This window comes from Nonomuraea sp. NPDC051191 (assembly GCF_044455665.1).
GTDB lineage: Bacteria > Actinomycetota > Actinomycetes > Streptosporangiales > Streptosporangiaceae > Nonomuraea.
Map to the genome: position 1 here is coordinate 391,772 of NZ_JBITEZ010000010.1, position 50,175 is coordinate 441,946.

Sequence of the window (50,175 nt, forward strand, 5' to 3'; positions counted from 1 at the left end):
ACGGGTCCAGCCCGGCCGTCAGCAGCGCCGCCACGTGCCCGTCGCCGCGGTGCTCGCGCAGCACGGTCGCGGCCTGCCACAGCACCAGGTGCGGCTCGTCGGGCCAGGGCAGGTCGAGGTTGGCGGCGGCGAACGGCCGTCCCGCCACCGTCACGCTCTCGGCGGCCCGCCGGGCCAGCCCGGCCGCCTCGGCGAGCTCCGGACCGTCCAGCCGGTCACCCAGCAGCCCGCGGCAGACGCGGTCGATCGCCACCAGCCGCGCCCGCAGCACCTGCTCCGGGGAGGCGGTCTGCCACACGCCCGGCACGTGCTCGCCGACCGTCCGCGGGCTGAAGCTGTGGTACGCGGCCGTCGCCAGGTGCGTCCCCGCCCGGCCGAGCGGCGCGGTGCGGTAGGCGAAATAGCTCGGCCAGCGCGACTCGACGTCGTAGCCCAGCGCGGCGGCCTCGGCGAACGCCTCGGGCGCGAAGTACAGCACGGCGTGCAGCGGCTCGATCTGGTGCCACATGCGGCGGGAAAGTCGGGACCATGCGCTCACGGCGGAACACCTCACTGTCTAGATAAGCTATGCCAGTGACGATAGACGCGTGGCGCATCACTGGTCAATCGCAAATAGACAGTTATGTCGGAAGGTGGGTGGATCTGGCCGTCGTGCTGGTCAACGAACTGGCCGTCACCCAGGCGCGCGGCCGTCCCGTCGCGCCGCCCGCCGACCGGCGTGCCGCGCTCGACGCCGCGTTCGTCCAGCACGGGTGGGTTCCCAGCAGGGCGCTGACGGGCGCCGACGCCGACCGGCTGGCCGGAGTGGCCGCCGAGCTGCACCCCGCCTTCGCCGCCGGTCCCGCCGCTCCGGCCGTGCTGAACCAGGCTCTGATACGGCACGGCGCCGTCCCCAACCTGCACGGCGACCCGCCCGTCCTGGCCTTCCACAGCCCGGACGCCGACCTGGTGGACGCCTGGGCGGCCGACACGGGCACGGCCCTGGCCATGGTGATCGGCGTCGGCCAGGGGGTGCGGCTGCGCTCGTGCGAGGCGGCGTCCTGCGACGTGGTCTTCTTCGACGTCACCCGCAACGCCTCGCGCCGGTTCTGCGGCCTGTCCTGCCAGAACCGCGCCAAGGCCAGCGCCTACCGCGCCCGCCGCCGCACCTGATCTACAACGTAAAGGCGCTGGGCCTTCGCGATCAGGACCGTCAGTGCACGGAGAACCCGCCGTCGACGAAGAGCATCTGGCCGGTGACGAACGCGCAGGCGTCACCGGCCAGGAACACCGCCGCGCCCGCGAAGTCGGCCGGCAGGCCGTTGCGGCCGGCCATGTGGCGGGCGGCCAGCTCCTCGACGCGGCCCGGGACGGCCTGGGCGGGTTCGGTCAGCGGAGTGAGCACGAATCCGGGGATGATCGTGTTGACGCAGACGCCGTGCGCCGACCACGCCTCGGCCTGGGAGCGGGTGAGGCCGGCGACGGCGGCCTTGGCGGCGCCGTACACGCCGCTGTGGCCGAAGGCGCTGAAGGTCTGCTGGGAGCCGATGTTGATGACGCGTCCCCAGCCGCGGGCGGCCATGCGGGGGCCGAAGTGCTGGCCGAGCAGGTAGGGGGCGGTCAGGTGCACGGCGATGGTCTGCTCGTAGTCGCCGGGGGTGAGCTCGGCCATGGGTTTGCGGATGTTGTTGCCGGCGGCGTTGACCAGGATGTCGATCTCGCCGGCGGCGGCACACAGGCGGGCGAGGTCGTCGCGGTCGTGCAGGTCGGCGCTGACGGCGGAGGTGGTGACGCCGTGGGCGCGCAGCCGGTCGGCGGCCTGTTCGAGCTCGGCGGGGCGGCGGGCGGCGAGCACGATCTCGGCCCCGGCCCGGCCGATCGCCTCGGCCATGGCCAGGCCGATCCCGGAGCTGCCGCCGGTGACGAGGGCGCGGCGGCCGTGCAGGGAGAACAGGTCACGCAGATAGTCCGACACGACCGTTCAAGCTAGCAGCACCCGTGCAGGGCCGGACGGGCGGTGCCGGTTGCCGGACAGGCGAAGGAGGGCTAAGCTCGTGAGCTCCACATTCTGCAAGCGGCTCCACAGAGCTCCCGTAAAGGAGTATAGCAGCTAATGGCTAATCGTCAAGATGGTCTCGCGGAAGCCCTTGACAGCGAGCAGCGTACGGTCCAGTGGCTGTACGCCAGGCTCGACGCGGCCAGGGAGCGGGCGCAGGCCACGCTGCGCCAGGTGTACGCCGGGGGAGGCGCGATGGGCAGCCGGCAGGCCAGGGTCGAGCGCGAGGTGACCGCCTCCGAGCAGGCGCGCAGGCTGGCCCAGCTCAACGCGGTCGAGCGCGGCCTGTGCTTCGGCCGGATCGACGACTCCGGCGGCCTCAGCACGTACGTCGGCCGGATCGGGCTGCGGGACGAGGACCACGAGTCGGTGCTGATCGACTGGCGGGCCCCGGCGGCTCGCCCGTTCTACGTGGCCACCGCGACCGACCCGGGCGGCCTGGTGCGGCGCCGGCACCTGCACCTGAAGGACCGCACGGTGGTCGGCATCGACGACGAGGTGTTCGACCTGGACGGCATGTCCGACGGCGACCGGCGCACGCTGGTGGGCGAGGCGGCGCTGCTGGCGGCGCTGCGGCGGGGCCGTACCGGCCGGATGGGCGACGTGGTGGCCACGATCCAGATCGAGCAGGACCGGGTGATCAGGGCGGGGTTGCAGGGGGCGCTGGTGGTGCAGGGCGGGCCGGGCACCGGCAAGACCGTCGCGGCGCTGCACCGGGCCGCCTACCTGCTCTACACCCACCGCGACACGCTGGAGCGGCGCGGGGTGCTGGTGGTGGGGCCCAATCCGATGTTCCTGCGCTACATCGGGCAGGTGCTGCCGGCGCTGGGGGAGACGCAGGTGGTGATGGCCACGGTGGGCGAGCTGTTCCCGGGGGTGCGGGCGGTGGCCGCCGATCCGCCGGAGGTCGCGGTGGTCAAGGGCGACCTGCGGATGGCCGAGGTGGTGGCCGCGGCGGTGGCCGACCGTCAGCGGGTGCCGGTGGGGGATCTGGAGGTGGAGCTCGACGGCCTGCGGCTGCGTGTGCCGCACGCGGTGTGCGCCCGGCTGCGCGAGCGAGCGCGGGCGGTGCGCCTGCCCCACAACATGGCGCGCAAGCTGTACGTCACCGAGCTGCTGAAGGAGCTGGCCAGGGCGGAGGCGCGGGCGCTGGAGGAGTCGCTGCACCTGGAGGAGCTGGCGGCCGACGACCCGGAGCTGGCCGAGCCGCTGGACCTGGAGGGCGACCTGGACGAGACGGACATCGCGCTGGCGGCCGGACGGCTGTGGGGCGAGGAGCCGGTGCGGCGGGCGGTGGCGGAGCTGTGGCCGGAGCTGACGCCGCAGGAGCTGGTCGCCGATCTCCTCTCGGCGCCGGACACGTTGTGGTCGGTGTGCCCGCCGGGCCTGGACTGGACGTCGCTGGTACGCCCCCGCGAGTCGCCCTGGACGGTCGGCGACGTGCCGCTGCTGGACGAGGCGGCCGAGCTGCTGGGCCACGACGACTCGGCCGACCGGGTGGCGGCGCGGCGGGCGAGGGAGGAGTGGGCCGAGCAGGAGCTGTACGCGCGCGAGGTGCTGGAGACCACGGGCCTGCTGGAGGGCGGCGTCTTCGACCGGGCCGACGTGCTGGCCGAGCGGCAGGCCGACGACGGCACGGGGCTGACGACGGCCGAGCGGGCGGCGGCCGACCGCACGTGGGCCTACGGGCACGTGATCGTGGACGAGGCGCAGGAGCTGTCGCCGATGGCCTGGCGGATGGTGGTGCGGCGGGTTCCGGCGCGGTCGCTGACCGTGGTGGGCGACCTGGCCCAGACGGGGTCGGCGGCGGGGGCGCGGTCGTGGGCCGAGGTGCTCGACCCGTATCTGGAGGGGCGCTGGCGGGAGGAGCGGCTGCTGGTCAACTACCGGACGCCACTGGAGATCATGCGGGTGGCGGCCGACGTGCTGGCGGCGGTGGCGCCGGGGCAGGAGCCGCCGGAGTCGGTGCGCGACGGGGGCGACGAGCCGCGCGCGGTGCGGGTGCCGGTGGCGGAGCTGCCGGCGCTGGTGGCGGCGGAGCTGGCCGAGCTGTCCGGGCCGGGCGAGGGCGGCCGGTTGGGGATCGTCACGTCCGACGGGCTGCACGCGCGGGTGGCGGCGCTGTTCCCGGGGGCGGAGGATCTGGACGCGCCGCTGGTGGTGCTGACGGTGACGCAGGCCAAGGGGCTGGAGTTCGACGGGGTGGTGGTGGTCGACCCGGCCGGGATCCTGGCGCAGTCGCCGATGGGCGGCCACGACCTGTACGTGGCGGTGACGCGGGCGACGCGGCGGCTGACGGTGGCCTACGAGGGCGACCTTCCGGCGATGTTGTCCCGCCTGGCCTGAAAATCTACAATGTAAAGCCGCTGGGTCGGTGAAAATTCACCTCGAACACGCCCAAAAAACCAGCGACTACCGGGAGCGCGCCGCGCGGGTCATTCGTTGTAGAGCTTGTCCGCGACCTCGCGGATGCGGCGGGTGGCGTGGTCGAGGGCGCGCAGGGCCTCGGTGTCCAGGTGGGACATGATGCGCTTGTAGTGTCTGAGGCCGGCGTCGTTGATCTCGGCGATCAGGGTGACGCCGGCGGGGGTGAGCTCGACCCGGCGCACCCGGCGGTCGTTGGGGTCTTCATGCCTGCTGACCAGGCCCTGGGCGACCAGGCGGTCGACGATGCCGGTGACGGTGGCCAGGCTGACGCCGAGGGTGTGGGCGAGGTCCTGGCCCGAGGCGGAGCCGTGCGTGGACAGCTGCATGACGACGTGGAGCTGGCGGATGGTGAGATTGGAGCTGAACAGGGGGGACTGCTGTTGTGTGAACAGTTTTCCCAGGTCTCGCTGTGTCTCGGTGATCCGTCGGATCAGGTCTTCGCGTTCGTCGTCCACGCTCACCTCTCGCTTCCTGAGAAGGTTATCAGGAAAGTCAGGTCACGCTAAATATTCGTATTAGGCAAAGTGTTAGTCTGGGGCGAACTCTTGGAGGGGAGCCTATGACCGCTTTCGCCCGGTTGAGTCTGGTCAACCGCAGTCTTGTGATCTTGGTGGCGGTCGTGATCACCGCGTTCGGCGCGTTCACGATTCCGCAGTTGAAGCAGCAGCTCCTGCCGTCGTTGGCGTTCCCGGGCGCGTTCGTCATCGCGCCCTTCCCCGGCGCCTCGCCGGAGATCGTCGAAGATCAGGTGACGAAGCCGATCGAGGACTCCTTCCAGGGGATTCCCGGCATGGAGCAGATGACCTCCACGTCGAAGGAGGGCCTGGCCCAGATCCAGGTGGCCTTCGAGTACGGCACCGACATCGAGGCGTCGCTGAACAAGATGCAGCAGGCCGTCGCCAGGATCACGCTCCCGCAGGGCGTCGATCCGCAGGTGGTGGCGGGCAACACCGATGACATCCCGGTGCTGGTGCTGGCGGTGGGCGACGGCGGTGACGAGCGGGCGATGGCCGACAAGCTGCGCCGGATCATGGTGCCGGAGTTGCAGAGCGTCGAGGGGGTGCGCGAGGCGGCGGTCACCGGTACCCGCGACGAGGTCGTCACGATCGAGCCGGACATGAAGAAGATGGCGCTGGCCGGGGTGTCGGCGGCGCAGATCCCCGAGGTGCTCAAGGCGAACGGCACGCCGATCCCGGCCGGGTCGCTGACCGCCGACGGCAGGTCGCTGACCGTGCAGGTGGGTTCGCGGGTCGACTCGCTGGAGAAGCTGAAGAACCTCTACCTGACGCCCGCGCAGCCGCAGGTCGCCCAGCCCTCGCAGCCTCAGCAGCCTCAGACGCAGGGCCGCCCGCAGGCCGGGCAGCCGGCGCAGACGGGCCGGACGGCGGTGCCGCAGCAGGCGGTGCGTCCCAAGCCGCTCAAGCCGGTCAAGCTGGGCGAGGTGGCCGAGATCAAGCGTGGCCTGGCCGACGCCTCGACGATCACCCGTACCGACGGTAAGACGAGCCTCGGCGTGTCGGTGACGATGACGCCCGACGGCAACGCGGTGACGATCTCGCGTGAGATCCGCGAGAAGCTGCCGGAGCTGACGCGGTCGCTGGGCGACTCCTCCGACACGCAGGTGTCGGTGGTGTTCGACCAGGCGCCGTACGTGGAGGAGTCGATCGAGAACCTCACCACCGAGGGCCTGCTGGGGCTGGCGTTCGCGGTGCTGGTCATCCTGGTGTTCCTGCTGTCGGTGCGTTCGACGCTGGTGACGGCGGTGTCGATCCCGCTGTCGGTGGTGATCGCGCTGCTCGCGCTGTGGGCGGGTGACTACTCGCTCAACATGCTGACGCTGGGCGCGCTGACGATCGCGGTGGGCCGGGTGGTCGACGACTCGATCGTGGTGCTGGAGAACATCAAGCGCCATCTGGGTTACGGCGAGGCCAAGCTGCAGGCGATCCTGACCGCGGTGCGGGAGGTGTCGGGGGCGGTGACGGCCTCGACGCTGACGACGGTGGCGGTGTTCGCGCCCATCGCGATCGTGGGCGGCATGGTGGGCGAGCTGTTCCGGCCGTTCGCGGTGACGGTGGCGGTGGCGTTGCTGGCCTCGCTGGTGGTGTCGCTGACGGTGGTGCCGGTGCTGGCGTACTGGTTCCTCAAGGCGCCGGCGTTGTCGCCGGAGCAGGCGCGGGCCCAGCGTGAGGAGGCCGAGGCCAAGGAGCTGCGCAGCCCGTTGCAGCGGGCGTACCTGCCGGTGCTGCGGTTCGCCACGCGGTTCAAGCTGGTGACGGTGCTGATCGGGGTGGCGGTGTTCGTCGGGACGATGGGCCTGGCGGGCGGTCTGCGGACGAACTTCCTGGACTCCTCCGGGCAGAACACGATCTCGCTGACGCAGAAGATGCCGGTCGGCACCGATCTGGCCACGACGGACCAGGCCGCCGAGAAGGTGGAGGGCGTGCTGTCGGGGTTGGCCGGTGTGGAGACGTACCAGGTGAACGTGGGCGGCGGCAACGCCATGCAGGGTGGCGTGGGCGGCGGCGCGGACCGGGCGTCGTACTCGGTGACGGTCAAGGACGGCGTCGAGCCGGCGACCGTGGAGCAGCAGCTCCGGGAGAAGATCACGGGCCTGTCCGGGGTCGGTGAGGTCACCGTCGGCGGCGCCGGTGGGGGCGGGTTCTCCTCCGACACGGTGAGCGTGATCGTGCAGGCGCCCGACGCCGAGACGCTGCGCACGGCGACCGACTCGGTCAAGAGCGCGATGGGTCAGGTGAAGGGTCTGCGTGACCTGTCGTCGAACCTGGAGGCCAGCGCGCCGCGCATCGAGGTCGCGGTCGACCGGGAGAAGGCGGCGGCCAAGGGGCTGTCGGAGGCGCAGGTGGGTCAGGCGGTGGCGCAGGCGTTCCGTGGCGCGCCGCTGGGCCAGATCACCCTGGACGGCCGCAGCAGCGACCTGGTGCTGCGCGGTGGTGACGCTCCCGACGACCTCAAGGCGATCGAGGGCCTGAAGCTGCCGACGGCGGCGGGTCTGGTGAAGTTGTCGTCGGTGGCCGAGGTGAAGCAGGTGGCCGGTCCGACGCAGGTGACCAGGATCGACGGTGAGCGTTCCGCGACGGTGTCGGGCAAGGTGGAAGCGGCCGATCTGGGCACCGTGACGCAGGAGCTGACGACGAAGCTGGACTCGGTGGCGCTGGCCGCCGGCGCCCGGTACGAGATCGGCGGCGCGTCGGCGGACCAGGCGGACGCGTTCTCCGATCTGGGCATGGCGATGCTGGCGGCGATCGCGATCGTGTTCATGATCATGGTGGCGACGTTCCGGAGCTTCGTCCAGCCGCTGATCCTGCTGGTGTCGGTGCCGTTCGCGGCGACCGGCGCGGTGGGGCTGCTGGTGGCGACCGACACCGCGTTGGGCGTGCCGGCGTTGATCGGCATGCTGATGCTGATCGGCATCGTGGTGACGAACGCGATCGTGCTGATCGACCTGATCAACCAGTACCGGGAGCAGGGGCTGGGCGTGGTGGAGGCGGTGATCGAGGGCGGCCGGCGCAGGTTGCGGCCGATCCTGATGACGGCGGTGGCCACGATCTGCGCGCTGACGCCGATGGCGCTGGGGGTGACCGGGTCGGGCGGGTTCATCTCGCAGCCGCTGGCGATCGTGGTGATCGGCGGCCTGGTGTCGTCGACGCTTCTGACGCTGGTGCTGGTCCCCAGCCTTGTTGTTGCTATAACTCGGAAGCGTGATCGAGGACCGCGCCACGTTAACCCCAGCCATCGCGTACGTGAGAGTGTCGATGATGCTGGAGGAAAAGATCTCGCCAGCAATCCAGCGTGATGCCATCGAGGCGTTAGCCGCCCGGCGGGGTTACTACATCCCGCCGGGCGCTTGGCCGGACGGCGGCTGGATAGAAGATCTTGACGTGTCCGGGAGGAACTTCCAGCGGACGATCATGGCGGCCATCTCTCAGGTGGAGAAGGGGGCAGCCAAGGCGATCCTCGTGTGGAAGTACTCCCGGTTCGGCCGTAACCGCATGGGCAACCAGCTCAACCTCGCACGGTTGGAGACGGCGGGTGGCGACCTGGTGTCTGCCACGGAAGAGGTGGATGCCACCACCGCGGTCGGCAAGTTCACCCGCGGCATGCTGATGGAGCTGGCCGCCTTCGAGAGTGACCGGGCGGGCGAGCAGTGGGCGGAGGCGTTTCAGAACCGTCTGGCGCGGGGGCTCCCGCCGTTCGGTGGAGAGTACTTCGGGTACGTGCGGCGGGGCCGGCAGCCGCACCCGCTCGATCCGAATCGGACGTTGCGTGACCCTTCCGATGGCGAGGAACGCTACGAGCCTGATGTGCAGTCCGGCGCCGCCCTGGTGTTCGCAGGCTGCTACGAGTCGTACGTGGCCGATCAGAATTTTGCCGCGCTCGCCACGCGGCTGAATCGGCACGGGTTCACCACCGAGGGTGGTCTGCCGTGGAGTGCCGAGACCATCCGCCAGGTCATGGACCGCGGCTTCGCGGCCGGCCTGCTGCAGATTCACGATCCCGAATGCAGGTGCGCCAAGGCGTCCCGCTGCCAGCGGAGAGTGTTTCGTCCGGGCGTGCACGCGCCTCTCATCAGCGACGAGTTGTGGAAGCGGTACCTCGCGCTGAGAGCTGCCAAGGTCACACGGCCGTCGCACTCCATGCACCAGTTCACCGGTTTCATCAGCTGCTGGCACTGCGGCGGCGGGATGCACCTGAACAGGCATCAAAAGGGCTTTATCTGCGGCTCAAGAGCTCGGCATGACGAGGTGGTGTGCGGGTCGAGGTTCGCGCTCTTGGCGGCGGTGGAAGAAGCCCTGCTGCAACTGCTCGCCGAGTGGGCCCCCGAGATCGAGGCGGCGGCCGAGTCGTTCGCGATCGAACCGGAACCTCCGCGGCCGGAAGCGAACCTGGAATGGCTCAAGAAGGAACTGGTGCGCATCAACGAGGACTTGGACCGGCAGACGATGCAGTTCGCGAAGGGTCTGCTGCCTGAGGACTCCTACATACGAGTGCGCGACGAGTTGCTGGCCGAACGGGATCGGCTGATAAGTGCCTTGGAGCCGGAACCGGCGGATGAGGCGAGGATGGACCCGCGCGAGGCCGTTCCGGTGATGCGAGGGCTCATCGAGGAGTGGCCGACGCTCGCCGTGCTGGATCGTCGCGCCCTGCTCATGCAGATTGTCGCCAAGCTGGAGATCGAGAAGCCTCCGTACGCGCCGGCGTGGCTGTGGGTGCATCCGCTGTTCGAGGCGAAGCCGAAGCGAGTTCCATTGCAGAGCCGTCTGCGGCTCGATGAGGTCAAGGACGGCATTCTGGCGGCGATGCGGGCCAGAGGAGAGGCGTCGATGGGGGCCTCGGAGCTGCTGCGGGTCGTGCCGACGTCCCATCCGACTCTCGGTCGTGCTCTTGGGCAGTTGCTCGCTGACGGCATGGTGACGCGGGAAGGCAAAACCAGCAGCACCCGCTACCGGCTCGTTAAGCGTCCCGGCGTTCTCTTGGGCGCTCACGCTGAAGCGGAACGCGTGAAGGATGCCATCCTGCGCATGCTGACCGAGCGGGAGGGGGAGCCGGTCGGCGCTCGCGAGATGAGACTCGCTGTGGGGTCCTCTGCTGCCACCGTTGGCCGGGCGCTGGCCGCCTTGCAGGCGGACGGTCTCATCGGGCGCGGAGGTAAGGGAAAACGAACCCGTTACCAACTCGCGCAGCATCACCGCTAGCGGAACCGCTCACGCATAGCTAGCTGCGTCTGTAGCGGTTGCTGAGCGCGTGAGGATGCGTGTTGCACCCCATGATGTCGGTTGGTCGGTTCAAGTGCTCTGTGTTCGTTCTGCGACGCGTCCCCGTGTCGTTCCCGGAATCTCTCTCAGACTCATTGCACTCCCGCAATGAGTCTGCGAATCTGATCACCGCACCACCCATGAAACCCGCTGACCAGCGGAAACGCCTACCGAGGAGCGGCTATGATCACTCGGCTCTACACCCGCAACGCACCCCAACTCGCAGTCGGCATCGAGGTCTACCACCTCACCATCCACCTGCCCGGCCAGACGAACCACATGGGCGACATCACCAGCACAGGCGACATCTGGGTCGTGCACTTCAGCGGTGACCGCGCCGACAAAGTCGTCTTTGCCCCTGACGCCTTCGACGTCTACGGCGAGAACGACCTGCACGAGGGCGACCAGGCCCCGGCACCAGGTCAGACCCTAGAGGCGTTCCTCGAAGCCGAGCACCAGTACATGACCGACCAGGGCTGGGTGCTGCTCCCTCACGACTTCGGGGTGAGCGAGACCGCCTCCCGGATTATCGCCCGTTCCTACGAGCTGGCCCAGCACGCTACCCGCTAGCCATACCGCTTCCCGAAAAGAGGACCACATGAGCATCCGCTACCAGGCGATCGCCGTCGATGACTCCACCACCTTCGAGCGCGGCCTCGACGGCGCCCCCCTGCCCCCGAACCACCTGGTCGTCGTCGCCGAAGCGCAGGAGCACGCCGAGGACGAGGAGACGACCATCCTCGTGGCGGTGCCTCGCGTCGTCGCCGTCATCGACACCGGCGTGCCGCTCGATGACAAAGGCCCGGACCTGGACGACCTGCTGGACCGCCACGGCTGGAAGTTGACCGGCGACAGCGGCCTGGGCGAAGACGGCGCCAGGCACGAAGTACACGAGGTCGTCCCGGCCGACCCGGACGCCGCGCCGCCCGCGGTCACCTACCGGAACGGGAGCCCGCTGCCGTACTACCTCGCCGGCCGGGCGCGACTCGACGAGAACGGCTCGCTGCGTCCGGCGCTCCTCGTCGCCTCCTTCGCCGCCGCCCAGGCCGAAGGCGCCGCGCACGGCCTCGACGTCACCGGTATCGAACTGCTCCTGATCTCTGCCGTCCGCGCCGCCGTGGACGACAGGCTCACCGCCGAGGGACATGGCCTCGACACTGCCGACACCGCGTGCAAGCAGCGATTGTTCATGATCGCGTGCGACGCGATCGGCAACGCGCTCGACATCATCCGGGAGCGGAAGACCTGCCGCACCTGCGACGCCCGCGCCGTTTCCCGCACTCTCGACGGTCTGCCGACCTGCGCGAACACCAGCCACTAACCGCTAGCGACGACGCAGTCTTGCAAGGCTCGCGTGGACCTCCGTGATCTGAAGCTCTGACCGCACCGCCCGCCCCCTTCTCCCCGAGGTGGCGGCCCCTCGCCCCCGCAACCGAACCAACTCACCTGGAGCCGTCATCACAACGACCGCCACCCCCGTCGAACTCGGCGAGGGACTCCTCACTCTCCTCCGGCGCGCCGACACGCACCCTGACCCTCACATCAGCGGCGGCGGCGACACCGTGGCCGACCATCTGCACGCCGCGCTGATCGCGCTGCTGGGCACGCAAGGCTGGGGCCCCGCACAGGCCGCGGACGCGATCGCCGCCGCTCGTCTCAGCGACTGCACTCTCGGCCGCGCGCTGCTCGACCACCAGGAGGGCACCGTCCGCCCCACGACCGTGTCTCGCGCCCAGGCCGAACAGGTGGCCGCCGCGATCGCCCGCCAGTTCGGAGTGCCCGCCGACGAGCCGAAGCTGATGGAGGAGTGGTGGGACGGCCGCCAGTGGTCGATCTACTGGGACGGCCCGCACGAGTGGACCTGCTACGTGCCCGAGGGTGGCCCTTTCGCCGAGTCCGACTGGACGATCCCGGCGTGCGATCTGCCGCCCGGCGTCCGCGTCGAGGCCGTCAACGCCTGCACGCTCACCATCCAACCCCGCTGACCCGGGCCACCCCACAGAAAGGGATCGTCATGTCCACGATCGTCTGCACCATCGCCGCGGGCGCCAGCCAGTTCGTCATCGAGGAGATCCGCACCGACCTGCGAGGCCGGCACCTCTACTACAGCGAGGCCGCGGCGCTCGACCTGGCCTCAGCCCAGCACCGGCCCGTCACGCTGGTCCGGCTCGACGGCACCCGCGAGCGCCCGGCCGTCGCCTTCGACCCCGATGCGTTCGAGCGGCACGCCTACCTGGGCTACGTCTGCCACGGGCTGTCGATGACGGACGGCCACTTCGTGCCCGAGCCGTTCGAGCAGTGGGTGTCCGCCTTCCGGCGGCACCCGGACTGGCGCGGCATCGACGCGCCCTGGCCCGTCGTGGACGCGCTCGGCACCTACAAGGCCCACCGCGCCGCCGCCCCGGCGGCCTGACACCCGACACCGCGCGGCTCGCCCCAGCGGGCCGCGCCCTTCCACAGAGAGGCACCACCGTTGACCATCGCGTCCACGACGCTCACCCCTGGCGTCTACAAGCTCGACGGCCGCCTGTACGCGGTCAAGGACAGCCGCCGCTACAGCGACAAACAGGACGTCAAGCGGCTCGAAGTCCGCAACGGCAAGCTGCACCGCCGCCCGGTCACCCCCACCACGATCGACCGGCTCACGCCCGACCTCCACATCACCCTGGAGGACGCCGTCGCCTTCGGCGAGAAGCACCACTTCTGCTGCATGTGCGGCAGACAGCTCACCGCCGAGACGTCGATCGCCAGGGCGATCGGGCCCAAGTGCGCGAAGAACATCGCGAAGGCGCATGCCGCATGAGCCTCCCCGAAATCTCGCCCCCGCATAGCCCGCCCACGGCCGAGCAGCAGACGTGGGCGTGGGGACCACTTGTCCTGCCACGCGAGAAGAACTGGGCGTGCGGCTGCGCCCCGAACTGCCCCCACCCGTCCGTCGTGGCCCTCATCAGCCACAACCCCGACTGGCGGTACGGGTTGTGCGAGGCCAGCGCCCGCGAGAGCGGCTGCCCCCAGACCCTGCTCGATGAGGCGAAGCCGTGAACGCCGGATCGAAGATCATCGGCTACCGCCTCGCCGATGTCCGCCCGTACGGGCCGACCGGCGACGATCTGGAGGTCACCCCTCTGCCCGGCCTGTTCACCGTGCCACCCTCGAACGTCGCCTCGGTCCTGGGCAGCGACGTCGTCGTGATCGAGCTGCGCCGCGGAGGCCGCTCCAGCGCCGACCCGGCCGGACGGCCGCTGCCCAACTGGTGGCACGTCGTCTGCGACGGCGGCCATGTGGAGCTGCCGTGCACGACCTGGCAGAGCGCCGTTCGGGCCCGGGATCGCATCCTGCGGCACGACGAGTGCCCTCATGACCACCGGGTGATCACCCGCCACCCCGACGTGATCGCCATTCTCCGCTAGCGAAACCGCCAGCACCCTGCGTGCGGGCTGTCCCAGCACCGCCGGGCCAGCCCGGCCAATCCCGAAACACAGCACGAAAGGCACCACGCATGATCCTTCCCCCGATCGACCGGCCCAAGACCGGCCGCGCCGCCGACATGACCGATGAGGAATGGGCCGCCTGGCGCGGCCAGCAGCTCATGGGCAACTCCTGGGCCGCCGCCTCCTGCCAGGTGACCGCCGCCGAGATCCGCGACAACCCGGCCGTCCTGGACGAGTTCCGGCTGTACGCCGCCCAGTTCCCCCACTACAACCGGCACACCTTCGCCAACGCGATGCGTCTGTACGCCCAAGACCCGGGCGCGACCCGCGTGCAGGGCGAGAAGTGGTGGAGCGGCGAAGGCCGCCAACTGCGTGAGGGCGCCGTCCCGCTCTGGATCGAATCCCTCTACCAGGGCACCCGCCGCGAGCAGCGGGAGAACCCGGACACCGGCGAAACCGAGGAGGTCACCCGCCGCCGCCGTCGCGCGATGGTCGGCACGGCCGTCTACGACGTCTCCCAGACCGTCCCCAAGGACGGCGTCACCTGCATCCTGTGCCGCACCGAAGGGCCGCAGGACTGCCCGCCCACCTGCCCCGTCTATCTCCCGGAGTCCGGGCGCATCCCCTCACGCAGCGACGTCCTCGTCGAGGCGGCCACCCAGCTGAAGGAGATCGGCGGCCTCGACATCGAGGAAGTCCTCAGCCAGCTCGGCACCGACCCCTACCGTGACGGCGACCACGTCCACGGCACCAACAGCTTCGTCTTCAGCGTCCCCCGGCTCCGCGGCAAGGGCACCCGGTCGTTGCGGGCACACGTCTCCCACGACGAGCGGGGCCGCACCCGCTACGCCGTCGTCCGCGTCGGCGTCTTCTGGATCGGCCTCGACAGCCTGGAATACGACCGCGCCACCTACGGGGGGAACCGCCGCCGCAACGCCCTGCGCGTCCAGTACGGCGACGCCCGCGACGGCGAGGACTACCACAACCGGGATGGCAGCCGGGCCAGGCCCGGCGCCCCCACCGTCAACGGCGTCACCCTGGCCGGTGACGGCACCTACAACGCCGACGACATCACCAAGGACGGCACGTCGGGCCCCTGGGTTGGCCGCCCCGGCCGCTACTCCTCGGGCAGGGTGCCCGAGAAAACCGAGCAGGCCGTCCGCCGCATCGTCTACAACCTGACCCAGCACTGGCTGAGGCAGCCCGGCCTGGACGAGCTGCGCGCCGCGCACGACCGGCATCACGCCCCCTCGCGCAAGGCTGGCCACGACCGTCGCGTGGAGCGGCTGCGTGAGCAGGTCGGCCAGCTCGCAGCCGAGCTGGCCGAGCAGGAGGAAGCCGCCGCCGTCCAGGCCGCGCTCGTCAAGGCCGCGGGGGAGGGGGCATGAACGTGGCCCGGCCCCCGCAGCTCGCTGACGAGCCGCTGTGGCGAGGTGTCATCGTCCCCAAGATCACCTTGTGCCATCTCGACGGCACGCCGATCCTCGGCGAGGTCGACCAGAGCATCGTGGGCGACTTCCTCGCAAGCCAGCAGTGCCAGCTCTGCGGCAAGGAGATCAGCAGTCCGCGCGGCACCGCCGTGGTGATGGCACGCCCGGGGGACCTCGACCGGGGCCTGGTCAACGAGCCCGCCCAGCATCGGTGGTGCGCCGACTACAGCGTCCAGGTGTGCCCGATGCTGTCAGGCCGCCTCGACCAGTACCGGACCACGGCACGCTCCGATCGGGATCGGTGCGGGGACCCGCGCTGCCACTGCGCCACCTGGGATCCGCTGCCGATGGCGCTGCGAGCTGGCCAACCGGCCGACCCCTGGTACGCGGTGCAGTTCCCGATGGCGGACTACCGCGTGGACACCATCGCGCTCCCGGGCGGGGCCGTCATGACCGGCGTGTCGCTCACCTACCCGCGCAACCCACGCATCCGGCTCGTCACCCCCGGCAGGCCCGGACCCGACGACCTGAACCTCATCGACCGGCTCGGGCTGCCCACCCCTGTCTGACCGTTGACCACCGGCGTGGGGGGGGGGGGGGGGGGGGGGGGGCGGGCCCCCCCCGCCCCCCCCCCCCCCCCGCCCGCCCCCCCCCCCCACCCCCCCCCCCCCCCCCCCGGGGGCGGGCCCCCCCCCCCGCCCGCCCGCCCCCCCCCGGGGGGGGGCCGCCCCCCCCCCCCCCCCGCGCCCCCTCACCCTTCGAGGAGACCAATGGAGCGCAACCTGCCTCCCATACCGCCACAGATCGCGGCACTGCCCCAAGATCGCGGCTTCCCTGTCCCGTGGGTCGCCGAGTGGAACAGCCGCACCGAAACCGTCGCCGTCGACGAGCAGTTCGGCCGGATGCTGGCCTGCGACTGCGCCCCAGGCCAGGGACGAGCCACCCTCGGCGTGAACTGTGCCGTCCGGCAGCGCGAAGCCATGCGTGACCGCCTGTGCGGCACCTGCGGCACAGCGATCATCGGCCCCATGGCCATGGTCGGCACGCGCGACATGCCCTACAGCGTCGAACCGGGCCTGCACCTCGACTGCGCGGTCTTCTCCCTGCTGGCCTGCCCAAGACTCGCGCATGCGGGCGGCCGGGCCGGGCTCGTGGTCATGGACCGCTACACCCTCATGGAAGACCGCATCCTCGGCGTGAACCCTGACCGGACACTCATCCGCCACATGCTGCCGCCCCTCCTCGGCGCGATCTCCGGAGGCGTCCTGGCCTACCTCGTCGCCATCATCCCCAGCACCGCGCAGCGCTTCCGCGCCACGGACTGGCTGGACGCCAACCGCCACATCCTGACCAGCCCTTCGCCTACCTCCGTGGAAGGACACCGATGACCTCGCAGCACTCGCTCGCCGACCTCGGCCAGCTCACCGGCCGACCGCGTGAGTCTCTCGTCGAGGAGGTTCTCCCTGGCCTGCCCGTCAAGGTTCACGGCCTGCTCCGCGCCAACGGCGTGCACACCCTCGGCGACCTGCTCGACCGGGGAGAAACGGTCCTAGCCGAGATTCCCCAGTTCGGTGCCGTCGCGTTGGAGGCCGTCAAGCAGGCGCTCGGCCGCATCCTGCCGTCCCTGGTCACCCCGCAGGAAGCGGCTCACACGCTGCGTGGCCTCCTGGACCGCGAAGAGCTGTTCACCCGCCTCCACGCCGACGGCAGCAGCCTCGACGTGCGGTCCGGCCGGGCGAGAGAGTTCCCCTCGGGGCCGATCACGCACGTCATCATCGAGGCCAGCCTGCGGGGGCCCGCGTACGTGATCGCGCCGCCGCCGCTGCCCGGCCGCGACGCCGGCCCGTCCCGCGTTACCCACCACGTAGGCGAGGCCGTCACCTGGATCTGCTCGCAGACGCTGTACCCGTACGAGTGCCTGATGGACTGCGGAAACCCGGCCGGGGTGGGCTGTACCCCGGCCTGCCAGTCCTTCCCGGATGACCGGTACACGCCGCCACCGGCCGAGGAGAACGCGGACCATGGCGGGCTGTTCGCCGACGAGCCGCCTTTCCCCGACGACCCGTGGGCGACCGCCGCGCAGGACCGTCAGCACACCGTTCCGGACGGCCCAGCGTGACCGACCACGACAGCGAGCCACGCGGCGCGATCGCCCGCCACCTGCACTACCGCTCCCTCACCCACCGGCCCACCGGGGTCTGGGCGATCTACATCACCCATCCCGGCAACGTGCTCGGCCAAGCCCACGCGCCGCTGATCCCCGCCGAGGAGCACCTGCCGACCGTGCTGTTCCAGTCCGGCGTCTCTCCGCGCCGCTTCCTCGGAGCGTGCCTGGGCTGCACTTGGGAGAGCGAGCGGGAATTCGGGCACGTGCTCCTGGCCGTCGAGGCCGCCCACGATCACACCCACCCCGGGTGGCGGGCGCTGCCCGCCGTGCACCCCCGCCCGAAGTCAGGGCCTGCCAAGCAGTGGATCAGACAGGTCACAGCCGCCTACCCGGCAGGCTGGTTCGCCCGCGGCGGTCCGATCCTGACCATCCGCGCCGACCGCGCCGACCGCATGCCGCTGCCCCACAGGGCGCCCGGCGGCCACGGATACGACCTGCCCGCTCTCCCTCCCGCGCACGCGTCCGTGCCCGCCACCCCCGCCCCCTCACCCACAGCCTCGCCCCTCATCCCCGCCCTCGAAGGGAGAACCCCTCATGCCCGACTCCACGCTGCCTGACAGCCCTCCTCCGGCGCGACGCCGGCGACGCAGGAACAACCCCATCAGCCACGGCATGCTGATCCGGGCCCTCGTCGGGATCGCCGCCGAGCATCCCGGCCGCACCGGCGCCTCCCCCCACCGCAGGCAGCAGGAACCGCACGCCTGCATCGCGGTCGCCCTGCTGCAGACGCGGGGCCTCACCGTCGAGGACCTGCCGTCCGGCTGCGACATCCAGAACGCACCCAACCGTGTCAGGCACATGTTCACGCCCGGCGCGCGCTGGCTGCTCAAGCGCCTGCACCAGGCCAACCACCGCGGCACCCCGTGGAGCGAACTGCCCGACTTCGCCGAGCGCCTGTTCGCCGCCCAGGAGCGGCCGTGAGAGGCCACGTGATCGGCATGCACCTCGGCCTGCCGACCTCCCACGTCGCCATCACCACCGACTACGGCATCACCGTCCACCGCTGCACCCCCTCGGCGGGCTACGGTCCGTCGACGCCTGAGCTGATCCGTCGCCATCACTGGATGGCGCGCGACATCGGGCTCACCGTCGCCCAGTTCAACCCCGTCCTCGTCGTGGTCAACCAGCCCGGCGAGCAGGACGGCAGCAATCGGTGGGACAGCCACGGCCTGTGGTGGCACGTCGTCAAGGACCTGGTCGGCGACCTGCGGCCGATCTCGGTGATCGACGACGACACGGCGTTCACGTACGCCACCGGCGTCAACCGGGCCACAGACCCGCTGCCCTTCGAGGACACCGTCTTGGCGCGGTTGACCGACCGCTACGGCCAAGAGCGCAGGCTGACCAGCGGCCAGGCCGCGGCCCTGATCCGCGCCGCGATGGGCGCCGACCACCTTGGCCACCCCGTCGCCCCCGTACCCGCCAGACATCGCGCCGCGCTCGACTCCGTCGAACGCTGGGCTGAGGTCTGGCGCTAATCGCTAGCGGCACCGCTAGCGTATTACCGATCAACAACGTGAAGGGATCACACATGGCCACCACCACGAACAAGCCCATGGGCAAGACCGAGCTGATCGCCGCCATCGGCGAACTGCTCGGCAACCGGGAGATGGCCGCCGACGCGGTCGCCGCCCTCATCGGCGTCATCACCCAGCAGGCCGCCGCTGGCCGCGAGGTGCGGATCACCGGGCTTCTCAGCATCAAGCCGCACCTGCTGCCTGCGCGCACCTTCCGCAACCCCAAAACGGGCGACGAGGTCCAGCGGCAGGCCCGGTGGAGCGTGAAGGTGAAGGTCGGCAGCGAGCTGGAGACCGCGGCCGCCTCACGCAAGCCGTAGCAGCCCCGAGCAGCGTGGGCGGGGCGACGCCGCCCGGCCCACGCCCGCTTCCCCCTCCCGGAGAACCTGATGAGACGTTCCGACATGGACGCCAGGCTGGCCGACCTGTACGCGCAGGTACCGCAGCCCAACTGCAAAGGGCTGTGCGCTGACTCGTGCGGCCCGATCGACATGAACGCGCGCGAGCGGCAGCGCATCCGCGCCCGCGGCGTCACCATCCCGCACCATGACGACCAGCTAGACCAGGCGGCGCGTGAAGGCGATTACACCTGCCCCGCCCTCAAGGATGAGCGCTGCTCCGTCTACGCCGACCGCCCGATGATCTGCCGCCTGTGGGGGGCCGCCGAAGCAATGGCCTGCCCCCACGGCTGCCGGCCTGAAGGCGGACTGCTATCCGACGGGCACGGCTCCATGCTCCTGTATGAGTCACTGGCCCTCGGCGCGGCCGACGCCGACGTGATCGAGCAGCGCCGACGCCAGCTGCAGCAGCGGTTCGCCGACGCCGAGTTCCGCCGGGCGTATCGGGAGTTCGTCCGCCGCCCCACACGGCTGCCCTCCACTCCGCGTCAAGGCGGCCAGGCGGCCAGCGGATAGGTCTACGATCATCGGGATACCCCTCCCGAGCGAAGGCCCCGCCATGACCGACCCTGTACGGCGTCCCGAGTGGTACAGCTCGGCGCAGCTTGACGCCTACCAGCTCGACCCCCGGCGCGGCTCGGTGCGCAAGACGGTGCTCGTGGCAGGGGAGCGGATCGGCAGCATCGAGCCTATCCGCAGCGATGCGACCGGCGCCGTTGTCGGCTGGAAGGCCCGCAGGCTGTCCGGTTTGACGGTTCCCCGCGCGTCCACTCGGTACGCGCGTGTGCAGGGAGAGGCCGTGCAGGACCTGATCGCCGACCTGCACGGCCGATGGCAGGACCAGCAGTCGCGGCCAGTTTCCGAACAGGATGCGGACGCGGGGCTCAAGCCGCCGCTGGCGCAGGAAGAACGCTCGGAGCTGCTGCGCCGCTACACCGAGGACCTGGACAGCGCCGTGGCCGAAATCGCGGCCGACTTCGACGTGAGCAGGGCCACCGTCTACCGGCTCGCGTCCGACGCCGGCGTCCACCGGCCCAACCGGCGGGGCCAGGGCCGATTGCCGAAGGTCAGGCTGACGGACGAGCAGATGGCGGACCTGCGCGCCTCGTACCCGACCGCCGAGTCTACGGTGGACATCGCCCGCAGACTCGGCATCAAGGTGGAGGAGCTCGCACGTATCGCGAGCCGGGAGGGCCTGCGCCGCCCCAGGTAGTTAGCGGGGCGGGATCTCCAGCCTCGTTCGGTTGGCTGGGAGCACGCGCTCTTGGCCGTCCTCCTCGACCACCAGGACGGGCACGCCTTGCGCGGGCAGTCCGAGGTCGCGCCGCTCGTCCGGCGTCGGCATGCGCGCGTGGACGAAGGCCGGGCCCTCCAAGACGACGGTCTGGCGCTCGACCTGCGCCGAGACGAAGCTGCCGACGCCCTTGCGGGACTCGATGAGCCCTTCGCCGCGCAGTTCGGCGAGAGCGTCCTCCACCGTGGCGACGCCCACGCCGTACTCGGCCGCCATGCGGTGCAGGGATTGCAGCTTGTCGCCCGGCGCGAGAGCGCCTGCACGGATCTTCTGGCGCAGTGCGTCGGCGAGCTGCTTGAACAGCGGGCGATCAGCTGTGTGGTCCAAGGTCACATCGCGATGACATCAGGGCTATAGCGCCGTTCCCCCTTAGCGTCTTAGCGCTTAAGCGCTAAGGTTGCGATTTAATGGCTTTCCGAAACCCGGGGGCCCATCTACCCGTGGGCGCCCCCAGCGTGACGAGGACGAAAAGATGGCATACGGCTGGGGACCAGAAGAAGAACTCATCCGCCTGGAAGACGCGCTGGCCGAGATCGGCAACAGGCAGCGGCTATGCATGCTCCTGGAGGCGGGGGAGGTGGATCCGCAGGGCGTGCGCCTCAGCGAAGAGCTGGAGGTGCAGTGATTGACCGCACCGCCGCGGGCATGCCGGTCCCGGCGATTCTCGCCAGGACGGCGGAGGCGGTCTATCAGCAGCTGATCTTCAGGCGGCACGCAGGATCCGAAGGCGGAATGCGCCTGGAGCACATCAACGTCAATCCCCGCACGGACTGGCGGCGCGGCATCCTCCTGGGCCGCGTTCACGACACGATGCGCGGAGACCCGATCTGGCGCATGCTCAACCACAAGCGGCAGTGGACGATGATGCGGAAGAACCTCTGCCAGGTGTGCCGGAGATCAGCGGTGATCCCGGAGACGGGCAGGATCTCCTACGTGGTCACGAAGACCAACTTCGTCGCCAGCGAGGTCGATCGACTGACCAACGCGCCGCCCACCTGCCGCGACTGCATCAGCCTGTCTCTGGAGTGGTGCCCCCAGCTCCAGAACTCCAGCACGGCCTACACCGTGGCCCGGACGGAGCCCGCCGGCGTTCTGGCGGATCTGTTCCGGCCCGGCGTGCTCGGCCCGGTGAGGGAGGCCAAGAACGTGTTCGTCGGCTGGGACGAGTTCGCCAGGCACCCGGTCGCGCTCGCCAAGCAAATGGTCGTGCACCTGGTGGACATGCAGGCGGCCGACCTGCCGCTTGCCGTTACGCGCTGATCGAGGCCGAGGCGGTGCCCGACCCTCGGATTCCCCTGCGGCTCATCCAGACATTGAGCGCGGTGTTGACGATGCGCTCGGGGCCGTCGCCGGTGAGCTCCCACACCGCGGTGAGACGGGCATCGGTCAGCGGGTCGAGCCTAGTGCCGATTTTCGGCGGCTCTTCCCGCCTGACTCCTCTCGGGCTGCGGCTTCTGCGGTCCTGCGTCGTGGGAGCCGCGCGGCGGGGCCGGTCCTCCGGGCGGGGGATCGGGAGGTCGCGGGGGACGTCGAGGGCGTCAGCGTAGGCGTTGATGGCCTGGATCACGATCGGCTGCGGCCCCAGCTGATAGCGCTGATGGGCGGCGGTGAGCCTGTCATTCATCTCGGGTGTGGTGCGCACCGTGAGCCGGTACAGGTCCTTCGGGGCCGTGCGCCGCGCGACTGGCGTTTTCGCTTGCGCGTTGGATATGACCGGCTTGCGTCTGGGAGCGTCAACGACGGCGAGCTGGCGAGCGTCCGGCTCTTGCTGAGACTTCGCGGCTTTCCTGGCCATCGAGGGGTGTCGCCTCCGTCGGGTCGCGGGTCACGGTCGGCTCCAGTCTTCTGCCGATGCGGAGTTTTCGCAACTGCGGCACACCTTGCGCTAGCGGAACCGCAATCAAAACCCCTGGTCAGAACCCAACACCCCCAGAACCTCTCAGAGCGTCACTCACGCGCAAACTCCCCACCCCCGAAGGATCACCCCCCCATCGCGGGAGAACCGCGCTCACACGCACCTCTCAAACACTCTCAGAGTCATTGCAACCTCGCACCGACTCTTGACATAGTGATCACCCCACCCTCCGACGCACCCCACAACGACCGCTAGCGTGACCGCTAGCACATCCGGAACGGAGCCACATGAACGACGTCATGCGCACCCTCCTCGGCGAACTCCCAGCGGCCACCGCCGCCGACCGCATGAGCCTCAAGCACCTCGTCACCCAGCAGATCACCTGCCCCAAGACCGGCGTCGTCCTGGATGTCCGCCAGGCCGTCGCCTTCACCCTGCGCGACAACAACGGCGCCCACGCTGGCTACCGGGCCGTCGACGCCGCATGGTGGGACACCAACCGTGCCACCTTCGACGACCTGGCCGCCGAGACGAACACCACCGTCGAAACCCTCGACGGTCGCACGCTGTTCACCGACTAACCAGGCCACACACCCCCGGCCCGGCCTCCGGGCCCCCTCACCTTCACCCACGAAAGGAACCACCGTGCCCAACCCCGACCGCCGCCACATCACGATCATCCTCGACCGCTCCGGCAGCATGCAGACCGTCAAGGCCGACACCGAAGGGGGCTTGAAGGCGTTCCTCGCCGAGCAGGTCACCAACGCGGGCGAGACCCTCCTGTCGCTCTACCACTTCGATGACACGTGCGAGGCGGTGTACGAGTACCGCGCGCTGGCCGACGTCCCCGACTACCGCCTGCAGCCGCGCGGCAGGACCGCGCTTCTCGACGCTATCGGCAAGACCCTCACCAGCATGCGCGCCCAGTTCGACGCCATGCCCGAGGGCGACGTGCCCGGCAACATCTCGGTCGTCATCCTGACCGACGGCGAGGAGAACGCCTCCCGCGAGTGGCGCTCCCGCCGCCAGATCCGCCGCATGATCGAGGACCTGCGCAAGAAGGGCTGGACGTTCATCTTCCTCGGCGCGGACCAGGACGCGTTCGCCGCAGCCGACGACATCGGGATCGGAGCGGACACCACCCTGTCGTATTCCTCCCACCGCACCGCCGAGACACTGACCCGCGCCGGACGGATGGTCTCTCGCGGGGGCGAGTTCACCGACGACGACCGCAACGCCACCCGTCACTGATCACCCCGGCGTCCCACCCTCTACCCCCGGCGGGGACGCCTCGACTCCCGAAGACCGGAGACCCATGACCACCGAAGCCAGCAAGAAGACCTTCAACCGCATCCGCAAGCTACTCACCAAGGCCGAGGGCACCACCAACGAGCACGAACGCGAGACGTTCATGGCCGCGGCCCGCGGTCTCATGGCCAAGTACGGCATCGACCAGGCCCGCCTCGGCTACCTCTCCTCCGGGCGGGAGAAGCCCCAGCTCCGCGAGGTCGCGTGCCCCGATCCGTTTAGCAAAGAACAGACCGTCCTGCTCCACAACGTCGCCAAGGCCCTGCGGTGCCGCAGTGTCACCATGCGCGTCCCCCGAAGCAAGGACGCCACCGTCGAGCTGGTCGGTTTCGCCTACGACCTGGACCGCCTGGAGCTGCTCTACCCGAGCCTGCTGCTGCAGATGCTCGGCGGCATGGCCCAGCAGCGCATCCCTCAGGGGGAGTCGAAGACCGTCTACCTCCGCTCGTGGGCGTTCGGCTTCATCGTCGAAGCGACCGCCAAGCTCGAAGCGGCCGAGAAGCACGCCGCCGACGAGCAGGCCGCCCAGGACAAGCCCGGCGAGGCCAGCACTGCGCTCGTCCTCCTCAAGAACGACGAGGTCGTCGACACGCTGTTCGCCAAGCTCTACCCGAAGCTGCGTCAAGCCCGCCAGGTCAAGGTCAACAACGACGCCTGGCACAGCGGCGCCGAGGCCGGCCGCCGCGCCGACGTGGGCGGCGCCCGCCTGGACACCACCCCCAAGGCATCTATTCGCTAGCGAAACCGCAGGCGGCCCTGCTGCAAGCGGGGCCGCCCCCCTATGAGAGGAGCATCGTGGCAGTTCGCTTCAACCTCACCACCACGGCGGGCATGATCTCCGCCATCCACCACCTGACCAGCCACCTCGACACCGGCCGGGTCGCCATCACCTGGGGCGACCGCGAGGAGTACACGCGGCGCATGCTCGTCCGGTTCATCGGGCTCGACCGCGACGACAACGGCAAGCTCACCCTGTTCATCCGAGACGCCATCCCCACCCCCATGGTGCAGGACTGGCTGATCTGCTGCACGGACCGGCCGCCCGGCACGGAAGACAGGGACAGCACCGACGTAATGGCCCGCTGGACCGGCGCCAGCATCGTCCTGAACCTGCCCAGGCACGCCCTCAGCGCCGAAGAGGCGCACCACCTGCACGCCCAGCTCGCCGACGCCATCCGTCAGGCGGGCGGTCCCGAGCAGTGCGAGATCGACCCGCCGGGCCCGGCGCGGTGACCGGCGCACTACCTGACGAGACGTTCCACATGCTGGCCTACGCCTGGGACGTTACCGCCGCCAAGGCGCTGGCCGCCGGACGCGAGCCGAACGGCAGGCTGGCCCCGGCCGACTGGGCGGGCATCCTGAGCCTCATCGCGACTGACAGGGACCACGCGAACGCTGTGGACCTGGACGAGCCTCTGATCGTCGTTCTCATCGCTGACGCGGGCCACTTCCCGATCGACGGCTGGCACCGCATCCGTCGTGCCCTGTTCGAAGGCATCGAGTACCTGCGGGCGATCGTGCTCAGCGCCGAAGAGGAGTACGCGATCCGCATCCATGGCGGCGACAAGCAGCCGCACTTCCTGCACCACCCCACCCACCGAAGGAGATGACGAGATGGCCGATCCCCACGCCTGGATCATCACCGAAGATCGCATCGCGACCAGGCCCGAAGAGTCCCGGGCCAACAGGTTCATCGCTTCGGCGAACGCCGATCTCACCACGCACTACCAGCTCACCCGCCGTCTGAAGGCGGGCGAAGGCACGCCGTGGCGGCTCTACGACGGCGACGGCAACCTCGACTACGCCGGCCGGATCATCGTCCCGCCGGGGGAGGAGGGCGGCGAGCTGTGGTTCGCGCCCCTTGACTGGGCCAAGGCCGATGCCGGCTCGGCAGAGATCCGCTACCTCAACACCGAGACCGGCCAGTGGGAGGTGCTGTGACCATCGCGGACCTCATCGCCCAGACCGGCCTGCCCGCCGACGCGGACATCACGGCGACACTGCCGGGCCTGACCTGGCATGTCACCACCCCCCTGAAGAGAGCGGGCATCACGACCATCGGTGAGCTGCGCGCCCGGAGCGAAGCCGAACTGCTGGAGATCCCCCAGTTCGGCCAGCGCCGCCTGGACATGCTCAAGGCTGCGCTCCACCGAGGGGAGGAGCGGTGACCGGCGCACCCGCCCACTACCTGCGCGCCGTGGACGAACTCACCACCGATCCCATCGTGCGCAAGATGGCCACCCGCCTCACCGACAGCTCCGTCGCGCAGAGCGTCAACGCTGACGGCACCCTGTCATACGCGTTCCTGCGCGACTCTGCCGCGGAGTACCTCCGTGCAGGCGGCCAGCATCGCGGCCCTGTGGGCGCGGTCGCCCACGCTTTGCTCCGCCTCCGCGCCGTAGCTGCTCCGACCGCGCCGGACCACCTCACGCCTGACGAGTCCGGAGAAGTCGCCCAACAGCCCGAGGACGAGCCGACCTCAGGGGAGACGGCGACGATCGCCCTCAACGATCCCCGAGGGTGCCTGTCCGCGCACGGCCCGAACTGCCCCCACGACCGGTGTGACCGGTACGGCTGCCTCCTGGAAGGAGATTGCTGCCAATGAGCATCAGCGCCTACATCTCCCGCGAGGGCATCAAGCAGGTCGTCGGCCTGCTCGGTGCCGCGCCAGACGATCCCTACGTCAACGTGGACATCATCCCCACGGCCGTCAGCGGCGAGGAGGAGAACCCCGTCTCCGTCTATCGCGCGGCTCTGATGTGCGGGGAACTGGTTGCCCGAGAGGAGATCGACTACGGCGCCCGCCAGGGGCTATTCGCCGTCACCTACTCCTTCGAGGGCGATGACGAGGGGAAGGTCGTCGCCGTCAAGCCGGTCGAGGAGCACGACCCCGACGCCGACCGGCAGACAGCCCGCGAGATCGTGACCGAGCTCACCGAGCGGTTCAACCTCGACGGCGACCGGTACGCCAAGCTCGGCCTGACCAGCGACCAGGTGGCCGACCTCGTCAGGCTGGGCCTGGCCGTGTGCGCCGCTTCGGAGGACGGGAACCCGCTCCACTGGGCGCTCGACTTCTTCGCCGACCCCGACGCCCTCGTCCGGCTGGGTGATGCCACCTGGCACAAGTTGGCCGACCCGTATCAGGTCATCGCATGACCGCGCCCGAGGTGATCTATCACGGCTTCCGGCGCAAGACGGGCGGCTCATTCATCGCCGTTGAGACCCCTGCCGGCGAGCAGGTCGGTGTGGTCGGGCAACTGCCGCACCACTCACCGACCGGCCTGGGGTGGGGCTACAACGGCTCCGGGGCGGCTGATTGCGCTCGCAGCCTCCTGATCGCCGCGCTCGGCGCGGACGCGGCCTGCCGTACCTGCATAGGGACGGTCAAGGTGGTGTTCGACCCCGGCACGGGCAAGGAGCTGCCGTATGAGCCTGACAAGGCCGCCACCTACGATCCGGACCTGATCTTCCGGTGTGTGTGCGGGGACGGCTACCGGATCGGGCCCGCCCTCTATCAGGCGTTCAAGTTCGCGTTCGTGGCCCAGTGGGGTGCCGAGTGGCGGATGTCCCGTGCGGACATCCTCGCCTGGCTCGCCACCCAGCCGGGAGGAGCGTGATGGGCCTGCACACCGTGACGATGGGCGCGAATGCCACCAACGTCCGCGTGCTCAAGGCCGACGATCCCGCCCTGGGCGACCTGTTCGACGGTTCCCCGCCGGACGGGTACGTGATCACGCTCACCGGCCACGACGACGAGGCCGTGGTCTGCGGCAGCCACATCGAGATCGCCGCCATCGTCCGCAAGCTGGCTGTCGAGGCCCGGCACCGGTTCGCCGGCAGCGGCGTGGCCACCGTGCCGAACTACAGCCTGCATGTGTACGCCATTGCGGCTCACCTGCGCTTCCTGTGCCTCGTGCCGGACGAGGAGGGCGCGCTGCTGGCGGCCGGGCAGATCCTCGACCATCTGCGCGGCGCCGGGTTCGACCTCATCACCCGGGCGGACGAACCGGACGTGGCCAGACCGGCGCCGCTGCCGGTGCTGTGGCCGGGCGCGGACGTCACGCCCGAGCTGCTGAAGCCGGGGCGGATCGTCCAGCGTTACCCCGAACGCAGCCGCGGTGGCCGGTGGATATCGGTCATGCCGTGCTGCGGCCGGGCGGCACGACTGCCGGACCCGCCTGGCGACGAAGAGAAGGGGGGAGGGGAGGGGGTTGCGGTGTTCTGCAACGCCTGCAAGATCCTCTACACGTTGCGCTGGCAGCAAGAGCCCGACGAAGGGTGGGGGCCGTCCTGGCTGGCCAGCTTCGAGGTCACCCACACGAAGGTGGCGACCGCCACCGGCAACTACCGGAAGGGATCATGAACGAACAGGCACGGATGCTGCTGCTCAAGGCCGCCGATGTTCAGGAGTTGAACGGGCTCCACCAGGGCGGATACTACGACCGGCGTCAGGCCGCACACGAACTGCTCGACATGCGCAAGTGCCGGGTGTGCGCGCTCGGTGCCATCGCCACGGCGGCGGGCCTGTTCCCCAACGAGATCATGTCCGGATTCCCCGGCGCAAGCATGGCCCGGCAGGCGGCGGAGCTGCTTGCCGCCTACCTCATCGAGCGCCGTCTGGCAGCCCCGTCCGAGGAGGGCCCTCTGCCTGTGGTCGGCACGAACTGGGCGGACCGTCCGGGCCAGACGGCAGCCAGTATCGCCCGCGTGATGCGGGCCGCCGCCACTAGTATGCGCTAGCGGTTACGCTATCACTCAGGCCGCTCCCCTCCTGTGGCCTGGAAAGAGAGCGTGAGAGTTGAGCGAGGCCCCGCTGTGTGTTGCCCCCCGCTGCGGCGGACAGCGGGGCCCCCGCCAGGCCGAATCGGGCTGGCTCATCTGCACGTCCTGCCAGACGCGACTGGAGCGCGACGTGCGGATCACGCCCACGCTTGAGCGGTGGCTGTCCTATCACGTCGTACCCGGCAGCGGGGGAGGGCCGAAAGTCTCCGGTAGCCGCGAGGCCCCAGTGCCGATCAGGCTGGACGTCCTCGATCACGTCGCTCACATCGAGCACATCCTGAAGTCCTGGGTGTGGCTCACCGCCGAGCACCGCGGGCTGCTGTACCCGACCCGCATGTCGATCACCGCCCTCGCGCTGTGGCTGGGCCAGGACCTGGAATGGCCGGCCAGCAGGCCGTGGGTCGGCGACATGTGCGACGAGTTCGCCGGGCTGCGCCGGACCGCGCACGCACTCGCTCCCTGGCGGGTGCAGGTGGACTACCTGACGGGCCCATGCCCGTCCTGCGACCTGCGGGCCTTGATCCAGGTGGCCGGGGAGACGTACATCGAGTGCGACCTACGGGCCGGCGGCTGCAACAGCCTCTGGACCGGGCAGGAATATCACCGCCGTGTGAAGGAGATCGCCGACGAGCACCAGGCGACTACCATGCTGACCATGGCCAGGCGACACCCCGGGCGGCTCCCCCCGGCAGAGCAGCGCGCGGAAGCGGAACGGGATCTACAGACGGTGGCAGAGGAGTACGCGAAGGCCAAACAAGCTGCCGACGAGGCGTACCAGCGGGCGATGGCCGAGCCGACGACTCGCCTGCACGCCGCGATCCGTGTTGCGGCGGCCCCGCCTGAGGGCGTTCCGGCCGCCGAGAAGAAGAGCCTGGTGACGCGGAACCGTATCTCCGAGATCACGGGTATCCCGGTTCGGGTGGTCCAGCGCATTGTCAACGAGGGCGAGGCATCGTAGGGTCGCAGCGGTTGCGTTGCTCACGAAAACCCCGGCATGAAGGTGCTGGGGTTTTCTTGTACGTCACTCCAGGCTGGGGCAGACGCGCGAGATGGCAAGAAGGTTTACAGTAATCCAGTTTTTCTGATTACGAATTCAACGCGATTAAGTGCAGGCATGGAACGTCGAACGGATGCTCCGGGACAATCGCCGCATGCCGCGCATGAGTCCGCCCTTACAACAGGAGAAGCTAGGCCGTGAGCTGCGGGCTCTGCGGCTGGCGCGGGGCCTCACCATTACTCAGGTCGCCCAGAGGTTGGGGTGCGCGAGCGGCAAGGTCTCGCAGGTCGAGAACGGCCTGACCCTAGTCACGCCTGGGTATGTACGCGACGTCCTGGACCTCTGCCAGGCGGACGAGGGAACCCGCGAGCTCTGCCTGCAGCTGATCACCGATGCCCGGCGCACGCCCTGGTGGAGACGCGGCGAATTCCGTCAGGTTCTCGGCCCGTTCATCGTCTATGAGACCGAGGCCAGACGCCTGTGCTACTGGCAGGCCCAGGTGATTCCTGGGCTGCTCCAGACGTTCTCTTACGCCTGCGAGGTCATCAGCGCCGACCGGCCATGGGAGGGGGAGGACCTCGTGCGGTTGCGGGCAAGGGCGAGAATCGCCCGGCGATGGGTCCTCAGCCATGAGTCTGATCCACTGATGGTGGACGCCATCGTGAGCGAGGACGCGCTGCATCGGCCAGTCGGACGCTCCGCGGTGATGGTGGAACAGCTCGCCCATCTCCTTGAGGTCGGCGGCTGGCCGACGGTGCAGTTGCGCGTGGTGCCGCGTTCGGTCGGCGCACACGCGGGCCTGACCTGCTCCTTCGTGCTGTTTCAAATGCAGGATGCACGGACCGTGCTGTATCGAGAGGGTGGCGTGGATGAGATCGTTGATCTCGGCGCGGGCGTTGCGCAGGAGTACGAGCGACGCTTCGAGCATCTGACCCGCGTCGCGCTGACGCCGGAGGCGTCGGCCGATCTGATCGATTCGATCCGCGAGGAGTTTGTGCGTGCCGAGCAGCATGACGAGCAGCGTGCCGAGCAAGGAGCATTTGACGGAGGCATGGCGTAAGGCCACACAGTCGGAGTCCGGGGGCTGTGTGTGGGTGCGGTTGTCGGGGAACCGCATCGAGGTAGCAGGATCGTCTCCCGCCGGAGAGGGCCCTGATCTGGCCGGGCCGATCAACCAGTTCACCCCGCACGAGTGGCGCGTGTTCCTCGCCGGCGTCAGGGGGAGCCAGCGCTTCGACCTTCCCGACGGCTCTGTGTAGGAACACGCTCCAGGTCGGCGTGCCGCGGGCCTGGAGCGTGCCATTCTCAGCGTTGGCGCTGCGCGCTGCGATGGCCATCGCGCAGGCCCGCCTCGTAGGCAATCTCAGTGGGCACGGGGGGCGGCGATGGCCAGGACTCGACCCTTTTTGTGAATGCGCTGGTGAGCAGGGCCATGACGGCGACGCTTGTGCCGGCGATGGGCAGGGGCGGCTCGCCTGCGGCGGCGAGCAGGAAAGTGAGCAGGGTGCTCATGCCGAGCACCCTGGTGGATTCGATCATGACGGCAGTCCCTCATCTTAGGGATGTTGAGCTTTGAACCACCACACTGTGTCACGCATGAATTTCATCGTCACGCCTCTGGCGTCGATCGTTACGTTCTTTCACAATCTGCACCGATCACACACAGTTTTGGTAGCGTCCCATATGGCACTTTGGTGCCATGGTTGGAACGTGCCGCCAGAAAGGCTGGACAGGAACACGGGTGGGCCATTTGCATATTCCTCCACGAGCGGTAACAAACATCGCTGACATCCAGGCTTGGCGTTCGTCAGCAGGTGAACCGCTGTATGTGGACAATCCCTCGAACTGAGAAAGGCACCACCATGCTGCCTCGACTGTCCCGCACCGCACGGACCCTGCTCGCCACGGCAGGGGCGGCCGTACTACTGGCCACCGCGACCGCGGCCTATGCCGATGACGAGCCTGCTCCCGCTACAACCGGCGCCAGCGAGCCGGTTCTCACGCAGGGGCCTACGGTAAGCCCCGAGCCGGCCGCGTCGGAGAGTCCTGCGGGTTCACCTGTGACGACCGCTCCGTCTGGCGCGCCCGTCACCACAACCAGCACCACCTATACCAAGGTCGTCAACCGTGACGGGTCGGTGACGATCACCACGACGCGTATTACCACGACAAGTCAGAGCGTCACCTACGCCAAGGCTAACGAGGTGCCCGCTGCGCTGCAGGCGCACATGGGCGGCTGGTGATCGGGACGGTGCGCCCAGCGGATGTCCGGCCACGCCGATTCGATCGTGCCTGGCTGACATCCGCGATCGGGGCGGGCACAAGCTGGATCGCCTGTCCGGCCACCCTCACCGGGGGTGGCCACCTCGGCGGGGACGAGATGCTGCTGTTCGCTGGATGGGTCGCCGCGGTGGCGCTGCCTCTCACGTTGCTGGCGGTCCGGCTCCACCCCGCCCAGCGTCGGGCGGCCAAGGCGTATCGGGCGTATCGCATGGGACACATGCATGGACGAGAGGCCGCCGCTGACAGATCTGGCAGGGCGGCCAGAACGTAGAAACAGGTCCCGGCCTGACGGGGCCCAGGCCATGGGGAAGGCATGTACCAGATTTTCGGCCTCGACGACGACGCCGAGGCGCTCTACCGTCTGTTGTTACGCGAAGGGCCCCTGCGTGCGGACTCCTTCGCGCTCAACCCGGCAGAGGGCGCCATCATCGAGCGGCTACGCGATGATGGGTTGATCTACGGGGAAGACGTGCTCACCGCAGCCCGCCCCGGCCTAGCTTTGAAGGGCCGGCTGCTGGAACGGCAGCGTGCCATCAACGCGGCCGAGGCGCTGATGTCCGAGTATGAAGCGCTCTACCAGTCGAACAGCCGTCACTACAGCGACGGCGTGCCGGTCGAAGTGCTGACCGACCCAGCGCACATCCGGCGGACCTTCAGCCACATCGAGGGCTCGGCCCGCAGCGAGCTGCTGTCGTTCGTGACAGCCCCCTTTCAGGTCGTCACGGGGGATCGGCATGTGGTGGACCCCAGCGATCACCCGCGGTGCCGGATTCTGGTGGAGGAAGAGGCGTTCACGGACGAGGCCGCCGTCGCGGCCGCGCAGCACTCGGCCGACAGCGGGTGCGAGGTCCGCGTCATCGACAGGCTGCCGTTCAAGCTGATCATCGGCGACCGGCGCCAGGCGCTGGTGCCTCAGGCCCCTGGGGAGACGATGCCGGTGCTGCTGGTCCACGCGGGTACGGTGCTGGACGCGCTGGTGGCGACGTTCGACGTGTTCTGGGAGCGGGCCCTGCCGCGCAGGACGGCCTGGCGCAACAACGGAACGGATGACACCAGGCCCACTCAGCAGGAGATTACGATCCTGCGGCATCTGGCCAGGGGAGCCACTGAGCAGCAGATCGCCACGACGCTCACCATCTCCAAGCGCACGGTGATTCGCCGAATCCAGCAGCTCATGGATCGGGCCGGCGTGGACACGCGCTTTCAGCTCGCTCTGCACGCGGCGCGCGCCGGGTGGCTGTCGAAGGTAGTCGACGCCTGACCTCAGGCGGTGTCGATGCCGAGCTGGACGTCGACGAGGTCGGCGGTGGATTCGTAGTGCTTGAGCAGTGAGGCGATCATGCGGTCCTGCTCTGTGGGGGTGGTGTCGCGCATGGCGCGGATCTGCTGGATCTGGCGGCGCTGACGATCGGTGAGCTGGTCTAGATCGAGCGCTGGGTGCATGGCGGGTACGGCATGGGGCGCTGGGATGCCGAGTTCCGGCGCTCCGTGCTCTCGTACGCGTTCCAGCAGGCGGGCGGCACCGGGGCGGCCCATGTCGTGCTCGAGTTCGTTCGGCTCGATGTTGCGGTAGATGAGGGCGAGGACGACCACCTGGTGGTCGTCGGCTTCGCGCCGGCCGGACTCCCAGTGGTCGATGTTGTTGCGGCTGAACTTCCTGCGAGTCATCTCGGCGAAAAGCCGTGCGACTTCGGCGACTTTGAGGCCGTCGAGTCGTGCCGTTCGCTTGGCTTTGAGAAATGCGCCTTGTTGTGCGTACGGCAGGGTCTCGCCGCGTGTGCTGGTGGCCACGGCCGCCCTCCCTTCGTCATCTGACTGCGGTTTTTTCGCGCCGACGGCCACCGTATCAAGGCGTGTGGCTTTTGGCCTACACGTGTGCCGATCTGCTACACGAACTCACACGTACGCCCGCGTGTGTGTGGGTTTGTGTGAACACAGGAGCGCAAAAGCGTTGACCTTCTCACACAAGTCACACTATGTTCGACGAGTGCGTGACCATAGTTCAACCAAGATCAACAACACGTGAGAGGGGGTGCGCACGTGCGCAAGAAGCGAACGGAGATCTCCCGACGGGAACGACGGGAACGACGAGAGGCCGTGCTGCACGCCCTCCGCGAGTCGAAAGGAACCATCCCTCCGGACGTACTCACCGCGCTCGTTGCGGCAGGACTCGTCATCCTCTCTCAGCCCGCGAGAACTGCCGCCCCTAAGATCCGCCCCTCAGGCGCGGGACTCTCGGGCGAGTCTCTATATGCCGCGCTGAGCTGGCCTTACCGCGACACCCTGGCCAAGCTCAAGGCGGGCGTCCCCGTCACCCTCGACGAAGTCGCCGATCTGAATCTGCTGACCGTCGCCGAGGCCGCCGAGCTCATGGCCGTCAGCGACCGCACCGTCCACGCCCTCGTCGCGCGCGGCGACATCGCCCACTTCCGCATCCATGCCCGCGCTCTGCGCATCCCCGCGGGCGCGGCCGTGGAGCACCTGGCCAGCCGACTGACCTACCCCTCCAGCACCGATGCGGAGGCGTCTACCCCCGCCCCCGCCGACCTCGAAACGAGAACCGCATGACCAGCGTCCTCCAAGCCGCTAGCGAACTCGCTAGCCATGACGCGCGCTCACCGGAGTGCACCGCCCCTCACAGCGATCGTGTAGCCGAAGCGCGTCCGGAGCGGGGGCGCCCGGGCGCCCCCGCTTCCTCCTTCGGCGCCACCTTCGCCGACAACATGAAAGCCCAGGCCGCCGCCCTGTCCGGCGACGAACTGCTCGCCATGTACGAGGAGGGCCTGCGGCTCAGCCCCGTGTCCCACCTGGTCATGGACACGCTACGCGCCGAGCTGCTGGAGCGCCTCAACGCCGCCCGGGAGGGAGCGTGACGACCACGCTTCTCACCCGCGCCCAGGCCGCCGCCATGCTCGACCTCACCCCCCGCCAGGTGCGCCGCCTGGCCCTCGCCGGCCTGCACCCGCACCGGCAGCCCGACGGCCGCTGGCTCTACCGACAGTCCGAGGTCGAGGCCAGGAAGCAGGAGGTGTCCCGGTGATGGGCTCGCCGCTCCTGTCGGACGACGACGGCCTGGCCGCTCACCTGGAGTGGCTCGGCGCGCTGCACGAGGAGTCCGAGGCGAAGGGCTGGGAACCGGCCCCCTACCCGGCCTCCACGCCCTGGACCACGTGGGGGAGCGCCGGATGATCGTCTACCGCGTGGGCGACCACGTCACGCTCACCATCGCCGGTGTCATCGACAGCGCCGACCCGGAGGACCCCGCCCGCTACCAGCTCCGCCACGGTGAGCGGGGCCTGGTGTCCTTCCGCACCGACGACCGCAGCATCCACCAGGCCCTGGTGGCTACAGCGGACTGGCCGCCGCTGCCCGGCGACGTGTGGCTCGACCGCAATCGCAAGCGCTGGTTCGGCCAGGTCGAGACCGACCCCGACCGGCCTGATCTCATCATCCTGGTCAGCGAGTTCGGGGCCTGCTACACCGGCGAGGACCGCCTGCTTAAGGCGATCCAGGAGCACGGCACCTTCCACCTGGAAATCCCCGGCCGCGTCCGACTCGAAAGGGAGGCCGGGCGATGAGCGACAGCCTCTACTCGATCGGCGACGAGGTCGAGTTCGTGCGTCGCGGGGTGATCACCGCCGTCGATCAGGCCGATCCTGCCTGGTTCGGCGTTGGCCAGCGCGGCAGCGCGACAGTCGATGCCTGGTTCCGGACAGACGACGACAGTGTCCGGCACACGCTGGTGACCGCCGTGCAGTGGCCGCCACTGCCCGGCGACACCTGGACGGACGGCACAGGCAAGGACTGGTTCGCCCACGCGGCCGAGGATGACGGGCACGGCCTCGCCCTCACGTCCGAGTTCGGTGCCCGCTTCGAGGACAAGGACGGGCTCAAGAGAGCGGACGAGCTGTATGGACCGTTCCGCCTCAAGACGCCCGGCAAGCAGCGCCTCGAACAGGGGAGCAGCCAGTGAGCGGCCCCCGCTACCGCAAGGGCGACCACGTCGAAATCGTCCGCTGGGGCGTGATCGTCCACGTTGACCCAAAGGACCCGCACCGGTTCGGCATCGGTCAGCCCGGCAGCCGGATGGTCGATGCGTGGTTCCGCGCCGACAAAGCCGAGGTGCGTCACCGGCTATCGATCACCGCCGAGTGGCCGCCGGTACCGGAAGACACATGGCGCGACCGGAACGGCAAGCAGTGGGAGGCCAGCGAAATCGACTGCCTCGATTGCACTGCTGACGGCCGCGAATGCGAGGACGGCTACGTCGCGCTGAGGTCGGAGTTCGGCGCCTACTACCCGGGCAACCTTCAGATCGCGCAAGCGCACCGCTACTACGGCCCGTTCACGCTGGAGAAGCCGAGTCCGCGGCGCGGCCAGGAGCGGCCGTGCTGACCCAGATGGCGGGAACCGCCCGCCGTCTGGGCCGGTACCGCCCGGACAGCCGCCGCGGACGCCGGATCCGGCGCGGCCGGCTGGGCGGCTCCTCGATCGCCGCGGTGATCGGGAAATCGCCGTGGTCGTCGCCGTACTCGGAGTGGGCCTTGCAGAAGGGGCTCGTCCAGCCGGACCCGACCACGGCCGCGCAGAGCCGGGGCAACTACCTGGAGCCCGCCCTGCTGAAGTGGTACGCCGACCAGCATCCGGAGTTCCGGGTGCGGCGGGGCGGCACGTACGTGCACGTCGATCGGGACTACCACCTGGCCAGCCCGGACGGCCTGTGCTTCCAGGACGGCGTGCTGGTCGAGGGAGTCGAGGCCAAGACCGACGCGGACGCGGACGGCTCCGGCTGGGGCCGCCCGGGAACAGACGAGGTGCCGATCTACTACCGAGTGCAGGTCGTCTGGTACATGGACGCCTTCGGAGTGAAGCGGTGGCGGTTCGTCCTGCTCGACGGCCGCCTGCAGTTCCGCGAGTACGTCGTCGAGTACGACCCGGCTGAGGCGCAGGTGCTGCGGGACGCGGCCGAGGACTTCCTGGCATCGGTGTTCTGGGACGAGATGCCGGAGCTCGACGAGCACCCGGCCACATACGCCACGGTCCGCAAGTTGCATCCGAAGATCGACCGCGAGGCCACCGTGCAGTTGCCCGCCGAACTGGCGGCCGAGCTGCACGCGGCCGTCATCGGCATGGACGCGGCTGAGAGCCGTAAGCGGCTGGCGCTGTCCAAGGTCGGCGCGTTCATGGGCACCGCCCGCCGCGCGATGCACGGCGGCTACGACTACGCGCTGCGCCAGTTGTCGAGCAAGGGCCTGCCGTACGTGAAGCCCGACAACAAGCTGGATCAGGTGCCACCGCCTGATCTCCCTGACGACACCACGGAGGAGGCCGCGTGAGCGACACCTTGCCCGCTCTGATCGAAGAGATGAACGCCCGCATCGGCAAGCACACCGCCGAGTTCGAGGCGGCGCTGCCGAAGGGCGTGACGGTCGCCCAGCTCAAGCAGGACGCCCTGAACAGCCTGCGTGCGACCCCGAAGCTGGCCCAGGCGCACGCGCCGACCGTGCTCGGCGCGCTGATGACGTGCGCACAGCTCGGACTGCGTCCCGGTGTCTCTGGTCTTGGCCACGCCTGGCTGCTGCCGTTCAAGAACTACAGGGAGAACAACCGCCTCGAAGCCCAGCTCATCATCGGCTACCGCGGCTACGTGGACCTGGCCTATCGCCACCCGGCCGTGCAAGGCGTCGTCTCACGCATTCGCTACGCCAACGACAGGTTCAAGCTCATCTACGGGCTGGACGGCGACACGCTGGAGCACGAGCCGCCCGCCGACGGCGGTCCTCGCGGCGAGGCAGTCCTGTACTACGCCATCGCCCGGGTGCGCGGCCACAGCATCATCACCGAGCCCATGTCGCGCCGCGAGATGGAGGAGCATCGCGACAAGTTCGCGATGGCCAAGAGCAGAGATCGAGGAATCGTCGGCCCCTGGCGTGACCACTTCGACGAGATGGCACGCAAGGGTCTCGCCGTTGACACCCCGATACCGACCGTCGGCGGATGGTCCACGATGGGCGAGCTCAAGGTCGGTGACCAGGTGTTCGACATGTACGGCAACCCGGCCGCCGTCCGCGCCGTCTCCGAGGTCAAGCACATCGACTGCTACCGGGTGACCTTCGCCAATGGGGCTTCCATCGTGTGCGACGCCGAGCATTACTGGCTCGCCAGCATCGGCACTAACGCTTCCCGTGACAAGGCCACCAAGGGCTGGGCCGTCCACCAGATCGCCGACCTCCACGCGGCCAAGCAGGCGGGTAAGGCCGTCGTCATGCCCGTCGTCGGACCGCTGGACACCGAGCCGGTTGACCTGCCGATCGATCCCTGGATGTTGGGCTACTGGCTGGGCAACGGCGCGAAGGACAATGCTCACGTCACCTGCCACGCTAATCATCTGGAAGAGATCAAAGCGGCCATCACACGATCCGGCTACACCGTGGGCGCGGTGCGACCAGACCCCCGCAGCAAAGCCGCCGGAATCGGCGTACGTGGCCTGATCAGGGATCTGCGGTCGGCGGGAGTGCTTGGCCACAAGCACGTCCCCGCCGCATACCTCCGAGCCTCGGCCGAGCAGCGGATAGCACTGCTCCGAGGGCTCATCGACAGCGACGGATCAATCGACGCCGAACGGGGCCGCGTGCACTTTGCGAGTGTCGACAAGGGGCTGGCGGATGCTGTGGCCGAGCTGGCGCGCAGCCTCGGAGAGGTCGTTAATCGCTCCGAGCGTGACGCCGTCGGCTACGGCAAGACGGTGAGGGCCTACACGGTGCAATGGCGTCCGTCAGTGTGCCCGGCCACGGTTTCCGCCAAGGCCGACCGCTTCCGTGCCCGCGCGTTGCGGCCTTACCGCAGCGTCAAGTCCATCCAGCCGATCCCTTCGGTGCCGACGCGCTGCATCGAAGTCGACTGTGAGACCAGCACCTACGCGGCAGGTATCGAGATGGTGCCGACGCACAACACCATGATCCGGGCCCGGCTGGTCAAGGCCATCCCGACCGCGCTCGATATGGCCATCGGCATGTCCGTGGACGAGGGCGTACGGCTCGACTTCGACCCGACCGCCAACCCGGCCGAGGTGACCACTCACCCGGACCGCGCCGACGAGGCGGACGCGGAGAACCCCGCTCAGTCCGTCCGCGAGTCCGTCACCATCCGCGAGTCGTTCCCCAGCGGCGGCCTGACCGGGGACCAGGACCGCGAGATCGCCGGGCTCGTGCGCGACCGCAAGATGAGCAAGGAGCAGGCGCTCGATCTCGTGGAAAGGCTGTTCAAGGAGCGCAAGTCGGCCCGGCAGCTCAGCGAGGAGCAGGCCGCCGAGCTGATCGAAGAGCTGAAGAAGATCCCGCTGCCCACGATGGAGGGCGAGGTCTTCCCGCCCAGCCGCTCGTCGGCCGAGCCGGACCAGCCGGCCCCGGCGAAGCGGAAGCCGACCAAGGCGATGATGAACATGATCCACGCCGCGCTGGCCGACCGGGGCATCACCGACGATGAGGCGTTGCGCGCCGAGCTCGGCCGCATCCTCGGCGTGAAGGTCGAGTCCCGCAAGGACCTGACCTTCGACCAGGCGTCTCAGATCCTTGATCGTCTCGAAGCCCCCGCAGGCGCCGCTGCCCCCGTCCCGCCCGCGCCGGGTTCGGACGAGCTGACTCCGGAGCAGATCAGAGAGCTGATCCGCGCCGAGTGGGCCGAAGCGGGCGGCCAGCCGCAGGCCCTGGCGGGAGCATTCCGCAAGGCTATGAACGTCGGTGCCCGCGAAGCCGCACCGAACGAGCTGAACGCGTTCCTCCAGCAGCTCCGCGACGGCAAGCACCTGCCCCGGCAGCAGGAGCGCAAGCGCTTCCTCAGCTCCATCACGGCCCTGTTCGACGGGCTCGACAAGCCGATTCCCGAGGAGGACCGGCTGCGCGACCTGTCGGCGCTGCTCGGCTACACGGTCCTGCGACCGCACCAGATCGCCTTCGACCATCTCCAGGACGTCATCGACGTCCTGACCGCCTGCAAGGGCCAGACCCACGCATGGGACGAGGCCCTCCAGGCCGCGCAGGCCGCACGCGGGGACCAGCCCGCGTCCTGACCCCCATGCTCCGCGCCCGGCCCGCGCAGCGCGGGCCGGGCACCTACCCCTCAAGGAGATCCGCTCATGCCCATGTCCATCACCGTCAACAAGGGCCAGCCCAGCCCGGCCGACGTGTTTCATGACACGACGGAGCACGCCGTCACCCTCGTGATCGGCGAGTACCGGTACAGCGTCGACGCCAAGGACCCCCGAGACCTGATCGACGGCGCCCTCGTCCTGGACCGGCTGCAGGCCGTTCTGCCGGCCGTGCGCCGCGACATCGAGGCCGCTCTCACCCGGCACAAGCGCGCGGAGCAGGAACGCGTTCGCGCCGCTGCGGGACTCGCGGCGCAGCGGACGTGCTCGTGCGGGACGCCGGACATGCCCCAGACGGTTCACCGTCTGGACCTGCCGTGCCATGCCGAGAGCATCACCCCCTGCTTCACCTGCCAGGGGGGTGGCTGCCCGGAGTGCGTGGGCACGGGCAACCAGGACGTCGTCGCCAGGGCCAGCACCCCCGTGCATCTGGTCCGCGAGACCACCCACGCGGTGCGCCCGTACGTGCCCGCCGTCACCCCGATCAGCACCCCCACGCGCGCGGCCAGCGCGCCGCCGCTCCAGCCGCGCGAGTGCGGGTGCAGTGAGCACAGCCCCTGCCCGGCGCACGGCGGACCGGCGCCGGGGGAGGAGACCCGTGACCTGACCAGCGTGATGCCGAGGCCGGCGCAGCCCGCCGCGACGCCACGGGAGGAGAGGTGATCTTCCGTACCTTCCCTGTCCACTGCGGCAGCGTGACGGTCGGCTGGGACGCCGACAACGACACCTTCTACGCGCGCGGCACCAACACGGCCGGCAGACGCGTGTGGGAGTACGCCAACGGCATGCCGACCCTTGCGCAGCTCCGCGCGGTGCTGTGCGGGCACCGCGTCAGCCTGCACGCGGTCGACGCCGCAAGCCTCCTGCACGACATGGACATCTCCCGGCAGCGCGCTAGCTGGACCGCCAGCCGCTGCACTCGAGGTGGCCAATGAGAGGCATCGCCTCCCTCCTGGCCGTGATGGCCTGGGTGTACGAGTCGCTGGGAACGCTGATGACCATCGCGTTCGGCTGGGCCGTGCTCTGGGCCGTCACGCAGGGTCTCGTCGCTCTCGTGTGGGCGCTGTGATGACGATCTGCCCGACAGCGAGCCGCACATGAGCCGCATCCTGGGACAGCTCACGTTCGCCCTCATCGCGTTCGTCTTCGCCGTCACTCTGGCTGGCGCCATCCTCTGGCGGGGCCATACACCGCAGAGCACCGCCGCCAAAGGCCGAGAGGCACGTGGACGCGAGCCGCGCGTCCTGGCGTCCCTCGTCCTGATCGTGTTCGCCGCCGAGCTGGCCGCCGTGTGGGCGACCTGGCCCGATGAATGAGAGATCGTCATGAACATCAACACGAAGGCTCCACTGGCGTTCGCCAGCGTCTTTCTGCTCGCCGCAAGTTGTGCGACGGCACCGGCGCAGGGACAGGTGACACACCGGCGATACGAGCCGCCGCGCGCGTGGACGACCACGAGTTGCGGTGCCTGGAAGACGACCACGTACGGCACCGGCACGCGGCGACGCACGGCACGCACGTGCGTCGCCCGCTACGTGAACGTGCATCGGACCCTGCCGGAGTGGTACCTGGGCCTGCGCGACGGCGAGCACGAGGGCGAGCGAGTCGTCAGCCGGACGGCGTGGGACGCCTGTCCCGAACGGGCGACGTACCCGGCCTGCGCGGAAGGCGGCACGTGGTGATCGCGGCGCTGCCGTGGCTGGTCGGATGGGTCGTTCTGACCGGCGTCGCCTGTCTCATCACCTGGCATCTGACCCAGCGGATGCAGGACATGCGCGAGGTCGAGCTGTGGGCACAGATCTACGCGGTGCAGGCGCATATGGCCGACGTTGGGAGGGAGGCCATCGCCTTCGGAGACGCGCTCAACGACATCGTGGACCTGGCCGATTGGGCGGACATCCGGCCGTTTGCTAGCGAAATCGCTCGCGTCGCGGAAGTCGTCGCCATTGCCAAGCAGGCTCTCGAAACGAGCGCCTACCCCGGCAGGTTGCGGGCCGCGCAAGAGGCGCTGGAGCAGGCCGAACGCGACATCCAGGAACTGACGGCGGACAACGTGCGCCTGGCCGAGCTGGCGGTCGCGCCCCAGTGAACGGACCGCTGTTCGCGTCCCTCCCGGCGATGGGCCTGTTCGCATGGCTCATGGCCGGGTGGGGCGTCCTGTCGGCCACCATCGGGCTGCTCATCGGCTGGCACGCACGAGGCAAGGGGCCCCGCAGGTGATCGCCGTGTACGTGCTCGTTGGCCTGCTCGCTCTCGTTGGCCTGGCCGCGGCCATCGTCGGCCTGGTCGTCGCCGCCGGCGTCGCGCTGGACGTCCGCCGTGACCGGCGCCGCATCGAGTTGGAGCGGCTCGCCGGTACGGATCATCAACCCGATCTCGACCCCGATCCGTCGCTGGACGGGCTGGTGGTCGAGATCTCTCAACGCCTGAGGAGGGCACAGTGACACCACCGCTGATCACGATCATGGTGTACGGCACACCCGGCTCGCAGGGCTCCAAAAGGCCTGTCGGCAAGAACCGGATGATCGAGCAGAACGCCACCGTCAAGCCGTGGCGGCAGGACGTTCGCCAGGCCGCGATGGACGAGATCGACCGCCGCGCTGCGGCCGACGAACCGTTCGCGCGGCTGGACGGGCCGATCATCGCCGAGATGGTGTTCACGATGGGCGACAAGCCGTCCGGCCGCCCGACGTGGTGGCCGTCCGGCGTCCGCTGGTCAAAGGCCCTGTGGTGGCATCCCGCCAGCGCGCCTGATCTCTCGAAGCTCCTGCGGTCCACGGAAGACGCCCTCACGCAGGCCGGAGTGTGGAAGGACGATGCCCGCGTGGTCCGCTACCGGGAGCTGGCCAAGGTGTACGTCGGCCAGGTGGACGAGCCGGACGCGCTGCGCGTGCCCGGCGCGGTGATCCGGCTGTGGTCGGGGCTGGACGTGGCCGCGTGATCCGGCTGGCCGCGTTCCTCGTCGTCATCGCGGCGATGCTCGCCTCCAGCTGGTACGTCTTCCAGGTCGATCAGGGCCTCGGCGTGCTCATCCTCGCCATCGGCGTCCTCATCATCACCCCCGCCTTCTACAAGATCATCGACAGCGGACAGGCAGGCCCGCCGGAGAAGAAGGACGACAGCGAGTGACGGGGGCGTCGCCGTCGACCGCGCCGTGCACCTTCGGCCCTGGCCCGTGCGGTAAGACGCCCACCCGTCTCTACACCTTCGGCAGACGGTGCGCCGACCACGCGCCTCCGCCGCCCCCGCCCGGGTACTGCGCGCCGCTGCGCTGCTACTGCCCGCCCGACCAGCAAGGAGAAATCTCATGTTCGACCCCGACGACCGGCCCCCGAGACTCAAGCCCGGACAGCGGCGCCGCAAGCGCCCCCGCCTCCAGCTCCCTCGCACTGCCGTCACCGACGAGTACGGCAACGCCCTCTGCGTTATCGAGGGATGGGGTGTTGGAGCCGACGATGTTGCTGCCGCCCGCGCCCTCCACCGGCACGGCCTGCCCGGGGGGATCGACCCTCGCACCAACCCGGCATGAGCTGTCCCGATGCGACGAGTGTGAGCAGCCGGTCCTGTGGACCATCACCGAGGCCGGGCGGCCGTTCGCCGTGGATCCGAAACCGAACCCCGACGGCAACACCGTAGCCATCCGGGACGGGCTCGGCGTGTGGCGGTCTCGCCGCCCGTCCCGGGACCGGCCGAAGGCGCTGTTCGAGCAGGTCTTCTATCCGCACGTCGCGTCGTGCACGAAGGGCGTGCACATCGTCCTGCCGGACAACGTGACCCGGCTGGACGACGCGCGCCGCAGACGGCGCGGCCTTCCACCGCGACCCCGTTCGTGAGGGCCCGGCACCCGACGAGGTGCCGGGCCCTCGTTCGACCCACCCCACACGCCAGCCCTTCACCGCTGGCCAACATGAAAGGCGCACCGTGATCAGAACCGTGGCGGTCGACTTCGACAGAGTCGTGCACCGCTACAGCCGCGGCTGGGCAGACGGCACCATCTACGACCCGCCGATGGACGGCGCGCTCGATGGGCTGCGTACGCTGATGGAGCACTACAGCGTGTTCATCCACACCAGCCGGACTCCGGCCGACGTCGCCGACTGGCTCGCCGCGCACGAACTGCTGGTGGCCACCGACCCGTCGGACGACCTGCGCTTCTGGGTGGAGCGCGGCGTGCTGCTGGTGACCAACCGCAAGCTGCCCGCGTCCGTCTACCTCGACGACCGGGCCGTGCGGTTCACGAGCTGGCCCCAGGCGTTGCATGACCTGTTGCCCGACCAGGACCGCGACGCACGCCGCCGCACGATCCGGCGCGCGCTGACGGCCGCGTGGCCCGACCTCGCCGGCGATCCCACCCACGTCGACCAGCTCGCCGAAGTCGCCTTGACCGCCCTGGAGCACGGCGATGGCTGACCGTATCCGTCCCGAGGACGAAGGATTCGTCCTGTATGAGCAGACCCCGCGGCGTAGAACGTACGTGCGTCGCTGGCGTGAGGGCGACCTGGAGGCATGCGCCGAGGCGACCAAGGTCCGCAATACCCCGTGTGAACCGCCGGTGGCGACGGTGCTCACGATCATGAAGATCACGCGCAGCTACCCCACGACTTCGCGCCACGCCTCCTGTCCACTTCATCTGCCCTGGTCGCCTGGGACGGTGTCGATGGGCTTGAGAGCACGCCGGGCGGCAGCGGAACGGGTGATTGCCGTCCACGCCGACCTGTTCGAGCAGTTCCGCCGTGAGGAGATGGACAGCCGCGTCGCGTCGCTGACGCGTCAGGTCCTGGCGGAGCTGGACAAGGTTCTGGGTGAGGACGGTGGCGCCGATGTATGAGCACAGGAGACGGGAGCGCGAGAGGCGGGAGCGCCGCCTTGCGACGGCGAAGGTGGCGCTCGGCGCGGTGACGTCGATCGCGGCGCTCGCGGGACTGCTGCATGCCGCCTCGGAAGAGGAGGTCGTCGCCGACTGCGTCATGGTCACTGCCGAGCCGGACGGCACCTACCGCATCATGGACGACAGCTTCTGTGACAGCCATGCCGCGTACGTGCGGTGGGTGTACGGCGGCACGAGCAGCGGCGGGTACGTGCGCGGCGGAACGATCGTCCGGCCGCAGGGCGACATGTCGATCACCTCCAGGTCGGGCCGGGTGATCTCCCGTGGCGGATTCGGCGGTCGCGGCACCGGAGGTGGTGGATGAGCCGCACAGCGGGGCCGATCCTCACCACGGCGCAGCAGCAGGAGCTCGAAGGCATCCTGGAACGCATCCTCGGCGACTACCCCATCAACCCGGACGTGGTGAAGCACGTCATGGCCAACTTCGCCGCCGACGTCGACCGCTGGGCCGACCGGGACGACCCGCTGACGATCGTCTACACCGGATCACGGCTCGCCGACCGGGCCAAGGTCCGCGCCGACCTGTCCGGCCTGTACGACCGGTTCGGCGGGTTCCGCATCTTGATCGGCTACGACCGCGACAAGGACCGGCCGTCCGGCGGAGACCGATACGCGTACGAGTGGGCGGCGGCCGTCCCTGATGTGACGGTCGAGCTCCATCCTGCGCCGTGGCACCTCCCGGAGCTGGCGAGAGCTGCCGGGCCGGCTCGCAACGGCTACATGGTCGGTCTGGTCCAGGGCCGGGGAGGCCGGTACGGCATGCTCGCGCACCTCTTCGACGGTTCGACGGGGTCCGCGGGGGCTGCCGCGTTCGCCCGGCACGTCGGCGTGGCGGTCTGGCGGAGGCCCGCGTGAGCCGCCGCAGCGACATGGAGAAGATGGTCCGCCGCGAGGCCAAGGCGCACGGCTTCGTCGTGGAGAAGGTGGGGCCTGAGTGGAGGGTGACGAACCCGGACACGAAGCGGTCGCAGTCCGTGCCGGACCGCGCGGTCGGCAGCCAGTTGTCCAACGCGCGATCACGGATCCGGCAGCTCGCCACGCGCACCCCGATGCAGGCCGCGGTGGGCGAATCGTCCCAGGGAAGGCGAGCGGGCGACGAGTGGCTAGTGCAGGACCTTGTGGCCGCCGCCTACCGGTCCGGAGTGACCTTCGACGTCGTCAACGGCCGCCTGCGCATCGCCGCTGACCTGGACAACCAGTCGTGGGTGGACGTGCTGCGAAGGCGGGAGACCGAGGTACTGGCCTTCCTGCTCGGCGAGCTCGCCCGCCACCAGCAACCCGGCGGTGACCCTGTACCGCAGCCAGCACCACTACCTGTAACGCCGCAAGGAGCTGATGACCGCATGCCGAAGATCGGCGACGTCGCCCGGGTCGAGGGGCCGTCGCGCAAGGAGGACCTCGCCGTCGATGCCAAGGTCCTGTATGACCTGCTGCGTGAGGAGGCCGCCAAGCAGGGCGACGAGACGGAGGCGAACGCCCGCGTGAAGGGGGTGTTGTGGCGGGGCACGCTCACGTCGGTGATGCGCAGCGTGGGCGCCGACTGGGATCTCGTCTACCAGGAGGAGGTGTCGCGGTACCTGCGCGACACCCAGCACATCCGATGCCAGAGGCGAGGCAACCCGTCGCTGTGGTGGATCCGCGACACCTGGCACGACGGCAATCTGACCGTGACGCGTAAGCCGACGCCCGCCGACGTGCCCGCACGCAGATCCCCCGCGCCGCGTTCTGCGCCGGAGCCGGCACCGCCTGCGGTGGATGAGTACGCGCAGCTCATGAAGCTGCTGGAGGCGGGGCGGACGGCGGCCGCCACGATCGACCGGTTGGAGACCGAGAACGCCGGCCTGCGGCGCGAGGTCGAGGAGAAGAACGCGATGCTCCTGTCGGTGCGGGCGGAGCTGCGCGCCGATGTGGAGGCGTTGCGGGGCGAGAACGGCAGGCTCAGGGGCGAGCTGGCGAAGTTGGAGCCGTTCAAGCAGTTCATCAAGGCAGTGAAGGAGACGAATCTGTGAAGCAGCTCGCGTGGTACTACACGGCGGGGGAGTGGATCGAGGGCGAAGACCTCGTCGCGGCTCAGGCGAGGCCGGGTGAGGAAGAGCGGAAGCTGCTGGTGCGGCTCGGCTATGAGCCGCGAATGGAGATGGGGAGCTGGGAGTCGGCGTATCCGGCGATCGAGGTGTGGTTCCGGCCGGAGAAGGAGCCCCGCTACGTTCTGATCCTGTCCGACGGCGACGGGTACGAGCGGGTGTTCGTGGACCGGCTGCCGGACGTGTGGGATCTGCTGGCCAGGTGGGTGCCGGTGGTGCGCGATGCCGGGATCGTGCGTCTGCTGGACGACCTGACTGATGTCCAGCGCCGCCCGTACGGTGTCGTGGAGATGATCGCCCGGCGGGCGGCGGCCGGGGCTGCCCGGCCGTCGAGCCGTTCGTGAGCTGCGTAGTGGCTAGCGAGAGAGCTAGCACGCAATCTGGCGGTGCATTCGGGTGCGGGGCCCGGCCGGTGCCGGGCCTGGCGTGGACGGAGTGCGGCGGGGGCCGGGCGGCCGTCTACGCGGCGGTGTGCGTTCACGGGCATGTCCGGCAGGGCCGCCTGTGTGAGGCGCATCTGCACCAGGCCCGTGATGGCCTGGTGTTGTGCGTCCCGTGTGTGTGGGAGGGGCACGACTGCCGGTTGGTCGGGGTCGCCGCGGTGGATGTCGCGGGGGAGGCGTAGCGGTGGCGTGCGACGTGCGCACGTGGGGGCCGGACGGTCCTGCGTGCGGGGAGCCGATGATGCGCCGGTTCATCATGACGTGCGCGCACCGGCATCTGGAGGCCGACGAGTACTGCCACCACCACGTGCATGATCTCGCCAGCGGAGGCGCGCTGTGGTGCTCGCCATGCGGCCGGCGCGGTCACCTGTGCCGGTCGTGGCCTATCGCGGAGATCGACCAGGCGGGGAACCGGCGCGAACTGCCGGGGGCTCGATGACGGGCCCGTCGGAGGCCGGCTGCCGAGCTCGGCGTAGCCCTCATGGGGAAGCGTGCGGCGGCGAGGTGGTGGTGCGCCTGGTCGTCGGATGCATCCATGAGCATGTGCTGCTTGCCGCCGCGTGCCAGTACCACGTCCAGGACGTGGCCGAGCGGCGGGGCGCGTGCGTGCGGTGCTTCGACGTCGACGGGCATCGCTGCGTCGTGGCCGCGCTGGGTGAGCTGGGTGAGGACGGGAAGTTGGTGGTTCTGCGTGGATAGGCGCGGGTCGTACCGTGATCAGCATCATGCCCTTCCCTCAGGGCGCGGTTCGAGCGTGTCGAGGGGAGCGGGGTGGCTGGCAAGCCGATCTACTGGACATGGATTGCCGTGGTACGGCGAGCCGAGTTGGGGTTCGGTGAGGGGAAGAAGCGGATCAACTCGGCAACCGTGCAGCATGTTGCGCTGGTCGCCGCCACGTACGGCAATCCGGACGGAACGAGGGTTCGGCCGTCGGCAGAGAGGCTGGCCCGGGTGACGCGGTTGAGTGAGCGGACGGTGCGGCTGAGCTTGGGGCGGTTACGCGATGTTGGGCTGCTCGTGCGGGTAGTTCAGGGGTCGTCGCAGGGTCGTCGCGCGTTGGCGGACGAGTACCGGCTCGCGATCCCTGACGACCTGTTGGAGCGGGTATCGATGCTCGACCCAGGTGAGCGAGATCTGACCGTCCCGGAGGGGGTGGAGCCGCCACCGCCGAAGCGGACCAGGCGGCCGCGATCACCGGATGCTGCCCCCGGTGATGGGCCTGTGGATAACCCTTGATCAGGTGATGCAGCATCCGGTGTTCCGGGGCGTACCGGCGAGTAATCACCGGATGCTGCTACCGGATCACCGGATGCTGCTACCAAGAACACCGGATGCAGCATCCGCCCACCTACCAAGCACCTCCCCACTACCTACCAATGACGCGCATGACCCTCCGTACGGCGCTGAGGTGGAAGGAGGAGAATCGAGCCCGCCACCACCAAGATCAACACGTGGACGATTCCCCTCCAAGAGGCCGAACCACCACCACTCCATAAGAGCTAGCGAAACCGCCAGCAGAAAGGACCCGCATGGCCGCCGACCCTGACATCGAAGCCACCTGGAAAACCATGCGCGCCGCAGTCCGCGCCATCCTCCAACCCCACATCCAAGCCGCTCTCCTCGAAGACGACGTCACCGCCATCGCCGACTGGCTCAACGCCAACGGCTGGAAGCCCCCACTCCGCAAACTCGACCCAATCATCGCCGCCGGCCGCGCCGCCCGCGACCACGCCGCCCGCAAGGAGCCGCAGTGACCCACAACTTGCGCGAACTCCACGCCCAGATGCGGGCCCAGCTCGCCCCCATGCTGAGACAACTCAGCGCCGCAGCCGAACAGCTCGGCGCCGCGTTCCAAAAACTCGGCCCCGCCCTCCGCGCAACCCTCCTCATCAACGGCACCTGGCACACCATCAGCCCCCGCCAGCGGCGCGCCCACCTCAAGGACCTGGACCAGCGCGCCCGCGCCCAGCGCAACGCCCGCTGGCCCCGAGCCACCCACACGAAGATCACCTACCACCGGAAACGCCGATGACCCACCACCCCCAACCCCACCGCTGGCGAGGCGTCACCCTCACCAACATGTGGATCGACGAAACCACGCACCTCACCGACACCGACTGGCGCCGCCTCACCCAACACCTCACCCGCGCACTTCGCCGCACCACCTGGCCGACAGCCAGCCGCGTCAAGGCCCTCTACCGAACGAGACGCCGATGACCGCCCGCACCTCCACCGAGATCACATGCAACACCAGCCGATGCATGGCCGCCATCCGCGTCCACGCCGCCGACCCCGAACTCGCCCGCGGCCAAGCAGCCGACGCCGGATGGAGCAGCCAGGACGACCTCGACTACTGCCGCCCCTGCACCAACATCCGTGCCGCCGACACCCCGGAAGGCCCGAAGTGAGCGCCATCCCCACCATCACCCTCATCTGTAACCACCACGACTGCTACACCCACGCCGTCCTCGTCGGCGCAACCGACCCAAGCGACGCAAGGCGCGAAGCCTCCACCCGCGGCTGGACCAGCTACCACCACCAGGCACACGGCCACGAACACGACCACTGCCCCGACCACTCCCAGCCGACCAAGCCCCGCCAGAAGCGCAAGCGGCTCCGCGACCGCATCCGCAACCTCACGCCCCGGCTGTCGATGCCGCCCGTGCCCGCGCTCAGCACCACGACTCGCCGCTGACCGATTTCTCTAACCAATCATCCGATTCTGTAGCAGCTAGCGAGAAAGCTAGCTGACGACTCAACTCGCACACCCCCCCTGTATGCGTCCGTAGAGCACCACAGAGACGCGACAGGGGGGTTTTGCGTGACCACATACCAAAAGGTCGAGAAAGAGCGCTCAGCGACCACTACAGAGCTGCACCGGAACGCGAAGATCAACAACAAACCGAACACCGACGT

78 protein-coding genes (1 of these 78 running past the window's edge) are annotated in these 50,175 nt (G+C 69.5%); 71 read left to right on the forward strand and 7 right to left on the reverse strand.

Annotated features, from left to right (window positions below; all coding sequences use genetic code 11):
* Positions 1 to 538 carry the 5' portion of a hypothetical protein gene (locus ACIA8R_RS29500; protein ID WP_397041393.1) on the reverse strand. It extends 341 nt beyond the left edge of the window, so only the first 538 of its 879 coding nucleotides appear in the window; it begins with the start codon at positions 536 to 538; its stop codon lies beyond the left edge, outside the window.
* Between the two features lie 98 nt (positions 539 to 636).
* Between ACIA8R_RS29500 and ACIA8R_RS29505 the strand changes: the two genes are divergently transcribed.
* Positions 637 to 1,152: a CGNR zinc finger domain-containing protein gene (locus tag ACIA8R_RS29505; protein ID WP_397041394.1), complete on the forward strand. Its 516-nt coding sequence runs from the start codon at positions 637 to 639 to the stop codon at positions 1,150 to 1,152.
* Positions 1,153 to 1,192: 40 nt separating this feature from the next.
* Here the strand turns inward: ACIA8R_RS29505 and ACIA8R_RS29510 are convergent, their stop codons facing one another.
* Positions 1,193 to 1,954 carry an SDR family NAD(P)-dependent oxidoreductase gene (locus ACIA8R_RS29510; protein WP_397041395.1) on the reverse strand — a complete coding sequence of 254 codons (762 nt, stop codon included), beginning with the start codon at positions 1,952 to 1,954 and terminating at the stop codon, positions 1,193 to 1,195.
* 138 nt (positions 1,955 to 2,092) lie between these two features.
* On the opposite strand from ACIA8R_RS29510, the gene ACIA8R_RS29515 reads away from it, so the two are divergent.
* Positions 2,093 to 4,381, forward strand: a complete 2,289-nt coding sequence (locus ACIA8R_RS29515; RefSeq protein ID WP_397041396.1) for a HelD family protein — start codon at positions 2,093 to 2,095, stop codon at positions 4,379 to 4,381.
* 89 nt (positions 4,382 to 4,470) lie between these two features.
* Here ACIA8R_RS29515 and ACIA8R_RS29520 read toward each other — a convergent pair whose 3' ends face one another.
* Positions 4,471 to 4,923 (reverse strand): MarR family transcriptional regulator, encoded by a 453-nt coding sequence (locus ACIA8R_RS29520; RefSeq protein ID WP_357709741.1) that lies wholly within the window; start codon positions 4,921 to 4,923, stop codon positions 4,471 to 4,473.
* A gap of 98 nt (positions 4,924 to 5,021) precedes the next feature.
* Here ACIA8R_RS29520 and ACIA8R_RS29525 point away from each other — a divergent pair, with 98 nt between their 5' ends.
* The 19 genes from ACIA8R_RS29525 to ACIA8R_RS29615 all read left to right on the forward strand — a co-directional run bounded on the left by ACIA8R_RS29525 (position 5,022) and on the right by ACIA8R_RS29615 (position 20,392).
* Positions 5,022 to 8,276, forward strand: coding sequence for an efflux RND transporter permease subunit (locus tag ACIA8R_RS29525; RefSeq protein ID WP_397041397.1), 3,255 nt, complete (start codon positions 5,022 to 5,024; stop codon positions 8,274 to 8,276).
* The gene (locus ACIA8R_RS29530) at positions 8,182 to 10,176 is read left to right on the forward strand and encodes a recombinase family protein (RefSeq protein WP_397041398.1); all 1,995 of its coding nucleotides are present in this window, start codon (positions 8,182 to 8,184) and stop codon (positions 10,174 to 10,176) included. Before ACIA8R_RS29525 ends, ACIA8R_RS29530 begins: the two co-directional genes overlap by 95 nt.
* Before the next feature lie 243 nt (positions 10,177 to 10,419).
* A complete protein-coding gene (locus ACIA8R_RS29535; RefSeq protein ID WP_397041399.1) occupies positions 10,420 to 10,806 on the forward strand; it encodes a hypothetical protein in 387 nt (128 codons plus the stop codon).
* A 28-nt stretch (positions 10,807 to 10,834) separates the two neighbouring features.
* Entirely contained in the window at positions 10,835 to 11,557 is a 723-nt protein-coding gene (locus ACIA8R_RS29540; RefSeq protein WP_364343022.1) for a hypothetical protein, read from the forward strand.
* 241 nt (positions 11,558 to 11,798) lie between these two features.
* Entirely contained in the window at positions 11,799 to 12,221 is a 423-nt protein-coding gene (locus ACIA8R_RS29545) for a hypothetical protein (protein ID WP_397041400.1), read from the forward strand.
* Between the two features lie 29 nt (positions 12,222 to 12,250).
* On the forward strand, positions 12,251 to 12,649 hold the full coding sequence (locus tag ACIA8R_RS29550; protein WP_397041401.1) for a hypothetical protein: 399 nt from the start codon (positions 12,251 to 12,253) through the stop codon (positions 12,647 to 12,649).
* 60 nt (positions 12,650 to 12,709) lie between these two features.
* Positions 12,710 to 13,039 carry a DUF6011 domain-containing protein gene (locus tag ACIA8R_RS29555; RefSeq protein ID WP_364343031.1) on the forward strand — a complete coding sequence of 110 codons (330 nt, stop codon included), beginning with the start codon at positions 12,710 to 12,712 and terminating at the stop codon, positions 13,037 to 13,039.
* Entirely contained in the window at positions 13,036 to 13,278 is a 243-nt protein-coding gene (locus ACIA8R_RS29560; RefSeq protein ID WP_364343034.1) for a hypothetical protein, read from the forward strand. Before ACIA8R_RS29555 ends, ACIA8R_RS29560 begins: the two co-directional genes overlap by 4 nt.
* Positions 13,275 to 13,646: a hypothetical protein gene (locus tag ACIA8R_RS29565; RefSeq protein WP_397041402.1), complete on the forward strand. Its 372-nt coding sequence runs from the start codon at positions 13,275 to 13,277 to the stop codon at positions 13,644 to 13,646. Before ACIA8R_RS29560 ends, ACIA8R_RS29565 begins: the two co-directional genes overlap by 4 nt.
* A gap of 89 nt (positions 13,647 to 13,735) precedes the next feature.
* Positions 13,736 to 15,055, forward strand: a complete 1,320-nt coding sequence (locus ACIA8R_RS29570; protein ID WP_397041403.1) for a hypothetical protein — start codon at positions 13,736 to 13,738, stop codon at positions 15,053 to 15,055.
* Positions 15,052 to 15,666 (forward strand): hypothetical protein, encoded by a 615-nt coding sequence (locus ACIA8R_RS29575; RefSeq protein WP_397041404.1) that lies wholly within the window; start codon positions 15,052 to 15,054, stop codon positions 15,664 to 15,666. The genes ACIA8R_RS29570 and ACIA8R_RS29575 overlap by 4 nt, the downstream gene beginning before the upstream one ends.
* A gap of 201 nt (positions 15,667 to 15,867) precedes the next feature.
* Positions 15,868 to 16,485, forward strand: coding sequence for a hypothetical protein (locus tag ACIA8R_RS29580; RefSeq protein ID WP_397041405.1), 618 nt, complete (start codon positions 15,868 to 15,870; stop codon positions 16,483 to 16,485).
* Positions 16,482 to 17,216 carry a hypothetical protein gene (locus ACIA8R_RS29585; RefSeq protein ID WP_397041406.1) on the forward strand — a complete coding sequence of 245 codons (735 nt, stop codon included), beginning with the start codon at positions 16,482 to 16,484 and terminating at the stop codon, positions 17,214 to 17,216. The genes ACIA8R_RS29580 and ACIA8R_RS29585 overlap by 4 nt, the downstream gene beginning before the upstream one ends.
* The gene (locus ACIA8R_RS29590) at positions 17,213 to 17,821 is read left to right on the forward strand and encodes a DUF6349 family protein (protein ID WP_397041407.1); all 609 of its coding nucleotides are present in this window, start codon (positions 17,213 to 17,215) and stop codon (positions 17,819 to 17,821) included. Before ACIA8R_RS29585 ends, ACIA8R_RS29590 begins: the two co-directional genes overlap by 4 nt.
* On the forward strand, positions 17,799 to 18,185 hold the full coding sequence (locus ACIA8R_RS29595) for a hypothetical protein (protein WP_397041408.1): 387 nt from the start codon (positions 17,799 to 17,801) through the stop codon (positions 18,183 to 18,185). The genes ACIA8R_RS29590 and ACIA8R_RS29595 overlap by 23 nt, the downstream gene beginning before the upstream one ends.
* Positions 18,182 to 18,742, forward strand: a complete 561-nt coding sequence (locus ACIA8R_RS29600) for a hypothetical protein (protein ID WP_397041409.1) — start codon at positions 18,182 to 18,184, stop codon at positions 18,740 to 18,742. Before ACIA8R_RS29595 ends, ACIA8R_RS29600 begins: the two co-directional genes overlap by 4 nt.
* A 53-nt stretch (positions 18,743 to 18,795) precedes the next feature.
* Positions 18,796 to 19,101 carry an HU family DNA-binding protein gene (locus ACIA8R_RS29605; RefSeq protein ID WP_397041410.1) on the forward strand — a complete coding sequence of 102 codons (306 nt, stop codon included), beginning with the start codon at positions 18,796 to 18,798 and terminating at the stop codon, positions 19,099 to 19,101.
* Between the two features lie 84 nt (positions 19,102 to 19,185).
* Entirely contained in the window at positions 19,186 to 19,695 is a 510-nt protein-coding gene (locus ACIA8R_RS29610; RefSeq protein WP_397041411.1) for a YkgJ family cysteine cluster protein, read from the forward strand.
* Positions 19,696 to 19,738: 43 nt separating this feature from the next.
* Entirely contained in the window at positions 19,739 to 20,392 is a 654-nt protein-coding gene (locus tag ACIA8R_RS29615; RefSeq protein ID WP_397041412.1) for a hypothetical protein, read from the forward strand.
* Here the strand turns inward: ACIA8R_RS29615 and ACIA8R_RS29620 are convergent, their stop codons facing one another.
* Complete coding sequence (locus tag ACIA8R_RS29620; RefSeq protein ID WP_364343069.1) at positions 20,393 to 20,806, reverse strand: GntR family transcriptional regulator; 414 nt, start codon at positions 20,804 to 20,806, stop codon at positions 20,393 to 20,395.
* Between the two features lie 139 nt (positions 20,807 to 20,945).
* Here ACIA8R_RS29620 and ACIA8R_RS29625 point away from each other — a divergent pair, with 139 nt between their 5' ends.
* Positions 20,946 to 21,098: a hypothetical protein gene (locus ACIA8R_RS29625; RefSeq protein ID WP_397041413.1), complete on the forward strand. Its 153-nt coding sequence runs from the start codon at positions 20,946 to 20,948 to the stop codon at positions 21,096 to 21,098.
* Positions 21,095 to 21,733, forward strand: a complete 639-nt coding sequence (locus ACIA8R_RS29630) for a hypothetical protein (protein WP_397041414.1) — start codon at positions 21,095 to 21,097, stop codon at positions 21,731 to 21,733. The genes ACIA8R_RS29625 and ACIA8R_RS29630 overlap by 4 nt, the downstream gene beginning before the upstream one ends.
* Here the strand turns inward: ACIA8R_RS29630 and ACIA8R_RS29635 are convergent.
* Positions 21,723 to 22,268, reverse strand: a complete 546-nt coding sequence (locus ACIA8R_RS29635; RefSeq protein WP_397041415.1) for a hypothetical protein — start codon at positions 22,266 to 22,268, stop codon at positions 21,723 to 21,725. The two genes, ACIA8R_RS29630 and ACIA8R_RS29635, sit on opposite strands and share 11 nt — an antisense overlap.
* Before the next feature lie 347 nt (positions 22,269 to 22,615).
* On the opposite strand from ACIA8R_RS29635, the gene ACIA8R_RS29640 reads away from it, so the two are divergent.
* From ACIA8R_RS29640 to ACIA8R_RS29710, 15 genes are all read left to right on the forward strand, one after another.
* Positions 22,616 to 22,909, forward strand: coding sequence for a hypothetical protein (locus tag ACIA8R_RS29640; RefSeq protein ID WP_397041416.1), 294 nt, complete (start codon positions 22,616 to 22,618; stop codon positions 22,907 to 22,909).
* Positions 22,910 to 22,973: 64 nt separating this feature from the next.
* The gene (locus ACIA8R_RS29645; protein ID WP_397041417.1) at positions 22,974 to 23,579 is read left to right on the forward strand and encodes a hypothetical protein; all 606 of its coding nucleotides are present in this window, start codon (positions 22,974 to 22,976) and stop codon (positions 23,577 to 23,579) included.
* A 64-nt stretch (positions 23,580 to 23,643) separates the two neighbouring features.
* Positions 23,644 to 24,375 (forward strand): DUF2786 domain-containing protein, encoded by a 732-nt coding sequence (locus ACIA8R_RS29650; protein ID WP_397041418.1) that lies wholly within the window; start codon positions 23,644 to 23,646, stop codon positions 24,373 to 24,375.
* A gap of 56 nt (positions 24,376 to 24,431) precedes the next feature.
* Positions 24,432 to 24,869 carry a hypothetical protein gene (locus tag ACIA8R_RS29655; RefSeq protein WP_397041419.1) on the forward strand — a complete coding sequence of 146 codons (438 nt, stop codon included), beginning with the start codon at positions 24,432 to 24,434 and terminating at the stop codon, positions 24,867 to 24,869.
* Positions 24,870 to 24,898: 29 nt separating this feature from the next.
* On the forward strand, positions 24,899 to 25,246 hold the full coding sequence (locus tag ACIA8R_RS29660; protein WP_352365935.1) for a hypothetical protein: 348 nt from the start codon (positions 24,899 to 24,901) through the stop codon (positions 25,244 to 25,246).
* A 4-nt stretch (positions 25,247 to 25,250) separates the two neighbouring features.
* Positions 25,251 to 25,577: a hypothetical protein gene (locus ACIA8R_RS29665; RefSeq protein ID WP_397041420.1), complete on the forward strand. Its 327-nt coding sequence runs from the start codon at positions 25,251 to 25,253 to the stop codon at positions 25,575 to 25,577.
* Positions 25,574 to 25,804, forward strand: coding sequence for a DNA-directed RNA polymerase subunit alpha C-terminal domain-containing protein (locus tag ACIA8R_RS29670; RefSeq protein ID WP_397041421.1), 231 nt, complete (start codon positions 25,574 to 25,576; stop codon positions 25,802 to 25,804). The genes ACIA8R_RS29665 and ACIA8R_RS29670 overlap by 4 nt, the downstream gene beginning before the upstream one ends.
* On the forward strand, positions 25,801 to 26,241 hold the full coding sequence (locus ACIA8R_RS29675; RefSeq protein WP_397041422.1) for a hypothetical protein: 441 nt from the start codon (positions 25,801 to 25,803) through the stop codon (positions 26,239 to 26,241). The genes ACIA8R_RS29670 and ACIA8R_RS29675 overlap by 4 nt, the downstream gene beginning before the upstream one ends.
* Positions 26,238 to 26,792 carry a hypothetical protein gene (locus ACIA8R_RS29680; protein WP_397041423.1) on the forward strand — a complete coding sequence of 185 codons (555 nt, stop codon included), beginning with the start codon at positions 26,238 to 26,240 and terminating at the stop codon, positions 26,790 to 26,792. Before ACIA8R_RS29675 ends, ACIA8R_RS29680 begins: the two co-directional genes overlap by 4 nt.
* A complete protein-coding gene (locus ACIA8R_RS29685; protein WP_397041424.1) occupies positions 26,789 to 27,253 on the forward strand; it encodes a DUF6166 domain-containing protein in 465 nt (154 codons plus the stop codon). Before ACIA8R_RS29680 ends, ACIA8R_RS29685 begins: the two co-directional genes overlap by 4 nt.
* The gene (locus ACIA8R_RS29690) at positions 27,253 to 27,999 is read left to right on the forward strand and encodes a hypothetical protein (protein ID WP_397041425.1); all 747 of its coding nucleotides are present in this window, start codon (positions 27,253 to 27,255) and stop codon (positions 27,997 to 27,999) included. Before ACIA8R_RS29685 ends, ACIA8R_RS29690 begins: the two co-directional genes overlap by 1 nt.
* Entirely contained in the window at positions 27,996 to 28,376 is a 381-nt protein-coding gene (locus tag ACIA8R_RS29695) for a hypothetical protein (protein ID WP_397041426.1), read from the forward strand. Before ACIA8R_RS29690 ends, ACIA8R_RS29695 begins: the two co-directional genes overlap by 4 nt.
* Before the next feature lie 172 nt (positions 28,377 to 28,548).
* The gene (locus ACIA8R_RS29700; protein ID WP_397041427.1) at positions 28,549 to 29,376 is read left to right on the forward strand and encodes a hypothetical protein; all 828 of its coding nucleotides are present in this window, start codon (positions 28,549 to 28,551) and stop codon (positions 29,374 to 29,376) included.
* A 193-nt stretch (positions 29,377 to 29,569) separates the two neighbouring features.
* Positions 29,570 to 30,475: a helix-turn-helix domain-containing protein gene (locus ACIA8R_RS29705; protein ID WP_397041428.1), complete on the forward strand. Its 906-nt coding sequence runs from the start codon at positions 29,570 to 29,572 to the stop codon at positions 30,473 to 30,475.
* Positions 30,426 to 30,674, forward strand: coding sequence for a DUF397 domain-containing protein (locus tag ACIA8R_RS29710; RefSeq protein ID WP_357700093.1), 249 nt, complete (start codon positions 30,426 to 30,428; stop codon positions 30,672 to 30,674). Before ACIA8R_RS29705 ends, ACIA8R_RS29710 begins: the two co-directional genes overlap by 50 nt.
* Positions 30,675 to 30,720: 46 nt before the next feature.
* Here ACIA8R_RS29710 and ACIA8R_RS29715 read toward each other — a convergent pair whose 3' ends face one another.
* On the reverse strand, positions 30,721 to 30,954 hold the full coding sequence (locus tag ACIA8R_RS29715) for a hypothetical protein (protein ID WP_397041429.1): 234 nt from the start codon (positions 30,952 to 30,954) through the stop codon (positions 30,721 to 30,723).
* Between the two features lie 521 nt (positions 30,955 to 31,475).
* Between ACIA8R_RS29715 and ACIA8R_RS29720 the strand changes: the two genes are divergently transcribed.
* Both ACIA8R_RS29720 and ACIA8R_RS29725 read left to right on the forward strand, forming a co-directional pair.
* Positions 31,476 to 31,658: a hypothetical protein gene (locus ACIA8R_RS29720; protein WP_397041430.1), complete on the forward strand. Its 183-nt coding sequence runs from the start codon at positions 31,476 to 31,478 to the stop codon at positions 31,656 to 31,658.
* 353 nt (positions 31,659 to 32,011) lie between these two features.
* Positions 32,012 to 32,959, forward strand: a complete 948-nt coding sequence (locus ACIA8R_RS29725; protein ID WP_397041431.1) for a LuxR C-terminal-related transcriptional regulator — start codon at positions 32,012 to 32,014, stop codon at positions 32,957 to 32,959.
* A gap of 2 nt (positions 32,960 to 32,961) precedes the next feature.
* Here ACIA8R_RS29725 and ACIA8R_RS29730 read toward each other — a convergent pair whose 3' ends face one another.
* Positions 32,962 to 33,489, reverse strand: a complete 528-nt coding sequence (locus ACIA8R_RS29730; RefSeq protein WP_397041432.1) for a hypothetical protein — start codon at positions 33,487 to 33,489, stop codon at positions 32,962 to 32,964.
* 249 nt (positions 33,490 to 33,738) lie between these two features.
* Here ACIA8R_RS29730 and ACIA8R_RS29735 point away from each other — a divergent pair, with 249 nt between their 5' ends.
* The 31 genes from ACIA8R_RS29735 (at position 33,739) to ACIA8R_RS29885 (ending at position 49,954) form a co-directional block, all read left to right on the forward strand.
* On the forward strand, positions 33,739 to 34,266 hold the full coding sequence (locus ACIA8R_RS29735; RefSeq protein ID WP_397041433.1) for a helix-turn-helix domain-containing protein: 528 nt from the start codon (positions 33,739 to 33,741) through the stop codon (positions 34,264 to 34,266).
* Positions 34,267 to 34,421: 155 nt separating this feature from the next.
* On the forward strand, positions 34,422 to 34,571 hold the full coding sequence (locus ACIA8R_RS29740; protein ID WP_397041434.1) for a hypothetical protein: 150 nt from the start codon (positions 34,422 to 34,424) through the stop codon (positions 34,569 to 34,571).
* Positions 34,568 to 34,738, forward strand: a complete 171-nt coding sequence (locus ACIA8R_RS29745) for a helix-turn-helix domain-containing protein (RefSeq protein WP_364343131.1) — start codon at positions 34,568 to 34,570, stop codon at positions 34,736 to 34,738. The genes ACIA8R_RS29740 and ACIA8R_RS29745 overlap by 4 nt, the downstream gene beginning before the upstream one ends.
* Positions 34,738 to 34,887: a hypothetical protein gene (locus ACIA8R_RS29750; RefSeq protein ID WP_397041435.1), complete on the forward strand. Its 150-nt coding sequence runs from the start codon at positions 34,738 to 34,740 to the stop codon at positions 34,885 to 34,887. Before ACIA8R_RS29745 ends, ACIA8R_RS29750 begins: the two co-directional genes overlap by 1 nt.
* On the forward strand, positions 34,884 to 35,276 hold the full coding sequence (locus tag ACIA8R_RS29755) for a hypothetical protein (RefSeq protein ID WP_397041436.1): 393 nt from the start codon (positions 34,884 to 34,886) through the stop codon (positions 35,274 to 35,276). The genes ACIA8R_RS29750 and ACIA8R_RS29755 overlap by 4 nt, the downstream gene beginning before the upstream one ends.
* A complete protein-coding gene (locus tag ACIA8R_RS29760) occupies positions 35,273 to 35,671 on the forward strand; it encodes a hypothetical protein (protein ID WP_397041437.1) in 399 nt (132 codons plus the stop codon). Before ACIA8R_RS29755 ends, ACIA8R_RS29760 begins: the two co-directional genes overlap by 4 nt.
* Complete coding sequence (locus ACIA8R_RS29765) at positions 35,668 to 36,093, forward strand: hypothetical protein (RefSeq protein ID WP_397041438.1); 426 nt, start codon at positions 35,668 to 35,670, stop codon at positions 36,091 to 36,093. The genes ACIA8R_RS29760 and ACIA8R_RS29765 overlap by 4 nt, the downstream gene beginning before the upstream one ends.
* Positions 36,087 to 37,034, forward strand: coding sequence for a YqaJ viral recombinase family protein (locus ACIA8R_RS29770; RefSeq protein WP_364343139.1), 948 nt, complete (start codon positions 36,087 to 36,089; stop codon positions 37,032 to 37,034). The genes ACIA8R_RS29765 and ACIA8R_RS29770 overlap by 7 nt, the downstream gene beginning before the upstream one ends.
* Positions 37,031 to 39,766: a recombinase RecT gene (locus ACIA8R_RS29775; protein WP_397041439.1), complete on the forward strand. Its 2,736-nt coding sequence runs from the start codon at positions 37,031 to 37,033 to the stop codon at positions 39,764 to 39,766. Before ACIA8R_RS29770 ends, ACIA8R_RS29775 begins: the two co-directional genes overlap by 4 nt.
* Positions 39,767 to 39,832: 66 nt before the next feature.
* On the forward strand, positions 39,833 to 40,507 hold the full coding sequence (locus ACIA8R_RS29780) for a hypothetical protein (protein ID WP_397041440.1): 675 nt from the start codon (positions 39,833 to 39,835) through the stop codon (positions 40,505 to 40,507).
* Entirely contained in the window at positions 40,504 to 40,779 is a 276-nt protein-coding gene (locus ACIA8R_RS29785) for a hypothetical protein (protein WP_397041441.1), read from the forward strand. Before ACIA8R_RS29780 ends, ACIA8R_RS29785 begins: the two co-directional genes overlap by 4 nt.
* Entirely contained in the window at positions 40,776 to 40,913 is a 138-nt protein-coding gene (locus tag ACIA8R_RS29790; protein ID WP_357700013.1) for a hypothetical protein, read from the forward strand. The genes ACIA8R_RS29785 and ACIA8R_RS29790 overlap by 4 nt, the downstream gene beginning before the upstream one ends.
* Before the next feature lie 28 nt (positions 40,914 to 40,941).
* Entirely contained in the window at positions 40,942 to 41,160 is a 219-nt protein-coding gene (locus tag ACIA8R_RS29795; RefSeq protein ID WP_397041442.1) for a hypothetical protein, read from the forward strand.
* Positions 41,161 to 41,169: 9 nt separating this feature from the next.
* Positions 41,170 to 41,526, forward strand: a complete 357-nt coding sequence (locus ACIA8R_RS29800; protein ID WP_397041443.1) for a hypothetical protein — start codon at positions 41,170 to 41,172, stop codon at positions 41,524 to 41,526.
* Entirely contained in the window at positions 41,523 to 41,933 is a 411-nt protein-coding gene (locus ACIA8R_RS29805) for a hypothetical protein (RefSeq protein ID WP_397041444.1), read from the forward strand. The genes ACIA8R_RS29800 and ACIA8R_RS29805 overlap by 4 nt, the downstream gene beginning before the upstream one ends.
* 127 nt (positions 41,934 to 42,060) lie before the next feature.
* A complete protein-coding gene (locus tag ACIA8R_RS29810) occupies positions 42,061 to 42,288 on the forward strand; it encodes a hypothetical protein (protein ID WP_397041445.1) in 228 nt (75 codons plus the stop codon).
* Positions 42,285 to 42,785, forward strand: a complete 501-nt coding sequence (locus ACIA8R_RS29815) for a RusA family crossover junction endodeoxyribonuclease (RefSeq protein ID WP_397041446.1) — start codon at positions 42,285 to 42,287, stop codon at positions 42,783 to 42,785. Before ACIA8R_RS29810 ends, ACIA8R_RS29815 begins: the two co-directional genes overlap by 4 nt.
* Positions 42,782 to 42,973 (forward strand): hypothetical protein, encoded by a 192-nt coding sequence (locus tag ACIA8R_RS29820; protein ID WP_364343171.1) that lies wholly within the window; start codon positions 42,782 to 42,784, stop codon positions 42,971 to 42,973. Before ACIA8R_RS29815 ends, ACIA8R_RS29820 begins: the two co-directional genes overlap by 4 nt.
* Positions 42,974 to 43,299: 326 nt before the next feature.
* Positions 43,300 to 43,677 (forward strand): hypothetical protein, encoded by a 378-nt coding sequence (locus tag ACIA8R_RS29825; protein WP_397041447.1) that lies wholly within the window; start codon positions 43,300 to 43,302, stop codon positions 43,675 to 43,677.
* Positions 43,678 to 43,765: 88 nt separating this feature from the next.
* Complete coding sequence (locus ACIA8R_RS29830; protein WP_397041448.1) at positions 43,766 to 44,254, forward strand: hypothetical protein; 489 nt, start codon at positions 43,766 to 43,768, stop codon at positions 44,252 to 44,254.
* Positions 44,247 to 44,672 (forward strand): hypothetical protein, encoded by a 426-nt coding sequence (locus ACIA8R_RS29835; protein ID WP_397041449.1) that lies wholly within the window; start codon positions 44,247 to 44,249, stop codon positions 44,670 to 44,672. The genes ACIA8R_RS29830 and ACIA8R_RS29835 overlap by 8 nt, the downstream gene beginning before the upstream one ends.
* Positions 44,665 to 45,036 (forward strand): hypothetical protein, encoded by a 372-nt coding sequence (locus ACIA8R_RS29840; protein WP_397041450.1) that lies wholly within the window; start codon positions 44,665 to 44,667, stop codon positions 45,034 to 45,036. The genes ACIA8R_RS29835 and ACIA8R_RS29840 overlap by 8 nt, the downstream gene beginning before the upstream one ends.
* Positions 45,033 to 45,587: a hypothetical protein gene (locus ACIA8R_RS29845; protein WP_397041451.1), complete on the forward strand. Its 555-nt coding sequence runs from the start codon at positions 45,033 to 45,035 to the stop codon at positions 45,585 to 45,587. Before ACIA8R_RS29840 ends, ACIA8R_RS29845 begins: the two co-directional genes overlap by 4 nt.
* A gap of 23 nt (positions 45,588 to 45,610) precedes the next feature.
* Entirely contained in the window at positions 45,611 to 46,741 is a 1,131-nt protein-coding gene (locus tag ACIA8R_RS29850) for a hypothetical protein (protein ID WP_397041452.1), read from the forward strand.
* Entirely contained in the window at positions 46,738 to 47,160 is a 423-nt protein-coding gene (locus tag ACIA8R_RS29855; RefSeq protein ID WP_397041453.1) for a hypothetical protein, read from the forward strand. Before ACIA8R_RS29850 ends, ACIA8R_RS29855 begins: the two co-directional genes overlap by 4 nt.
* Before the next feature lie 609 nt (positions 47,161 to 47,769).
* Positions 47,770 to 47,958 (forward strand): hypothetical protein, encoded by a 189-nt coding sequence (locus ACIA8R_RS29860; protein WP_397041454.1) that lies wholly within the window; start codon positions 47,770 to 47,772, stop codon positions 47,956 to 47,958.
* Positions 47,959 to 48,788: 830 nt separating this feature from the next.
* Complete coding sequence (locus ACIA8R_RS29865; protein ID WP_397041455.1) at positions 48,789 to 49,013, forward strand: hypothetical protein; 225 nt, start codon at positions 48,789 to 48,791, stop codon at positions 49,011 to 49,013.
* Positions 49,010 to 49,291, forward strand: coding sequence for a hypothetical protein (locus tag ACIA8R_RS29870; protein ID WP_397041456.1), 282 nt, complete (start codon positions 49,010 to 49,012; stop codon positions 49,289 to 49,291). Before ACIA8R_RS29865 ends, ACIA8R_RS29870 begins: the two co-directional genes overlap by 4 nt.
* Positions 49,292 to 49,338: 47 nt before the next feature.
* A complete protein-coding gene (locus ACIA8R_RS29875; RefSeq protein ID WP_397041457.1) occupies positions 49,339 to 49,476 on the forward strand; it encodes a hypothetical protein in 138 nt (45 codons plus the stop codon).
* Positions 49,473 to 49,667, forward strand: coding sequence for a hypothetical protein (locus tag ACIA8R_RS29880; protein ID WP_397041458.1), 195 nt, complete (start codon positions 49,473 to 49,475; stop codon positions 49,665 to 49,667). The genes ACIA8R_RS29875 and ACIA8R_RS29880 overlap by 4 nt, the downstream gene beginning before the upstream one ends.
* Positions 49,664 to 49,954, forward strand: a complete 291-nt coding sequence (locus tag ACIA8R_RS29885) for a hypothetical protein (RefSeq protein ID WP_397041459.1) — start codon at positions 49,664 to 49,666, stop codon at positions 49,952 to 49,954. The genes ACIA8R_RS29880 and ACIA8R_RS29885 overlap by 4 nt, the downstream gene beginning before the upstream one ends.
* Positions 49,955 to 50,175: the final 221 nt, after the last annotated feature.

What these genes read in the sequence shown, in the direction of transcription:
- ACIA8R_RS29795 (WP_397041442.1), top strand. Translation starts at nt 40,942, where the DNA reads ATGAGCCGCATCCTGGGACAGCTCACGTTCGCCCTCATCGCGTTCGTC.
- ACIA8R_RS29710 (WP_357700093.1), top strand. Translation starts at nt 30,426, where the DNA reads ATGACGAGCAGCGTGCCGAGCAAGGAGCATTTGACGGAGGCATGGCGT.
- ACIA8R_RS29560 (WP_364343034.1), top strand. Translation starts at nt 13,036, where the DNA reads ATGAGCCTCCCCGAAATCTCGCCCCCGCATAGCCCGCCCACGGCCGAG.
- ACIA8R_RS29650 (WP_397041418.1), top strand. Translation starts at nt 23,644, where the DNA reads ATGACCACCGAAGCCAGCAAGAAGACCTTCAACCGCATCCGCAAGCTA.
- ACIA8R_RS29750 (WP_397041435.1), top strand. Translation starts at nt 34,738, where the DNA reads ATGGGCTCGCCGCTCCTGTCGGACGACGACGGCCTGGCCGCTCACCTG.
- ACIA8R_RS29580 (WP_397041405.1), top strand. Translation starts at nt 15,868, where the DNA reads ATGGAGCGCAACCTGCCTCCCATACCGCCACAGATCGCGGCACTGCCC.
- ACIA8R_RS29760 (WP_397041437.1), top strand. Translation starts at nt 35,273, where the DNA reads ATGAGCGACAGCCTCTACTCGATCGGCGACGAGGTCGAGTTCGTGCGT.
- ACIA8R_RS29525 (WP_397041397.1), top strand. Translation starts at nt 5,022, where the DNA reads ATGACCGCTTTCGCCCGGTTGAGTCTGGTCAACCGCAGTCTTGTGATC.
- ACIA8R_RS29875 (WP_397041457.1), top strand. Translation starts at nt 49,339, where the DNA reads ATGTGGATCGACGAAACCACGCACCTCACCGACACCGACTGGCGCCGC.
- ACIA8R_RS29695 (WP_397041426.1), top strand. Translation starts at nt 27,996, where the DNA reads ATGAACGAACAGGCACGGATGCTGCTGCTCAAGGCCGCCGATGTTCAG.
- ACIA8R_RS29725 (WP_397041431.1), top strand. Translation starts at nt 32,012, where the DNA reads ATGTACCAGATTTTCGGCCTCGACGACGACGCCGAGGCGCTCTACCGT.
- ACIA8R_RS29740 (WP_397041434.1), top strand. Translation starts at nt 34,422, where the DNA reads ATGAAAGCCCAGGCCGCCGCCCTGTCCGGCGACGAACTGCTCGCCATG.
- ACIA8R_RS29635 (WP_397041415.1), bottom strand. Translation starts at nt 22,268, where the DNA reads ATGGCCAGGAAAGCCGCGAAGTCTCAGCAAGAGCCGGACGCTCGCCAG.
- ACIA8R_RS29850 (WP_397041452.1), top strand. Translation starts at nt 45,611, where the DNA reads ATGGTCCGCCGCGAGGCCAAGGCGCACGGCTTCGTCGTGGAGAAGGTG.
- ACIA8R_RS29825 (WP_397041447.1), top strand. Translation starts at nt 43,300, where the DNA reads ATGTTGCTGCCGCCCGCGCCCTCCACCGGCACGGCCTGCCCGGGGGGA.
- ACIA8R_RS29585 (WP_397041406.1), top strand. Translation starts at nt 16,482, where the DNA reads ATGACCTCGCAGCACTCGCTCGCCGACCTCGGCCAGCTCACCGGCCGA.
- ACIA8R_RS29715 (WP_397041429.1), bottom strand. Translation starts at nt 30,954, where the DNA reads ATGATCGAATCCACCAGGGTGCTCGGCATGAGCACCCTGCTCACTTTC.
- ACIA8R_RS29550 (WP_397041401.1), top strand. Translation starts at nt 12,251, where the DNA reads ATGTCCACGATCGTCTGCACCATCGCCGCGGGCGCCAGCCAGTTCGTC.
- ACIA8R_RS29685 (WP_397041424.1), top strand. Translation starts at nt 26,789, where the DNA reads ATGACCGCGCCCGAGGTGATCTATCACGGCTTCCGGCGCAAGACGGGC.
- ACIA8R_RS29880 (WP_397041458.1), top strand. Translation starts at nt 49,473, where the DNA reads ATGACCGCCCGCACCTCCACCGAGATCACATGCAACACCAGCCGATGC.
- ACIA8R_RS29665 (WP_397041420.1), top strand. Translation starts at nt 25,251, where the DNA reads ATGGCCGATCCCCACGCCTGGATCATCACCGAAGATCGCATCGCGACC.
- ACIA8R_RS29540 (WP_364343022.1), top strand. Translation starts at nt 10,835, where the DNA reads ATGAGCATCCGCTACCAGGCGATCGCCGTCGATGACTCCACCACCTTC.
- ACIA8R_RS29690 (WP_397041425.1), top strand. Translation starts at nt 27,253, where the DNA reads ATGGGCCTGCACACCGTGACGATGGGCGCGAATGCCACCAACGTCCGC.
- ACIA8R_RS29610 (WP_397041411.1), top strand. Translation starts at nt 19,186, where the DNA reads ATGGACGCCAGGCTGGCCGACCTGTACGCGCAGGTACCGCAGCCCAAC.
- ACIA8R_RS29625 (WP_397041413.1), top strand. Translation starts at nt 20,946, where the DNA reads ATGGCATACGGCTGGGGACCAGAAGAAGAACTCATCCGCCTGGAAGAC.
- ACIA8R_RS29515 (WP_397041396.1), top strand. Translation starts at nt 2,093, where the DNA reads ATGGCTAATCGTCAAGATGGTCTCGCGGAAGCCCTTGACAGCGAGCAG.
- ACIA8R_RS29835 (WP_397041449.1), top strand. Translation starts at nt 44,247, where the DNA reads ATGGCTGACCGTATCCGTCCCGAGGACGAAGGATTCGTCCTGTATGAG.
- ACIA8R_RS29840 (WP_397041450.1), top strand. Translation starts at nt 44,665, where the DNA reads ATGTATGAGCACAGGAGACGGGAGCGCGAGAGGCGGGAGCGCCGCCTT.
- ACIA8R_RS29755 (WP_397041436.1), top strand. Translation starts at nt 34,884, where the DNA reads ATGATCGTCTACCGCGTGGGCGACCACGTCACGCTCACCATCGCCGGT.
- ACIA8R_RS29800 (WP_397041443.1), top strand. Translation starts at nt 41,170, where the DNA reads ATGAACATCAACACGAAGGCTCCACTGGCGTTCGCCAGCGTCTTTCTG.
- ACIA8R_RS29865 (WP_397041455.1), top strand. Translation starts at nt 48,789, where the DNA reads ATGGCCGCCGACCCTGACATCGAAGCCACCTGGAAAACCATGCGCGCC.
- ACIA8R_RS29680 (WP_397041423.1), top strand. Translation starts at nt 26,238, where the DNA reads ATGAGCATCAGCGCCTACATCTCCCGCGAGGGCATCAAGCAGGTCGTC.
- ACIA8R_RS29595 (WP_397041408.1), top strand. Translation starts at nt 17,799, where the DNA reads ATGCCCGACTCCACGCTGCCTGACAGCCCTCCTCCGGCGCGACGCCGG.
- ACIA8R_RS29845 (WP_397041451.1), top strand. Translation starts at nt 45,033, where the DNA reads ATGAGCCGCACAGCGGGGCCGATCCTCACCACGGCGCAGCAGCAGGAG.
- ACIA8R_RS29535 (WP_397041399.1), top strand. Translation starts at nt 10,420, where the DNA reads ATGATCACTCGGCTCTACACCCGCAACGCACCCCAACTCGCAGTCGGC.
- ACIA8R_RS29705 (WP_397041428.1), top strand. Translation starts at nt 29,570, where the DNA reads ATGCCGCGCATGAGTCCGCCCTTACAACAGGAGAAGCTAGGCCGTGAG.
- ACIA8R_RS29615 (WP_397041412.1), top strand. Translation starts at nt 19,739, where the DNA reads ATGACCGACCCTGTACGGCGTCCCGAGTGGTACAGCTCGGCGCAGCTT.
- ACIA8R_RS29575 (WP_397041404.1), top strand. Translation starts at nt 15,052, where the DNA reads ATGAACGTGGCCCGGCCCCCGCAGCTCGCTGACGAGCCGCTGTGGCGA.
- ACIA8R_RS29660 (WP_352365935.1), top strand. Translation starts at nt 24,899, where the DNA reads ATGCTGGCCTACGCCTGGGACGTTACCGCCGCCAAGGCGCTGGCCGCC.
- ACIA8R_RS29780 (WP_397041440.1), top strand. Translation starts at nt 39,833, where the DNA reads ATGCCCATGTCCATCACCGTCAACAAGGGCCAGCCCAGCCCGGCCGAC.
- ACIA8R_RS29640 (WP_397041416.1), top strand. Translation starts at nt 22,616, where the DNA reads ATGAACGACGTCATGCGCACCCTCCTCGGCGAACTCCCAGCGGCCACC.
- ACIA8R_RS29790 (WP_357700013.1), top strand. Translation starts at nt 40,776, where the DNA reads ATGAGAGGCATCGCCTCCCTCCTGGCCGTGATGGCCTGGGTGTACGAG.
- ACIA8R_RS29570 (WP_397041403.1), top strand. Translation starts at nt 13,736, where the DNA reads ATGATCCTTCCCCCGATCGACCGGCCCAAGACCGGCCGCGCCGCCGAC.
- ACIA8R_RS29605 (WP_397041410.1), top strand. Translation starts at nt 18,796, where the DNA reads ATGGCCACCACCACGAACAAGCCCATGGGCAAGACCGAGCTGATCGCC.